This window comes from Brachybacterium subflavum (assembly GCF_009299795.1).
In the GTDB taxonomy this organism is placed as follows: domain Bacteria; phylum Actinomycetota; class Actinomycetes; order Actinomycetales; family Dermabacteraceae; genus Brachybacterium; species Brachybacterium subflavum.
Genome location: NZ_VIGP01000002.1, coordinates 397778 through 454668 on the forward strand (window position 1 = coordinate 397778; position 56891 = coordinate 454668).

51 protein-coding genes and 1 tRNA gene (2 of these 52 running past the window's edge) are annotated in these 56891 nt (G+C 72.1%); 29 read left to right on the plus strand and 23 right to left on the minus strand.

Translation table 11 applies throughout. From position 1 onward, the window contains the following. From FHG10_RS05575 to FHG10_RS05595, 5 genes are all read right to left on the minus strand, one after another. On the minus strand, positions 1–344 hold the 5' end (the start) of the coding sequence (locus FHG10_RS05575) for a cation diffusion facilitator family transporter (RefSeq protein WP_152352321.1). Its footprint begins 691 nt before the window's first position; only the first 344 of its 1035 coding nucleotides appear in the window; the start codon lies at positions 342–344; its stop codon lies beyond the left edge, outside the window. Next, positions 341–832, minus strand: coding sequence for a transporter substrate-binding domain-containing protein (locus FHG10_RS05580; RefSeq protein ID WP_152352322.1), 492 nt, complete (start codon positions 830–832; stop codon positions 341–343). The genes FHG10_RS05575 and FHG10_RS05580 overlap by 4 nt, the downstream gene beginning before the upstream one ends. Before the next feature lie 117 nt (positions 833–949). Next, entirely contained in the window at positions 950–2134 is a 1185-nt protein-coding gene (locus FHG10_RS05585) for a zinc-dependent alcohol dehydrogenase (RefSeq protein WP_152352323.1), read from the minus strand. 37 nt (positions 2135–2171) lie between these two features. Next, positions 2172–4403 (minus strand): catalase, encoded by a 2232-nt coding sequence (locus FHG10_RS05590; protein ID WP_227488055.1) that lies wholly within the window; start codon positions 4401–4403, stop codon positions 2172–2174. A gap of 43 nt (positions 4404–4446) precedes the next feature. Continuing rightward, complete coding sequence (locus FHG10_RS05595) at positions 4447–5346, minus strand: SDR family oxidoreductase (RefSeq protein WP_152352325.1); 900 nt, start codon at positions 5344–5346, stop codon at positions 4447–4449. Positions 5347–5593: 247 nt separating this feature from the next. Here FHG10_RS05595 and FHG10_RS05600 point away from each other — a divergent pair, with 247 nt between their 5' ends. Then, positions 5594–6820 carry a cytochrome P450 gene (locus FHG10_RS05600; protein WP_152352326.1) on the plus strand — a complete coding sequence of 409 codons (1227 nt, stop codon included), beginning with the start codon at positions 5594–5596 and terminating at the stop codon, positions 6818–6820. Positions 6821–6836: 16 nt separating this feature from the next. Here FHG10_RS05600 and FHG10_RS05605 read toward each other — a convergent pair whose 3' ends face one another. Both FHG10_RS05605 and FHG10_RS05610 read right to left on the minus strand, forming a co-directional pair. Continuing rightward, complete coding sequence (locus FHG10_RS05605; RefSeq protein WP_152352327.1) at positions 6837–7073, minus strand: hypothetical protein; 237 nt, start codon at positions 7071–7073, stop codon at positions 6837–6839. Positions 7074–7339: 266 nt separating this feature from the next. Beyond that, complete coding sequence (locus FHG10_RS05610; RefSeq protein ID WP_227488056.1) at positions 7340–7912, minus strand: TetR/AcrR family transcriptional regulator; 573 nt, start codon at positions 7910–7912, stop codon at positions 7340–7342. A 508-nt stretch (positions 7913–8420) separates the two neighbouring features. Here FHG10_RS05610 and FHG10_RS05615 point away from each other — a divergent pair. The 6 genes from FHG10_RS05615 to FHG10_RS05640 all read left to right on the plus strand — a co-directional run bounded on the left by FHG10_RS05615 (position 8421) and on the right by FHG10_RS05640 (position 14895). Next, on the plus strand, positions 8421–9605 hold the full coding sequence (locus FHG10_RS05615; protein WP_152352329.1) for an NAD(P)/FAD-dependent oxidoreductase: 1185 nt from the start codon (positions 8421–8423) through the stop codon (positions 9603–9605). A gap of 1 nt (position 9606) precedes the next feature. Continuing rightward, positions 9607–10407, plus strand: a complete 801-nt coding sequence (locus FHG10_RS05620) for an SDR family NAD(P)-dependent oxidoreductase (protein ID WP_152352330.1) — start codon at positions 9607–9609, stop codon at positions 10405–10407. A gap of 125 nt (positions 10408–10532) precedes the next feature. Further along, entirely contained in the window at positions 10533–10733 is a 201-nt protein-coding gene (locus tag FHG10_RS05625) for a hypothetical protein (RefSeq protein WP_152352331.1), read from the plus strand. A 190-nt stretch (positions 10734–10923) separates the two neighbouring features. After that, the gene (locus FHG10_RS05630; RefSeq protein ID WP_152352332.1) at positions 10924–11250 is read left to right on the plus strand and encodes a hypothetical protein; all 327 of its coding nucleotides are present in this window, start codon (positions 10924–10926) and stop codon (positions 11248–11250) included. Between the two features lie 123 nt (positions 11251–11373). Beyond that, positions 11374–13014: an FMN-binding glutamate synthase family protein gene (locus FHG10_RS05635; RefSeq protein ID WP_152352333.1), complete on the plus strand. Its 1641-nt coding sequence runs from the start codon at positions 11374–11376 to the stop codon at positions 13012–13014. A 66-nt stretch (positions 13015–13080) separates the two neighbouring features. Beyond that, the gene (locus tag FHG10_RS05640) at positions 13081–14895 is read left to right on the plus strand and encodes a thiamine pyrophosphate-requiring protein (RefSeq protein ID WP_152352334.1); all 1815 of its coding nucleotides are present in this window, start codon (positions 13081–13083) and stop codon (positions 14893–14895) included. A gap of 28 nt (positions 14896–14923) precedes the next feature. Here the strand turns inward: FHG10_RS05640 and FHG10_RS05645 are convergent, their stop codons facing one another. Both FHG10_RS05645 and FHG10_RS05650 read right to left on the minus strand, forming a co-directional pair. Continuing rightward, the gene (locus tag FHG10_RS05645) at positions 14924–15637 is read right to left on the minus strand and encodes a GAF and ANTAR domain-containing protein (protein WP_152352335.1); all 714 of its coding nucleotides are present in this window, start codon (positions 15635–15637) and stop codon (positions 14924–14926) included. Between the two features lie 15 nt (positions 15638–15652). Beyond that, complete coding sequence (locus FHG10_RS05650) at positions 15653–17674, minus strand: SpoIIE family protein phosphatase (protein ID WP_152352336.1); 2022 nt, start codon at positions 17672–17674, stop codon at positions 15653–15655. A gap of 340 nt (positions 17675–18014) precedes the next feature. Between FHG10_RS05650 and FHG10_RS05655 the strand changes: the two genes are divergently transcribed. Further along, positions 18015–19124, plus strand: a complete 1110-nt coding sequence (locus FHG10_RS05655) for a Gfo/Idh/MocA family protein (RefSeq protein ID WP_152352337.1) — start codon at positions 18015–18017, stop codon at positions 19122–19124. Between the two features lie 530 nt (positions 19125–19654). Here FHG10_RS05655 and FHG10_RS05660 read toward each other — a convergent pair. Next, positions 19655–20371 carry a hypothetical protein gene (locus FHG10_RS05660; RefSeq protein ID WP_152352338.1) on the minus strand — a complete coding sequence of 239 codons (717 nt, stop codon included), beginning with the start codon at positions 20369–20371 and terminating at the stop codon, positions 19655–19657. A 131-nt stretch (positions 20372–20502) separates the two neighbouring features. On the opposite strand from FHG10_RS05660, the gene FHG10_RS05665 reads away from it, so the two are divergent. Beyond that, complete coding sequence (locus FHG10_RS05665; RefSeq protein WP_152352339.1) at positions 20503–20712, plus strand: hypervirulence associated TUDOR domain-containing protein; 210 nt, start codon at positions 20503–20505, stop codon at positions 20710–20712. A gap of 149 nt (positions 20713–20861) precedes the next feature. On the opposite strand, the gene folP is transcribed toward FHG10_RS05665, so the two are convergent. The 3 genes from folP to FHG10_RS05680 all read right to left on the minus strand — a co-directional run bounded on the left by folP (position 20862) and on the right by FHG10_RS05680 (position 23802). After that, positions 20862–21713, minus strand: a complete 852-nt coding sequence (gene folP / locus FHG10_RS05670) for a dihydropteroate synthase (RefSeq protein ID WP_227488057.1) — start codon at positions 21711–21713, stop codon at positions 20862–20864. 106 nt (positions 21714–21819) lie between these two features. Then, on the minus strand, positions 21820–22944 hold the full coding sequence (locus tag FHG10_RS05675) for a magnesium and cobalt transport protein CorA (protein WP_227488058.1): 1125 nt from the start codon (positions 22942–22944) through the stop codon (positions 21820–21822). A gap of 162 nt (positions 22945–23106) precedes the next feature. After that, positions 23107–23802 (minus strand): hypothetical protein, encoded by a 696-nt coding sequence (locus tag FHG10_RS05680; protein WP_152352341.1) that lies wholly within the window; start codon positions 23800–23802, stop codon positions 23107–23109. A gap of 192 nt (positions 23803–23994) precedes the next feature. On the opposite strand from FHG10_RS05680, the gene FHG10_RS05685 reads away from it, so the two are divergent. Both FHG10_RS05685 and FHG10_RS05690 read left to right on the plus strand, forming a co-directional pair. Beyond that, positions 23995–24633, plus strand: a complete 639-nt coding sequence (locus FHG10_RS05685) for a TetR/AcrR family transcriptional regulator (RefSeq protein ID WP_227488059.1) — start codon at positions 23995–23997, stop codon at positions 24631–24633. A 179-nt stretch (positions 24634–24812) separates the two neighbouring features. After that, positions 24813–25550, plus strand: coding sequence for an HAD family hydrolase (locus FHG10_RS05690; protein ID WP_152352343.1), 738 nt, complete (start codon positions 24813–24815; stop codon positions 25548–25550). A gap of 131 nt (positions 25551–25681) precedes the next feature. Here the strand turns inward: FHG10_RS05690 and FHG10_RS05695 are convergent, their stop codons facing one another. Together FHG10_RS05695 and FHG10_RS05700 are read right to left on the minus strand one after the other, a co-directional pair. Continuing rightward, positions 25682–25969 carry a hypothetical protein gene (locus tag FHG10_RS05695; RefSeq protein WP_152352344.1) on the minus strand — a complete coding sequence of 96 codons (288 nt, stop codon included), beginning with the start codon at positions 25967–25969 and terminating at the stop codon, positions 25682–25684. 54 nt (positions 25970–26023) lie between these two features. Continuing rightward, on the minus strand, positions 26024–27568 hold the full coding sequence (locus tag FHG10_RS05700; RefSeq protein WP_152352345.1) for a glutamyl-tRNA reductase: 1545 nt from the start codon (positions 27566–27568) through the stop codon (positions 26024–26026). 143 nt (positions 27569–27711) lie between these two features. Here FHG10_RS05700 and hemE point away from each other — a divergent pair, with 143 nt between their 5' ends. The 10 genes from hemE to FHG10_RS05750 all read left to right on the plus strand — a co-directional run bounded on the left by hemE (position 27712) and on the right by FHG10_RS05750 (position 38404). After that, positions 27712–28911, plus strand: coding sequence for a uroporphyrinogen decarboxylase (gene hemE, locus FHG10_RS05705; protein WP_152352346.1), 1200 nt, complete (start codon positions 27712–27714; stop codon positions 28909–28911). Next, positions 28908–30359, plus strand: coding sequence for a protoporphyrinogen/coproporphyrinogen oxidase (locus FHG10_RS05710; protein WP_152352347.1), 1452 nt, complete (start codon positions 28908–28910; stop codon positions 30357–30359). The genes hemE and FHG10_RS05710 overlap by 4 nt, the downstream gene beginning before the upstream one ends. Next, positions 30356–31120 (plus strand): hydrogen peroxide-dependent heme synthase, encoded by a 765-nt coding sequence (gene hemQ, locus FHG10_RS05715; RefSeq protein ID WP_152352348.1) that lies wholly within the window; start codon positions 30356–30358, stop codon positions 31118–31120. The genes FHG10_RS05710 and hemQ overlap by 4 nt, the downstream gene beginning before the upstream one ends. 76 nt (positions 31121–31196) lie before the next feature. Beyond that, complete coding sequence (locus FHG10_RS05720) at positions 31197–32510, plus strand: ferrochelatase (RefSeq protein ID WP_152352349.1); 1314 nt, start codon at positions 31197–31199, stop codon at positions 32508–32510. Next, positions 32507–33562 (plus strand): hydroxymethylbilane synthase, encoded by a 1056-nt coding sequence (hemC, locus tag FHG10_RS05725; protein ID WP_152352350.1) that lies wholly within the window; start codon positions 32507–32509, stop codon positions 33560–33562. The genes FHG10_RS05720 and hemC overlap by 4 nt, the downstream gene beginning before the upstream one ends. Next, entirely contained in the window at positions 33559–34419 is an 861-nt protein-coding gene (locus tag FHG10_RS05730) for a uroporphyrinogen-III synthase (RefSeq protein ID WP_193636204.1), read from the plus strand. The genes hemC and FHG10_RS05730 overlap by 4 nt, the downstream gene beginning before the upstream one ends. Before the next feature lie 7 nt (positions 34420–34426). Next, positions 34427–35491 carry a porphobilinogen synthase gene (hemB, locus tag FHG10_RS05735; protein WP_152352352.1) on the plus strand — a complete coding sequence of 355 codons (1065 nt, stop codon included), beginning with the start codon at positions 34427–34429 and terminating at the stop codon, positions 35489–35491. 94 nt (positions 35492–35585) lie between these two features. Next, a complete protein-coding gene (gene hemL, locus FHG10_RS05740) occupies positions 35586–37016 on the plus strand; it encodes a glutamate-1-semialdehyde 2,1-aminomutase (RefSeq protein ID WP_152352353.1) in 1431 nt (476 codons plus the stop codon). Positions 37017–37305: 289 nt separating this feature from the next. Next, a tRNA-Met gene (locus FHG10_RS05745) sits at positions 37306–37379 on the plus strand. A gap of 635 nt (positions 37380–38014) precedes the next feature. Beyond that, the gene (locus tag FHG10_RS05750; RefSeq protein ID WP_152352354.1) at positions 38015–38404 is read left to right on the plus strand and encodes a hypothetical protein; all 390 of its coding nucleotides are present in this window, start codon (positions 38015–38017) and stop codon (positions 38402–38404) included. Positions 38405–38528: 124 nt separating this feature from the next. On the opposite strand, the gene FHG10_RS17905 is transcribed toward FHG10_RS05750, so the two are convergent. From FHG10_RS17905 to FHG10_RS05770, 4 genes are all read right to left on the minus strand, one after another. After that, positions 38529–40550: a DUF6020 family protein gene (locus FHG10_RS17905; protein WP_193636205.1), complete on the minus strand. Its 2022-nt coding sequence runs from the start codon at positions 40548–40550 to the stop codon at positions 38529–38531. A gap of 124 nt (positions 40551–40674) precedes the next feature. Then, positions 40675–41925, minus strand: a complete 1251-nt coding sequence (locus FHG10_RS05760) for a polysaccharide pyruvyl transferase family protein (protein ID WP_152352355.1) — start codon at positions 41923–41925, stop codon at positions 40675–40677. Then, complete coding sequence (locus FHG10_RS05765) at positions 41922–43028, minus strand: lysylphosphatidylglycerol synthase domain-containing protein (protein ID WP_152352356.1); 1107 nt, start codon at positions 43026–43028, stop codon at positions 41922–41924. Before FHG10_RS05765 ends, FHG10_RS05760 begins: the two co-directional genes overlap by 4 nt. A gap of 1 nt (position 43029) precedes the next feature. Further along, positions 43030–44106: a nitroreductase family protein gene (locus tag FHG10_RS05770; protein WP_152352357.1), complete on the minus strand. Its 1077-nt coding sequence runs from the start codon at positions 44104–44106 to the stop codon at positions 43030–43032. Between the two features lie 294 nt (positions 44107–44400). On the opposite strand from FHG10_RS05770, the gene FHG10_RS05775 reads away from it, so the two are divergent. The 5 genes from FHG10_RS05775 (at position 44401) to FHG10_RS05795 (ending at position 51540) form a co-directional block, all read left to right on the plus strand. Beyond that, entirely contained in the window at positions 44401–46305 is a 1905-nt protein-coding gene (locus FHG10_RS05775; RefSeq protein WP_152352358.1) for an ArnT family glycosyltransferase, read from the plus strand. A 160-nt stretch (positions 46306–46465) separates the two neighbouring features. Further along, entirely contained in the window at positions 46466–47143 is a 678-nt protein-coding gene (locus tag FHG10_RS05780; protein ID WP_152352359.1) for an AIM24 family protein, read from the plus strand. A gap of 191 nt (positions 47144–47334) precedes the next feature. After that, positions 47335–48618, plus strand: a complete 1284-nt coding sequence (locus tag FHG10_RS05785; RefSeq protein ID WP_152352360.1) for a Gfo/Idh/MocA family protein — start codon at positions 47335–47337, stop codon at positions 48616–48618. Between the two features lie 173 nt (positions 48619–48791). Then, positions 48792–50279 carry an FAD-dependent oxidoreductase gene (locus tag FHG10_RS05790; RefSeq protein ID WP_152352361.1) on the plus strand — a complete coding sequence of 496 codons (1488 nt, stop codon included), beginning with the start codon at positions 48792–48794 and terminating at the stop codon, positions 50277–50279. A gap of 283 nt (positions 50280–50562) precedes the next feature. Continuing rightward, on the plus strand, positions 50563–51540 hold the full coding sequence (locus FHG10_RS05795; protein WP_152352362.1) for a zinc-binding dehydrogenase: 978 nt from the start codon (positions 50563–50565) through the stop codon (positions 51538–51540). A 117-nt stretch (positions 51541–51657) separates the two neighbouring features. Here FHG10_RS05795 and FHG10_RS05800 read toward each other — a convergent pair whose 3' ends face one another. Next, entirely contained in the window at positions 51658–52080 is a 423-nt protein-coding gene (locus FHG10_RS05800) for an organic hydroperoxide resistance protein (protein ID WP_152352363.1), read from the minus strand. Between the two features lie 62 nt (positions 52081–52142). Beyond that, positions 52143–52751, minus strand: a complete 609-nt coding sequence (locus FHG10_RS05805) for a TetR/AcrR family transcriptional regulator (RefSeq protein WP_152352364.1) — start codon at positions 52749–52751, stop codon at positions 52143–52145. Between the two features lie 192 nt (positions 52752–52943). Between FHG10_RS05805 and FHG10_RS05810 the strand changes: the two genes are divergently transcribed. Then, complete coding sequence (locus FHG10_RS05810) at positions 52944–53333, plus strand: DUF1304 family protein (RefSeq protein ID WP_152352365.1); 390 nt, start codon at positions 52944–52946, stop codon at positions 53331–53333. Positions 53334–53413: 80 nt separating this feature from the next. On the opposite strand, the gene FHG10_RS05815 is transcribed toward FHG10_RS05810, so the two are convergent. Further along, entirely contained in the window at positions 53414–54385 is a 972-nt protein-coding gene (locus FHG10_RS05815) for an SDR family oxidoreductase (protein ID WP_152352366.1), read from the minus strand. 168 nt (positions 54386–54553) lie between these two features. Between FHG10_RS05815 and FHG10_RS05820 the strand changes: the two genes are divergently transcribed. Both FHG10_RS05820 and FHG10_RS05825 read left to right on the plus strand, forming a co-directional pair. Further along, positions 54554–55150, plus strand: coding sequence for a dienelactone hydrolase family protein (locus FHG10_RS05820; RefSeq protein WP_152352367.1), 597 nt, complete (start codon positions 54554–54556; stop codon positions 55148–55150). Continuing rightward, the gene (locus FHG10_RS05825; protein ID WP_227488061.1) at positions 55147–55776 is read left to right on the plus strand and encodes a GNAT family N-acetyltransferase; all 630 of its coding nucleotides are present in this window, start codon (positions 55147–55149) and stop codon (positions 55774–55776) included. The genes FHG10_RS05820 and FHG10_RS05825 overlap by 4 nt, the downstream gene beginning before the upstream one ends. Here the strand turns inward: FHG10_RS05825 and FHG10_RS05830 are convergent. After that, on the minus strand, positions 55773–56891 hold the 3' portion of the coding sequence (locus tag FHG10_RS05830; RefSeq protein ID WP_152352368.1) for a pyridoxal phosphate-dependent aminotransferase. It continues 93 nt past the right edge of the window; 1119 of the gene's 1212 nt are visible here — the last part of the coding sequence; its start codon lies off the right edge, out of view; the stop codon is at positions 55773–55775. The two genes, FHG10_RS05825 and FHG10_RS05830, sit on opposite strands and share 4 nt — an antisense overlap.

Below are 56891 nucleotides of genomic sequence, written 5' to 3' on the forward strand. Positions count from 1 at the left end.
ATACCCAGCAGCGCCGCGGCGGAGACGACGTGCGCGACGCCGATGGAGCGGTGGTGGCCGTACGGATGGCCGCGGTCGGAGCGCTTGCTGATCAGGTGCGCCGCGATCAGGAAGGCGATCGGCGGCAGCAGGGACATCGAGTCCTCGAGCCACGCGGCCTTCATCGCCTGCGACTGCCCGGAGACGAGCGCGACCATGGTCACGGTCACCGCGAGGAAGACGAGGGAGAACCATTCGAGGCGAATGGCCCGCGCGAGCACGCGCTCCTGCTCTTCCGGGAGGGCGTCGCGCCCCGACGGGGATACCTCCTCGGGTGCGGGCTCGCCGCGCCTGCTCCCGTTCACAGCTCCCCCGTCCTCTTCGCGAGGAAGCGCTCGAGCGAGACCTGCAGGGCGTTCTCGCCCGGTCTCACCCCGATCACCATCTTCTGCGTCGATCGATCGTCCGCCCTGACCACCTGGTAGGGGCGGGTCGGGGAAATCCTGTCCGCCCACGGCGTGTCCGCCGTGAGGCCGCCGATCACGAGGTCGAGCTCATTGTTCTTCATCTTCCGGGCGAGCACGCTCATGGCTCCGGTGGACCACTCGACAGTCGCGTCGATGCTCGCTGCATAGTCCCCGATGATGCCCGCTTCGAGGCCACCGACACCGCCGTCATCTGCGATCTCGGTCCACGGGGGATTCTCCGCGGCGCCGACGACGAGCCGACCGCCCTCCGCGCGCTCCAAGGTGCCCTGCGAGTCGCGAGGCACGGCGTCCGCGCAACCGGCAGTCGCCAGCACGGCGGAGACGGAGAGCATCAGCAGGGATCGTCTGCTGAGAGTGCGTGACATCGCGAGTCCTCCTCGAGGTCCGGCCGTCGTGCAGGAACCCTAGGTCATCACGGAGAGGCCCGGACAGCGCTCAGCTCGCTGAGGACGGAGGCGACGACATCTCGCTCACCGCACCGCTCACCTCGGGGACGGCTCCAGCACGACCTTGATGCACCCGTCGTGCTTGCGACGGAACAGCTCGTAGCCGGCCGGCGCCTCCTCGAGAGGCAGGCGGTGGGTGACGAGGTCCGTCGTACCCAGAGGATCGTCCGGATCCTCGACGAGGGGCAGCAGATCCTGGGTCCAGCTGCGCACGTTGCACTGGCCCATCCGCACGGTAAGCTGCTTGTCGAACATCGTCAGCAGCGGCATGGGCGTCGCGGTCCCGCCGTACACGCCGCTGAGCGACAGCGTCCCGCCGCGCCGCACGAGATCGATGGCGGCGTCCAGGGCTGCGGTGCGGTCCACTCCCGCGTGCTCCATCACCGGTCTGCCGAGTGGTCCGGGGAGCCTGCCCACGAGGTTCTGCGCGATCCCGGCCACCGGGTTCCCGTGGGCCTCCATGCCCACCGCATCGATCACGGCGTCCGGGCCCTCCCCCGACGTCGCCTCGCGGATCGCCTGGATCGCGTCGGCTCCCTGGTCGAGCACCTCGACGCCATGCCGGGCCGCCATCTCCCTGCGCTCGGGCACCGGGTCGATGCCGAACACGCGCGCACCCTCGCGCTGGGCGATCCGCGCAGCGAACTGGCCGACGGGCCCGAGCCCGAGGACCGCCACCGATCCCCCGTCGGGGACATCCGCGTACCGCACGCCCTGCCATGCGGTGGGGAGGATGTCCGAGAGGAACAGATAGCGCTCGTCGGGAAGCTCGTCGCCGACGCGCATCAGACCCGAGTCGGCGTGGGGGACGCGCAGGAGCTCGGCCTGCCCACCGGGGACCTGCCCGTACAGCTTCGAGTAGCCGAGCAGCGCAGCGCCCGAGCCGTACTCGCGCACCTGCGTCGTCTCGCACTGGGACTGCAGCCCTCTGAGGCACATGCTGCATCGCCCGCAGGCGATGTTGAAGGGGACCACGACGCGATCCCCCACCCCCACGTGGGTGACGTCCTTCCCGGTCTCGACCACGACGCCCATGGGCTCGTGACCGATGACATCGCCCCTGCTCATGTACGGGCCGAGGACGTCGTACAGGTGCAGATCGGATCCGCAGATCGCGCTGGAGGTGATGCGCACGATCGCGTCCGTGTCCTGCTCGATCACGGGGTCGGGCACCGTCTCGACGGTGACGCGCCCGGGTGCCTGCCAGGTGAGTGCTCTCATGGTGCCTTCTCCTCGTCGTCGGTCCTCGTGGTCCCGTTCACAGGCTCGAGTCGTCCTCGGACTCCTCGGCGGCTCCGGCTACCGGGCCGAATCGCTCCCACACGCGGTGGGCGCTCAGGAACTCCTGCGCATGGCGGACCGCCTCCTCGCCGTCGAGCCCGACGATGACGCCTGCGCTGCCCGCGTACCCGGCTCCCGACGGGTCCGCCTCCGAGGCCCGGCCGGCGGACCCGAGCGCGTCGACGACCTGAGCGCCGTCGGCCCATGCGGCCACCACCTTGCTGTGCCTCCACGCCTCCTGGGCGAGCAGCACGACGCGAGGATCGATGTTCTCGACCGTGCCCGATCCGGCCTTCGCATCGCGCGCGAGCGTCGCATCAGCGGCGGGCGCGGGTGCGCCGGCGAAGGCGACGGCGTCGAACTCCACGGAGCGTGCGGTCGCGAACGTGCGGTCGACGTGCCGACCGAGCAGCTCGCCCGCTCGTGGGGCGATGAGGAACGCGGTCATGCCGAGGGACTCGATGAGCTCGAGCACGGCGCCGAGGTCGTCGGGCACGTGGGTGGGATCGACGACGACGCCGACCTTTCGCCCGTCCACCGGCCAGTGCCGCCCGAGCTGCGAGAGGGCGGGGCTGGCGCCGGCGTCCGCATCCGGCGCCTGCTCGGGGCTCGGAGCGGGCAGGCCCAGGGAGTCGGCGACGTCTGCGCACAGCGACGCGTCGATCCGGGCGAGGCATTCCAGCTGGCGCCGTCGCACGTCCTCGTCGGTGCACTTGCCGAGCTCGAAGGAGTACGCGGCGATGATGTGCTCCTTCTCGACGGGCGTCATCGAGAGCCAGAACATGCGCACCTGGCTGAAGTGGTCCGCGAAGGACGCCGGGCTGCGGCGCTCCTTCTTCGCCGCCGCGACCGGGATCGGGATGGCGCGGACCGCCTCGTCGGAGCCGACGGCGAACGGGCAGCCGCCGTCCAGGGAGTTGGGCTGATAGGGCGCGATGCCCGTGTGGATCGCCTGCTGTCCGTACCCGTCGCGCAGCATGTCGTCCACGGGCGCGTGCGGCCGGTTGATGGGGATCTGGTCGAAGTTCGGCCCGCCGAGCCGCGTCAGCTGCGTGTCGAGATAGGAGAACAGCCGCCCCTGCAGCAGCGGGTCGTCGGTGACGTCGATCCCGGGCACCAGGTGCCCGGGATGGAAGGCGACCTGCTCGGTCTCCGCGAAGTAGTTGCGCGTGTTGCGGTCGAGCGTGAGCAGCCCGACGGGCTGGACGGGGGCGATCTCCTCGGGGACGAGCTTGGTCGGGTCCAGCAGATCGATGCCCTCGAACATCTCGTCCTCCTGGTCGGGGAGGACCTGCATGCCGAGTTCCCATTGCGGGAACGCGCCCGCCTCGATGGAGTCGGCGAGATCGCGCCGGTGGAAGTCCGGGTCGACTCCCCCGATGATCTGCGCCTCCTCCCAGGTCAGGGAGTGCACCCCGAGCTTGGGCTTCCAGTGCAGCTTCACCAGCGAGGTCTCGCCCTCGGCGTTGGTGAGCCGGAACGTGTGGATGCCGAAGCCCTCCATCATGCGGTACGAGCTCGGGATGCCTCGGTCCGACATCTGCCACATGGCGTGGTGCTGCGCCTCGGTGTGCAGGGAGACGAAATCCCAGAAGGTGTCGTGCGCGCTCTGCGCCTGCGGGATCTCCCGATCAGGATGCGGCTTGGCGGCATGGACCACATCGGGGAACTTGATCGCGTCCTGGATGAAGAAGACCGGGATGTTGTTGCCCACCAGGTCGTAGACGCCCTCGGAGGTGAAGAACTTGGTCGCGAACCCGCGGGTGTCGCGGACGGTGTCGGCCGACCCCCTCGAGCCGACCACGGGCGAGAAGCGCGTGAACACGGGCGTGACACGGCCAGGGGCCAGGAAGTCCGCGACCGTCAGCGATGCGGCGTTCCCGTAGCTCTCGAAGTGCCCGTGGGCGGCCGCGCCGCGGGCGTGGACCACCCTCTCGGGGACGCGCTCGTGATCGAAGTGCATGATCTTCTCCCGCAGGTGGTGGTCCTGCAGGAGCACGGGCCCGCGAGGGCCCGCCTTGAGCGAGTGGTCGGTGTCCGACAGACGGGAGCCCAGCGCGGTGGTGAGACGGTCGCCCTGCTGGGCTTCCGCATCGAGATCCTCGGCGCCCGGTGCGCCGGTGGCGGTGCGGGGTCGCGAGGGTTCGCCCTCGGCGTGCGGTTGATCGGGGGCGTGCGGAGGGTCGGGAACATGCGGTGCGGTGGCCATCGTCTGCCACCTCCTTCGATGGGGGTGGGTTGTGCGGGGACGCTCAGGGCGTCGGCATCCCGCCGTTGACGTTGAGCGTCTCTCCGAGCACATAGCTGGATTCCGGCGAGGTGAGGAAGACGAACGCGGGAGCGAGCTCCGTCGGCTGTCCGGCGCGTCCCAGCGGCGTGCTCTTGCCGAACTCGGGGAGCGCGTCCTGCGGCTGCCCCGCGGAGACCTGGAGCGGCGTCCAGATGGGCCCCGGTGCGACCGCGTTGACACGGATCCCGCGCGGAGCGAGCTGCTGGGCCATCCCCTTGGAGAAGGCGTTGATGGCGGCCTTCGTCGAGGCGTAGTGGACGAGGTGCGGCGAGGGCTCGTACGCCTGGACGGAGGTCGTGTTCACGATGGTCGAGCCGGGGCCCAGATGCTCGAGGGCTGCCTGGGTGAGGCGGAAGATCGCGGTGATGTTGACATCGAAGGTCGTGGTCCACTCCTCGTCGGAGAGGTCCTCGAGGCGCGGCACCGAGACCTGCTTGCCGGCGTTGTTCACGAGCGCGTCGAGCCCGCCGAGCTCCGAGGCCGCCTCGGAGACCACATGTCGGCAGGCGTCCGCATCGGCGAGATCTGCGGGCAGAAGCACAGCTCGCCGACCCGAGGATTCGATCACACCGGCCACATGCTCGGCGTCCTCGTTCTCCTCGGGGAGATAGTTCAGGGCGACGTCCGCGCCCTCCCGGGCGAAGGCGATGGCGACCGCGGCGCCGATGCCGGAGTCGGCGCCCGTGATCAGCGCTCGACGCCCCTCGAGGCGTCCGGTGCCGCGGTAGCTGTCCTCACCGCGGTCCGTACCCGGGATGAGCTCGGCATCGAGGCCCGGCTCGGGCTGCGACTGGCGGGGCGGGGTGATCTCCGGGAAGCGGGTGACGGGATTGCGGAACGTCAGCTGGTCGTGCTCGGTCATGGCTCCTCCTCCATCCGGTGCGCACCGCGCCGCACGTGAGCGTCGCGTGACGCGGGCGTCGGTCGTCAGGTGCCGAGCACAAGAACCGCTCGGCCCGCTCAGGCCTACCAGCGCCCTCGGGTGCCCTCAATGCCGAACAGCGAAAGGCCTGGTCGCAGCGCTTTCCGATCGGTCGGCCGCCGCGGCCGTCGGCGCGTATGGTGGCCGGGTCGGCGGCAGCCTCCCGAACGCCGTCGCGGAGGTCACCATGAGCACCATCCCCTTCGACAGCACGCTCCGGCTCCTGCGCGAGGGCTATCCCTTCATCTCCTCGCGCTGCGACGCCGAGGGCACCGACCTGTTCACCACGCGGATCGGGTTGCGGCCCGTCACCTTCCTGCGAGGTGCCGAGGCCGCCGCACTCTTCTACGACGGGCACCACATGACCCGTCAGGGGGCCATGCCGCACGCCATTCAGCACCTGCTGCAGGACGAGGGCTCCGTGCAGTCGCTCGACGGCACCGCCCACGCTCGACGCAAGCGCGCCTTCCTGTCCCTGATGACGCCCGCCGCGATGACGAGGCTGGGAGATCTCTTCGAGGAGGAATGGGAGCGTGCGGCGCAGAACCCCGGACGGCGGCGCTCGAGGCTCGATGCCCTCGTCCGGCCCGTCCTCACGCGCGCCGCCCTGCGCTGGGCCGGGATCCCGCTCGAGCGGGCCGATGCGGAGCGCCTCAGCGCCGACCTGAGCCTGATGGTGGAGCGCGTGGCGCAGTTCGGCCCTCCCAACTGGCATGCGCGCTGGCGTCGCCGCGGCGTCGAGCGCTGGGCGGCCGAGCTCGTGCGGAGCGTGCGCGCGAGCTCGCTCTCACCCGAGCAGGGCACCGCGCTGGAGGTCTTCGCGCACCACACCGACGAGCACGGTCAGCTCCTGGATCCCGGGACGGCCGCCGTCGAGCTGCTGAACATCCTGCGCCCCATCCTCGCCGTCTCCCTGTTCGTGGAGTTCGCGGCGGTCGCGCTCATCGAGCACCCCCAGTGGCGTCGTGCCTTCGCCGCCGGCGACGAGGACGATCTCGAGCCCTTCGTCCAGGAGGTGCGCCGGTACTACCCGTTCTTCCCGGCCGTCCCCGGGCGGGTGCGCACGCCGTTCACCTGGCGGGGGCGCCCGTTCCGGGCGGACGACCGGGTGATCCTCGATCTCTACGGCACCTGCCACGATCCGCGCCTCTTCCCCGACCCGGATGCCTTCCGGCCCGAGCGGTTCCGCGACTGGTCATGGGAGGAGCATCCCGACACGCTGATCGCGCAGGGGGCAGGGCACCATGACGTCGACCACCGCTGCCCCGGCGAATGGAGCACCGTGGAGCTCCTGGAGCGCGCCGTGCGCCTGCTCTCCCGCTCCGACGCCTCGGCGCCCGCCCAGGATCTGACGTTCCGCCTCGACCGCTTCCCCACCCGTCCTCGCAGCGGGGTGGTCCTGAGCGGGCTCTGAGCGGGCCTCGGCCGAGTCAGGATCTGTCGGCGACCGCCTGCGCCCCGAGATCCGTGCGGGCGCAGCTCGCGCAGCAGTAGATGACCTCCCCTGCCTGCACGCCGTGCCCGATCACGCGGCACCCGCAGTGCGCGCAGCGCGGCGCCATCGCCTGGATCGCGCATTCGAAGCTGTCGAAGACGCCTCGACGCGCCCCCTGCACGACCGTGATCGGTCGGTCGTACTCGTTCTCGCAGACATCGCATCGGGCCATGTCGTCCACCCCTTCGCACGTCGGTCACGGGTCCTCAAAGCTCGCACACGATCCGCGCTCCGCACAGGGGAGGCGGCGTCGACGCGGCACGCGGGTCGAGCCCGGCGCGGTGCCGCGAGCGGCGCGGCCATCGTCCGATCGCCGGTGCGAGCAGGGATCCGGTCCGGCAGCGCGCACAGAAGCAGGAGCACGAAGCGCGCGACCGACGGCTCCCTACCGTTCGGAAAGCAGAATGCCTCGGAGGCCGCGCTCGGCCCCGCAGGTGTTCACGCTCCGTCCGGGCGACCCCGCAGGAAGAACCCGGCCAGTTCGTGGAGGTCCGTCAGGGGCGCATCGTCGTGCGTCTGCCGCTGCATCGTCCGCACCGTCTTCTCGCGCAGCGCGAGACTCAGCACGAGCGAGAGCAGACTCCGCGCCGCGAAGGCCGGCTCGACGCCCTGGCACAGCTCGCCGCTGCGTGCGAGGCGGGCGACGCACTGCTCGAGCACGTGCTCATGCACCCGGTGCAGTCTCGCGATCCGGTACCGCCCGGGGTGGTCGTGGCTCACCACGTCGGCGTCCAGCGTGGCCAGCAGCTGGATGGGCGCCGAGCACGGATCCCACATCTCGGCGAGGGCGCGCCCGAACGACTCCGCGTCGGCGGCGAGCTCGTCGATGCGGTCCAGCGCATCCTGCGCATGGGCCTCCATCCTGTCGACGACGGCGTCGAGCAGGTCCTCCTTGGACGCGAAGTGGTGGAGCAGGCCGGGGTGGGTGATCTCCACATGCGCGGCGATGTGGCGCAGGCTCGCGCCGTGGTACCCGTACTCGGCGAACACCTGTGCGGCGCCGTCGATCACCCGCTCGCGCCGCGACCCGCGGCCGGTCGGGGTTGCCTCGTCCGCCCGGTCCCGTCCAGGACGCGCCGGCGCGTCGGGCGAGATCTCAGCAGTCGGTCGCGCCGCTCCTGGCCTCGGCGTGCGATGCACCGGCGCCGGTATCACGGGCTCTGCGCCCACCGGGGCCGCGGTGCCAAGGGCGGCCGCAGGGGCCTCGGTCTTCCCCACCCCAGCGGCGCGCTCGACGCGGGGCCCTGCAGGGGGCGCGGGGGACAGCAGACGATCAGCGATTTCCGGGGTCATGACAGAGTCCTCCGAGACATCCTGCGGCTCGACGGCCCTCTGCTGGACCACCTGTGACAGTAGCCCGGCTCCTGCCGGATTACAACTGGTCGCTGCGGCTTCCCGCCCCTATCGCACCCGGCCCTGGCCCGTCCCCCTGCCCCCGCGTAGGGTCGCGCCCAGCGCCGACGAGGGTCGGCCGCCGTGCGGCACGCGCCGTCACGGATGAGGAGAGGAGTTGGCAGACATGACCTCCTATGACTATCTGATCGTCGGCGGCGGACAGGTGAGCGACGACGCCGCCCGCGCTGTGCGCGAGAAGGATCGCGACGGTTCGATCGGCATCCTCAGCGATGACGTCGACGCTCCCTACACCCGTCCGGCGCTCACCAAGAAGCTGTGGACCGATCCGGAGTTCACCGAGGCGCAGGTGCCGCTGGGCACCGCGGAGGCGACCGGCGCCACGGTGCACCTCGGTGTCCGCGTGACCGCCGTCGACCCGAGTCGGCGCGAGGTGGTGACCGCCGACGCCGAGCACATCGAGTACGGGCGTCTGCTCCTGGCCACGGGATCCGAGCCGCAGGGGCTCCCCGGCGACGAGGACGAGGACGTCATCGTCTTCCGCTCGTTCGCGGACTACCGGGCGCTGCGCCGTCGCGCACAGCCGGGAGCGCGCGCCGTCGTCGTCGGCGGGGGCTACATCGGCTCCGAGCTCGCGGCCGCGCTGGTCCAGAACGACGTGGAGGTCACCCTCTGCTATCCCCAGGACGTCCTGGGGGGCGAACAGTTCCCCACCCGGATCGCCCGACGCCACCAGCAGCTGTTCGAGGATGCCGGCGTGCACCTGATGCCGGGTCGGCGGGTGGACGGGACCCGTCGCCGCGCGGACGGCGCCCTGGAGGCCGTGCTGGACGACGGCACCGCGCTCGCGGCCGACGTCATCGTGGTCGGTCTCGGCGCGACCCCGCGCGTGGACCTCTCGGCCCGTGCGGGCCTCGAGGTTCGGGAGGGCGTGGTGGTGGACACCCGTCTGCGCACGTCGGACCCGTCGATCTGGGCGGCCGGCGACATCGCGGAGTACCCCGACGCGATCCTCGGCCGCACGCGGATCGAGCACGTCGACCACGCCCGTGCGTCGGGTGATGCAGCCGGCAGGTCGATGGCGGGGGGCGACGCCCCCTACGACCACACGCCGTACTTCTACTCGGCGATCCTCGGCACGTCGTGGGAGGCGATCGGGAGCGTGCGCGCCGAGCTGCGCACGCACGAGGTCGATCTCGATGCGCAGCGCACGGTCGTCTACTACCTCGACGAGCAGAAGCGTCCGGTCGGCGTGCTGCTGTGGAACGTGGAGGGAGCGCGGGATCGTGCGCGCCAGGTCCTCGCCGACGCGCCGACCGATCCGGAGCAGCTCGACGGAAGGATCCGCTGACATGGACATGGGACTCGAGGGGCGGACAGCACTCGTCACGGGCGGCGACTCGGGCATCGGCTGGCACACTGCGAGGGAGCTCCTCGCAGAGGGCGCGTCCGTCGTCCTCACCGATCTCGAGGAGGAGGCGCTCGACGCCGCCGCGCGAGGCCTGCAGGCGCCGCCCGGCAGACTGGTCCACCAGCGGGCCGACATCACCAGCGTCGAGGACCTCCGCGCGCTCGGGCGCTTCGTCCGCGAGACCGTGGGCGAGATCGACATCCTGGTGCACTGCGCGGGGATCACGGGCGCACAGGGCCTCTTCCACGAGATCGACGACGAGGGGTGGGTGCAGACCCTCGAAGTCGACCTGCTCGGCGCGGTGCGCGTGACCCGGGAATTCCTCCCCGATCTCCGACGGGGCGACTGGGGCAGGATCGTGTACCTGACCTCGGAGGACGCCGTACAGCCCTACGACGACGAGCTCCCCTACTGCGCAGCCAAGGCGGGCGTGCTCGCCCTGGCGAAGGGCCTGTCGCGGTCCTACGCCACCGAGGGGCTGCTCGTGAACACGGTGTCTCCGGCGTTCATCCGGACTCCGATGACCGACGCGATGATGTCGCGCCGCGCCGAGCAGAAGGGAACGGACGTCGACGAGGCGATCGGATCGTTCCTCGAGGAGAAGCGCCCTCATCTCGAGCTGCGTCGACGCGGTCGGCCCGAGGAGGTCGCCGCGGTCGTGACCTTCCTGTGCTCGCAGCGCGCCTCGTTCGTGAACGGGTCGAACTACCGCGTCGACGCGGGGTCGGTCGCGACGATCTGACACGGGCCCCCGGCTTACCGCTCGGTCCCGAGCATTGCCGAGCGCTCCCCACCTCCCTAGCGTCGAAGACGAGCGCGGAGCTCACGCCAGTCCTCCGACTGGTGCACGACACGAAGGAGAGCGACATGGCTGACACGAACAACCCCGGGCAGTTCGGCAACCGCGAGGACACCGAGCAGCAGGCCCACAAGGGCGGCGAGGCGAGCACCGGCAGCTTCGGCGAGTCGAACGCCGCGGACCCGCAGGAGGCCGGCCGCGAGGGAGCGGTGGCGCAGCCCGCCGAGGCGAAGCGCGAGGGCGGCCGCAACAGCGGCCAGGGTTCCTGACCCGCACCGCGCTCCGGTCGACTGCCGGGCGGCGGGCCGCACAGCGGTCCGCCGCCCGGCGTGTCCGCGCAGAGGGTCCGCGTCCGGTGCGCTGCCGACCCCTCCCCGGGCACGAGCCCACGATCCGAACCACGGTCGCCGCGCCCTCGAGCGGACGCCCGTCGTTCCGAGCAGAACGAAGGCCTGCTGCATGTCCCACAAGATCTCCATCCTGGTGCGCGCGGACGTCGACAGCGAGGTGGTCACGATCCTGGTGACCGGTTGCCTCACCGGCGCCACGCGCGAGGTGCTCGCGTGCCAGATCGAGCGGGCCCGTCTGCTGGACCCCGCATCGCCGCTCGTCGTCGATGCCCGAGATGCACAGCACGTCGACCCGATCGCGCTCCAGCTCCTGCGCTCCCGGGTGGACAACCCGGCGGATCAGGACACCCGATGGCATCGCTCGGTCCCGGTGCGCTTCCTGGTGCCGTCGCCGCTCCCCCGCTGCCCCCTCGACGACCCGACCACCGCGGCATGAGCGACTGTCTCCCCCTGGACCCTCTTCGTGCAGACATCGCCGGACGCGCCGGGCCTGTGCAACGATCGAAGGCATCCAGGCGCTCGAGGGCGCCGTCCGCCCCGATGACGAGGTATACGCCCCATGACCTCCCGACATCCTTCCCGCGCCGCTCTCGGCCTCGCCGCCACCGCGCTGACGGCGGCCGGGGTCGCCGCGCTCGGTGCGCGCGATCTCCTGCAGCGCAGGCACTCGATCCTTCGGATCTACCCCGTGGTGGGCCATGCGCGCTGGGCCTTCGAGGCGATCCGGCCCGAGATCCAGCAGTACTTCATCGAGAGCAGCACCGATGGCCGTCCCTTCGATCGCGACACGCGCACGATGATCTACCAGCGCGCCAAGGGACTCGGGGCGGAGGACGCCTACGGCACGCAGAACGACATCACAGGCGCGGGCTACGACCACATCCTGCACGCCTCGAACCCTCGCGAGCCGCGCAGGATTCCCCCGCGGGTGCGCCTGGGCGGGCCCGACTGCACGCGCCCCTACGACACGGCGATGCTCAATGTGTCCTCCATGAGCTTCGGGTCGCTCTCCGCGAACGCCGTCCTGGCGATGAACCTCGGCGCCTCGATGGGCGGCTTCGCCCAGGAGACCGGGGAGGGGGGCCTCACGCGGTACCACCTGGAGCACGGCGCCGACGTCATCTGGGAGATCGGCACCGGGTACTTCGGCTGCCGCACACCCGAGGGCCGCTTCGATCCGGACGAGTTCGCCCAGAAGGCGACGAAGCCCGAGGTCAAGGGAATCCTCATCAAGCTCAGCCAAGGCGCGAAGCCCGGCGTGGGCGGTGTGCTCCCCGCAGCCAAGATCACCCCGGAGATCGCACGTGCACGCGATGTCCCCCAGGACCGCGACTGCGTCAGCCCGGCCGCCCACAGCGCCTTCTCCACCCCGGTGGAGATGATGCGCTTCGTGGCGCGGCTGCGCGAGCTGACCGACGGCAAGCCCATCGGCCTGAAGCTCTGCGTGGGAGACCGCTCGGAGGTGCTCTCGATGTGCAAGGGCATGCTGGAGACGGGCATCACGCCGGACTGGATCTCCGTGGACGGGGCGGAGGGCGGCAGCGGCGCCGCCCCGCTGGAGCTCGAGGATCATGTCGGCACCCCGCTCACGGACGGTCTGGTGGTCGTGCAGAACGCCCTGGTCGGCACGGGCCTGAGGGACCGGGTGGCGATCGGCTGCTCGGGGAAGATCGCAGGCGGCAACGACATCATCCGCCGCGTGGCACTGGGCGCGGATTTCTGCAGCGCCGCACGCCCCATGATGATGGCGACCGGGTGCATCCAGGCCCAGCGCTGCAACACCAACACGTGCCCCAGCGGCGTCGCCACCCAGGATCCCCGCCGCTCACGTGCCGTGGTCGTCCAGGACAAGGGCCCCCGGGTGATGCGCTACCAGCGGGCCACCGTGCTCTCGGCGATGCAGCTGCTGGCGGCGATGGGACTCGAGTCGTTCGACGACCTCGGCCCACGCCATGTGCTGCGGCGCATCGATCCGGCGCGCGTGATGACGTTCGAGGAGCTCTACCCCTGGCTCGAGGAGGGCGAGCTGCTCGACGGCGCCCGCGATGCCGCCTGGGCCCACGACTGGGAGATCGCCGACGCCCACCGCTTCCGGGGCGCGCGCCCTGCACACCAGCGCCATCGCACGCATCGCCGCGAGGACGACCGGGCAGAGGAGCATCCCGAGGAGCCGCAAGGGGGCAGTCCGCAGGACCGCTGAGGGCCGGCACCCGGCCTTCCGCGCACCAGGGGCCGCGCATGGGCGCGACCGGACAAGGAGAGCATCATGGCCGAGACCACCGTCAGCGACTTCATCATCGACCGCCTGATCGCCTGGGACCTCCACCGGTTCTTCGGGTACCCGGGCGATGGCATCGGAGGCTTCGACGGAGCCCTCGAGCGCGCCGAGCGCGCCGGCAAGGACTTCCGGTACATCCGGCCCACCCACGAGGAGATCGCCGCGTTCCTGGCCACCGCCCACGCGAAGTTCACCGGCGAGGCCGGCGTGTGCATCGCGACGTCGGGCCCCGGCGCCATCCATCTTCTGAACGGCCTCTACGACGCGCGCATGGACAACCAGCCGGTGCTCGCGATCGTCGGCCAGCAGGCGCGGGTCTCGATCGGCACCGACTTCCAGCAGCAGCTGGACCTCGAGCGGCTGTTCCAGGACGTCGCGGGGTACGTCGAGACCGTCACCACGCCGATGCAGGCGCAGACCGTGCTGGACCGCGCCCTGCGCATCGCGACGGCCGATCGCTGCCCGGCCGTGGTCATCCTCCCCGCCGACGTCCAGGACGAGCCCATGGAGGAACCGGCCGACGCCCACTTCGTCTCCCGCACCGGCATCGGCCGCCCCTCGACGCGTCTGCTTCCCCCTGTCGACGAGCTCCGCCGCGCGGCCGAGGTGCTCGGCGCCGGATCGAAGGTCGCGATGCTCGTGGGTGCGGGCGCCGCGGGCGCGACCGACGAGGTGCTCGCGGTCGCGGACCGGCTGGGCGCCGGCATCGTCACGTCGCTGCTGGGCAAGGACGTCGTCCCCGGGGACGTGCCGCATCACACGCAGCAGGCGGGCCTGCTGGGATCGCGCCCCAGCTACGACATGCTCAAGAACTGCGACACGCTGCTGATGGTCGGCTGCAGCTTCCCGTACACCGAGTTCCTCCCGGCCACCGGGCAGGCGCGCGGCGTCCAGATCGACCTCAAGGCCCAGAACCTCAGCCTGCGCTACCCGATGGAGGTGAACCTGCTCGGGGACGCCCGCAGCACCCTCGGTGCCCTGCTGGAGCTCCTCGAGCGCCAGTCGGACCGTTCCTGGCAGCAGGGCATCGTCGACGGCATGCGCGAGTGGGATGAGGTCACCGGGCGCCTGGCCGCGACCACGGCCGATCCCATCAATCCTCGGTACGTGTTCCAGGAACTGAACGAGCGCCTGCCCCGGAGGGCCATCGTCACCGCCGACGCCGGCAGCACGGCCGACTGGTACGGCCAGCACATCCGGCTGGGCCGCGACATGATGGGGAGTCTCTCGGGCAGCCTGGCCTCGATGATCGCCGCGATGCCGTACGCGCTCGCCGCGAAGTTCGCCCACCCCGACCGGCCCGTCGTGTGCACCATCGGCGACGGCGCCTTCCAGATGCTCGGCATGAACGAGCTCCTCACCGTCAAGCGCCACTGGCAGGAGTGGGAGGATCCGCGCTTCATCGTGATGGTGCTGCACAACGACGACCTCACGCAGGTCTCGTGGGAGATGCGCGAGGCGGGCGACCCCCGCTACGACACCAGCCAGCTGGTCGAGGACATGGACTACGCAGGGTATGCGCGGCTGCTGGGCCTCACAGGGATCAGGGTCGAGGACCCGGAGGACGTCGGACCGGCCTGGGATCGGGCGCTCGCGGCCGACGGGCCCGTGGTGCTCGACGTGCTCACCGATCCGAACGTGCCGCCGCTGCCGCCGCACGTCACGCTCGACCAGGCGCGCTCGATGGCGCAGTCCCTGCTCAAGGGCGATCCGGCCGAGCGCCGGGTGATCGTGGAGTCCGCCCGCAGCGTCGCGGCGAAGCTGTTCGCCACGGCGAAGGACACCTTCACGCGCGATCGCTGAGGGGCGCGGTCCGCGCCTCTCCTGCCTCTCAGCCATCGGCCCCCGTGGGGAGGGCACCGCTCTCGGTGACGTCCCTGGCGATGTCGCGCAGCTTGCGGTTCAGATGGTTGCTCGCGACCCGGAGGAGGTCATAGGCCTCGTTCTCGGAGATCCGGTGCAGGGCCATGAGGATCCCCACCGCCGCGCCGATCTGCCGGCTGGTGGTGAGCGCCGCCCCCAGCGTCGCGGCGCGGTCGGCGCTGTCGGCATGGGCGATCATCACCGAAGCGTGGATGGCGAAGAGGCTCGCGGTCGCGACGGCCTCGTCGTCCAGCCCGTCGCTCGATGCGGAATACAGGTTCAGCGCCGTGGGCGAGGGATCGTCGAGCAGATGGAAGGAGAGCGCGCCGCGCACGGGACTGTGCTCGAGGACGTGCGCCGTGAAACGCGGCCATCTGGTCTCCTGTTCGAAGTCCCGGCTCAGGACGGGCTCGTGCATGCGCGCGGCGTCCAGACAGGGTCCCTCCCCGAACTCGTACTGGCACTCGTCGACCTCGCGCACGACGTCGTCCAAGCGAGTCAGGCTGAAGGCGGGACGGTTCTCGGGGCGCACCGTGATGCCGGCCCAGTCGCACCCGTCGATGGAGGACGTGGCGAGGTCCACCAGGCGCTGGCGCGCGGTCGACGCCGCACCGCCGGCGTGGAGGAAGGCGCTGAGGTCACGGAAGTCTCGGGCGAGGTTCTCGATGCTGTCGGAAGGCATAGGAGGATTGTCCTCTCAGGACGCTGGTGCGGTGGACCCTGGGTCGCGGGGCGGGCCGTCGTGGATGTGGGGTTCGCTCCAGGGCAGGCCGACGACGTCCAGCACGGACTGCGCGGGCGTCCCGGAGGAGGCGATGAGGCACAGCTCGTGACCATGCGCGTCGTGGCGCGCACGCAGATCGAGGAGGACCCGCACGGCCGAGCTCGCGAGCAGCTGCAGACCCGAGAGATCGAGCGTGAGGTCGCGGAAGCCGCCGCGACCGCTGCGGCCGAGCTGCTCGGTGAGCCGCTCGGCGGAGGAGACGTCGGCAGAGCCCCTGAGCACGAGCCGGGAAGGATCGCGCTCGTCCTCGGTGATCTCGAGGCCGTCGTGATCGTCGCCCGGAGGAGAGGGCGCGCGCCCCTGGGGCATGGTGAGGTGGGGCGGGTGCCTCAGCGCTCGGCGCATCACGACGCGGCTCCCAGGGTCCCCCGGACGGCCCCGATGCGCGATCTCCAGGCGGTCGGTGGCGGACTCTGCGATCCACAGGCCGCGTCCGCTGGTGACTGAGGGCTGGGTGCGCTCGTCCCAGGTTCCCTCGTCGATGACGGATACTTCGAGCACACCGTCCTCGCCGAGAGCGGCGTCGACCCGCACTGTCCCGACGCCCTGCTCCGGGTAGGCGTGCTCGATCGCGTTCGTGATCGTCTCGGTGATGGCGAGATCGAGCCCCTGCAGCTCCTCCGGCGAGAGGTCGAGCGGCCTCACCCACTCGCTCAGCCTCCCCCGAGCCTCGAGCAGTCCGTCCACGGTCGCTGGGACCACGACCCGCACAGGCAGCTGCGGGGAGGCCAGCACATGCGCCGCGAGCGTCGTGATGTCGTCGTCGTACCCGGTGCGCGAGAGCAGCTCGACGGCGAGCTGGCAGATCCGCTCGGCGGGTGAGGACGCGGATCCCTCGGGCAGGGCGGTGTCGCGAACGGCGGCTCCGATGACCTCCTCCACGGCTCCCAGCCCCTCGTCGAGAGTGTGCCCGGCGCGCTCGATCAACCCATCGCTGAACAGCAGCGCCGTCTCCCCCGGTCCGATGGGCGCCGAGGCCGAGCGCACGGGACCACCGGTTCCCAGCGGCGTCCCACCGCTGGGCGCGAGCTGCCGGCTGGTCCCGTCAGCCGCCACCAGCAGAGGCGCTGGATGCCCGCAGGTGCTGTAGTCGATCCGACCCTCGCGGACGTGCAGCACCGCCGCGCAGAGGGTGCTCCCGCGCATATCTGAGCTGCGGGAGGCGATGTCGTCCGCCCGATGCACCGCCTCCCCGAGGTCGGACGATCGCGTGAGCGCCTCCTCGAGAACCACCCGGAGCTGCCCCATCGCCGCCGATGCCGCCACCCCGTGGCCGACGACGTCACCGACGACGAGGACCAGGCGCCCGCCGACCAGCGGAATGGCGTCGAACCAGTCCCCACCCGCGGCCTGCTCGCGGTCCGCGACCAGATAGCGCGCAGCCGTGCGCACCGCAGGCAGAACGGGGAGTGACGGCGGCAGCAGCGCCTTCTGCAGCTCGACGACGGTCTCGTGCGCCTCGTCGTACCGGCGCTCCGCCGTGGCCGTCGCGGACTCCGCGCGACATCGCTCGAGCACCCTGTCGGTGACGTCGATCAGCTGGGTGATGACGCCCGTGACCCGATCCCCCGCATCCTTCTGCGGTGTCAGCACGAAGTCCTGGTAGGACTCCCACGTGCTGCCGCCCCCGACGTCGAGCTGCATGCGCCACTCGTACGCGGTGGCCTTCTCGCCGGTGCGGTAGACCTGCTCCACGAGTCCGAGCAGCGCCTGGCCCTCGACCTCCGGGAACGCCTCGCGGACGGTCCTGCCCACGACGTGCTCGCGGCCCGTGAGCCGTCGGAGGGCTGCATTGGCGGCGACGATGCGGAACTGCGGACCGTGCAGGACCACCGTGGGCACGGGGAGGTCGTCGAAGCCGTCCCGTACCGCGCGGAGCTCGCCGACGCGGCGGTCGAGGTCCGCCTCGTCGCTGTGCTCGGTGCGTTGTGTCATGCGCGTCCACCTCCTGGGGCGGTACGGTGCCGTCGCGAGTCAAGAACGGGCCGGAACGCTCGCGAACAGAGGGCAGGCCGGACGGTCGAAAGCACCCGATCCCCGATAGGACGCCCACGAGCATGCCACGGGGTGCCGCCCCGCAGAACCGTCCCCCGTGCGCTGGATCGCCCAGGGGTTGCACGGCGCCATCGCCCCTGATCGCCGCCGTCGACGCGGTGATAAGGTCGTCACCGCACTTATCTATAGACCCGAAATCAACTCTTCGCACCGGGGCGATCCGCCACCTGACCGAGGATTCCGGGTCGCCTGTCAGCGCCGACGGAAGGGCCGCTCCCCCATGACCTCTCAGAACACTCCGATCCGCGCCGGCGTCGTCGGCATCGGCTGGGCCGGCCAGCAGCACATGGCCGCCTACGACGCGGCGCCCGGTGTCGAGCTGGTCGCGATCGCCGGCATGGAGGACGACGTCCGCGCCGAGCTCGCCGAGAAGTACGGGATCGAGGCGACCTACCGCGACTGGGAGTCGATGGTCGCGCGCGGCGACCTCGACGTGGTCAGCGTCGCCGTGCCCACCTTCCTGCACGCGCCGATCGCGATCGGCGCGCTGCGCGCGGGCGCCCACGTGCTCAGCGAGAAGCCCATCGCCCGCACCGGCGAGGAGGGCCAGGCCATGGTCGATGCCGCGCGCGAGGCCGGCCGGGTGCTCGAGGTCGTCTTCAACCACCGTCGGCGCGGCGACATCGAGGCGATCGCCGCGGCCGTCGAGGACGGCACCGTCGGCCGCCCGTACCACGCACGCGCCATGTGGCTGCGCCGGGCCGGGATCCCCGCGCTGGGCAGCTGGTTCACCAACGCGGCGATGTCCGGCGGCGGGCCCCTCGTGGACCTCGGCGTGCACGTGCTCGACTGGACCCTGCACATCATGGGCGAACCGCGCGTCACCGCCGTCTCCGCCGTCACCCACGCCGAGCTGGGCCCGCGCGGCCTCGGCGGGGCCGTCGGCGGGCTGAAGTCCGGCACCGACTCGGCCTACGAGGTCGAGGACCTCGCGAGCGCCCTGCTGCGCCTCGAGGGCGGCGGCTCGATCATGCTCGAGACCAGCTGGGCGACCCACCGCGCCACCCCCGACGAGTTCGGCATCACCCTCTACGGCACCGACGGCGGCGCCGACCTGAAGGTCGAGGGCTACGCGCCCTCCGGCGAGCTCACGATCTTCACGGGCGACGGCGAGGACGCGACCGACACCCCGGTCACCGCGCCCGAGGGCCGCGGCCACGGCGCCGTCGTCGAGCGCTTCCTCGAGCACGTGCGCGACGAGGCGTCCTGGTCGCAGCACGACGGCGGCGTGGGCCTCAGCCGCGCCCGCATCGTCGACGCCTGCTACGCCTCGGCGCGCCGGGGCCACGAGGTGCGGCTCGACGACAACGGGGAGATCGTCGAGAGCTGAGCGCTGGGGGCGCGCCGCGCCTGCCGCCCTCGCCGTCGCCCCGACCCGCATCTGCGGCCGACCCGTATCTGTGGCCGAGGGGTGCACCGCTCCGACGTGCGTGCTGCGGAGGGGTGCACCGCTCCACCGTGCATGCCCTAGAGGGGTGCATCGCCCCTGCGTGCGTGCCACCGAGGGGTGCACCCCTCCACCGTGTGCGCCTTACAGGGATGCATCGGCCCTGCACATGTCACCGGAGGGCCTATGTGCGACATCCGTGCCAGATATTGCACGGATGTCGCGTACACGCCGCTCCATGACACGGGACGCGGTGCCACGGCTCGCCGCGGGTCGTGGCGCACCGATCGGGGGCGGGTACGACCCGTCCGGCCCTGTCCGGCCCCGTCCAGCCCCGTCCGGCCCCGTCCAGCCCTGTCCGGCCCCGTCCGGCCCTGTCCATCCCTGACCGGACTGCCCTGACCTGCCCGGGCGCCAGCGTGCCCACGTGCCCGGGTGCCCGGGCCTGCCCGAACCCGTCCTCCCCGCGCCGCTCAGGCCCCGTGCTCCGAGCGCAGCAGGAGCAGCGACTGCAGCCAGGAGTGATGTGTGCTGGCCAGCGCCACGATGCCGTCGACGATGACCACGATCCCGCCCGTGGCCAGCAGCGCCGAAAAGATGAGCAGAAGGACCCGTCGGCGCGGGCCGAAGAAGTTCTCGAGGGCGCGCAGCACCCGAGTGTGCAGGCCGAACTGGGACAGCACCGTGACGGTGACCAGCGGCAGCTGGTAGATCACGTTCCATGCCACCAGCAGCACGATCTCCTCGAGCAGGCTGTGGGTCTGCATCGCGAGGCCCACCGCGATCGTGAAGGTCGGATCGGCGAAGGTCGTCAGCGAGAGCAGCAGTCCGCCCACGGCGAGCGAGCCCACCTGGTCGATCGTGTGGTGGTCCTTGGGCGGGCGAGGCCGCAGGGCGCTGCGGCACTGGTAGGCGGCGAAGCCGATCAGGGCGCAGCCCACGACCAGCTGGATGACCGAGACCCGCACCCCGGAATCGAGCACCGGGGCGACCCAGCGGCCGGCGAAGGCCAGGATCGGCTTCAGCACGAGGGTCACCGCGAGCACCGCGACGGCGTAGCCGCCCAGGAAGTACAGCAGGTGCAGGGGGCGCATGCCGCGCGCGAGGAACGTGGCGGCGATGACGCCGCCCAGCACGTCCATGGTGACGACGGCGAGGCCGAAGAAGGTCAGCAGGCCCGCGAGCGTCATGGCGCCGAGGTTACATGCGCTGCGTGGCACGATGGATCCGCCGAGGGGACGAGGACCAGGGCCGACGATCGGACCCGGGCAGGACTCGGGACGGACCCTCGTCCGGCTCCTCGGCCGATGGGAGGCGCACGATGACGCAGTTCGCGACGGGCGACCACGTGCAGTGGAACTCGGAGGCCGGCGTGGTCTCCGGGGTGATCACCGAGGTCCACACCCAGGACGTCGAGTTCAAGGGACGCACGCGGCACTGCAGCCCCGAGGATCCCCAGTACACGATCCGCAGCGACACGACCGATCACGTCGCGATGCACAAGGGCGGGGCGCTGACCAAGGTCAGCTGAGTCGGACGGGCCGGCGTCGGGCGCTGACGAAGATCGACTGAGTCAGACGGGCCGACGCCGGGCGACTGACCTCGGTCGACGGAGTCGGGCGGCCACGGTCACCGGCCGCCCCTCTCCGAGACGGGACAGCCCGCTGCCCCGCCCCGTCCTCACACGTTGTGCGTCGGATGCATGTTGTGCTCGAGGCGCACGGGCTCGCGCAGGCCCAGGATCGCCTCGGTCATGCGCACCGCGTCCACGGTCTCGGCGACGTCGTGCATGCGCACGATGCGCGCGCCCTTCATGATGCACACGGTCATCGCGGCGAGGGAGCCCGCCAGGCGCTCCCCCTGGGGGCGGTCGATCGACTCGCCGATGAAGTCCTTGTTCGAGACGGCGACCAGCAGAGGGAGCCCGATCGCCGTGAGCTCCTCGAGCCGACGGGTGATCTCCAGGGAGTGCAGGGTGTTCTTGTCGAGGTCGTGGCCGGGGTCGATGATGATCCGCTCGCGCGGGATCCCGGCCGCCTCGGCGCGTGCGACCTGGTCCAGCAGGGTCGCGCGGACCTCTTCCACCACGTCCTCGTAGTGCGCGGCGGGCTTCTCCTCGCGGGGCCTGCCGGCGCTGTGGCAGAGGATCACGTGCGCGCCGCCCTCGGCGACGGCGCGCGCCATCTCGGGGTCGGTCAGGCCGCTGGTGTCGTTGATGACGGCGGCGCCGGCCTCGAGGGCCGCTCGGGCGACGGCGGCGCGGTTGGTGTCGACCGAGACGATCACCTCGGGATGCGACGCGGCCAGCCGCTCGATCACCGGGACCACGCGCTCGATCTCCTCCTCGACCGAGACCGCGGGACCGCGCCCGAAGGGCACGCCGCCGATGTCGATCCAGTCGGCGCCGCGCTCGACCGCGCGCACGGCGCTCTCGACAGCTTGGTCGAGCGCGAAAGTGCGGCCCCTGTCGTAGAAGGAGTCCGGGGTGCGGTTCACGACCGCCATCACCGCGACACCATCGGTCAGGTCCATGCAGCGAAGGCCGCTGGGGCGCATCCGTCCACCTTTCTCGTCGGGCGGGACGCCGACTCATCCGTGGGGGCCAACCATACGGACACCTCGGACGATGGCGCCGCGATCACATCCACCGGCTGCGCTTGAACACGACGTACAGGACGACCGCGAGCCCGAGCATCAGCCCCAGCGCCATCGGATACCCGAAGGCCCAGTGCAGCTCCGGCATGTCGTCGAAGTTCATGCCGTAGATCGCGCCGATCAGGGTCGGGGCGAAGAGGATCGCCGCCCATCCGGAGATCTTCTTCATGTCCTCGTTCTGCCGCTGCGCGACGAGCGTCGCGTTGACGTCCAGGATCTGCGCGAGCGCATCGCGGAGGTCGCGGACCCGGGACGTATAGCGCGAGAGATGGTCCGAGACGTCGTCCAGGTACGCCCGGAGCTCCTCGGGGATGTCGTACTTCTCGAACCCTCCCTGCAGGGAGGCGACGACATCGCTCACGGAGGCGATCGTCTGCTGCATGTCGATGACCTCCTGGCTCAGTCGGTAGATGCGCTCGGCGACGGCCGCATCCCCGCTGAAGACCTGCCTCTCGATCTGCTCCTTGTCGATCTCGAGGCCGCGCAGCACGTGCCCGTAGTCGTCGACGATCGTGTCGAGCACCCGGTACAGGACCGCCTCAGGACCGAGGGACAGCAGGTCGAGGCCTCCGAGCAGCGAGCGCTCGCGCCGGGTGGCGGCGAGGGGATGACCGTCGGCGAGCGAGGGCTCCTCGTTTCCGTCGAGCCACCTGCCGTCCTGGCACAGCAGGGCCACGGCGCCCGCCCGCACGAGCAGGTGGAACTCGGAGAACTCGACCTCCTCGGTCTCGTCGATGTACCGCGCGGAGCGCATCACCAGGAACAGCACGTCCCCGTAGCGCTCGAGCTTCGGGCGCTGATGCCCGTTCAGCAGATCCTCGACCAGGAGGGGGTGCAGCCCCCACGCCTCCTCGAGCTCGGCCACGTCCTCGCGGCTCGGGTCCGCGTAGAAGAACATCACCATCCGGTCCGGGGACGAGTGCGAGAACTCGAGGGCATCGGCCACGGACGTCCCCTCGGGCGGCGCCGACGGCACCCCGCGGGAGACGTACCGGATCATCGGTCCGGCGCCGCCCGCGGCGACCCCGGCGGCTCGGGCGTCGCCACCCCGCCGGCCCGCGCGCTCCGGGCGGCGGACTCGGGGCAGACCATGACGTGGTGCGGGCATGGGGGTTCCTCCGCTTCCATGGAAGGGCTCGGGAGCTCGATCACTCGTCCGGCTCGTCGTCGACGCCTCGGGCTGTGGACATCGTAAGTGGGCGATGACGGTTCGCGGGCCGGGGTGCGGCGCGGGGCAGCATGGTCACCGCTGGGCAGTCGGCCGACGCGCTCAGCGCCTCTCCGCGTCGGCAGCGACGATCCAGTTGCGGAACTCGACCCCGAAGTGCCGGAGGTGGTGCTCCAGGACGTCGGCCGAGCACTCGGTGGGCAGGTAGACCGTCAGACGCGCACTGAATCCCTGGGCCGTGTCACCGAACTGCGTCAGCACCCGTCCCACGACGGTCCCGTCCTCGAGGAACAGGTTCGAGGCCATCCGGTGCGGGAACTCCGACTCGTTCTGGAGCTCGGCCGCCTCGCTCGTCCACCCGAGCGCGTTGCTCCCCCAGCCGCCCATGTAGAACGAGCAGACGTGCGGGCCGATGTTCTCGACGACCAGGACGGTGCCGTCGGGCTGATCGGCCATCACATAGTGCTCCGGGTGCGCGGCCAGGAGCGCCCGCTCGTCGTCGAACGCCGTGGACATCCAGGACATGAACTCGCCGGCGGTGAGCCCGTCCACCTCGAGGACCGTGGTCCCCGCGTGGAAGCGGCCGTCGGACGCCCGGGCCGCCTGACGCAGATACGCGTTGCCCTCCTCGATGTCGTCCCCGAGGAGCGCGAGCAGACCGTCGCGCCCCAGCCGATCCCGATACCGGGCGAGCGCGCGCTGCGCAGAGAACCGCTCGAAGTCGTCGAGGCTGCCGGGTCCCTCGGGACCGGCGGCGAGCGTGATGGTCATCGGCGGGAGCGCGAGGAGCTCGTCCATGGTCTGTCTTCTCTCGGAGTGCGGGGAATGCTGGGAGCGCTGCGGTGCTGCGGGCGCTGAAGTGCTGCGGGCGCTGAGGTGCTGCGGGCACCGCGGCCCCTGCGAGCACTGGATGAAATGCGAATCTTGATTCACATATTGTGCGCTCGCCCCGGCACTGTCAATGCGCGGGGCCTCGGTAGCATGCGAGAGATGACGGACACCACCGCTCACGGCCCCTCGATCCGCGAGCCGCTCCAGGCGCGGAGCGCGGCCACCCTGGCCCGCACTCTGGAGGCCGCCGAGGCTCTCGCCCTCGAGGTGGGGCTCGAGAAGATGACGATCGCCGCGGTCGCGGACCGTGCGGGGATCTCGGTGGGCTCCGTCTACCGCCGCTTCGACGGGAAGGCGCAGCTCGTCAGCACCCTCACGGGCAGGATGCTGGATCAGCGCCGCGACCAGGTCGCCGCCCGCCTGCGGGAAGCGGGCCCCTCTCTGGCCGACGTGCTGACCCGCTACGCCCACGCCCTCATGGAGGCCTTCGCGGACTCCCACGCGCTGTTCCCCGACCTGCTGACGGTCCGCGAGGCGGATGCGGAGGACCACGGAGCGCGGACGATCTCCGAGATCCGCGCGATCCTGCGGGACGCGGCCGCACCGCACGCCCACGAGATCCGACGATCGGACACGGCCGAGGCCCTCGACGCCGTCGCCGGCACTCTCCTCGCGGCGTGCTTCCACAGCTTCGTGAGGCCCGACGCGCTCCTTCCGCACATGACCCGCGACGACTTCGCGCAGGAGATCAGCGCGATGGCGATCGCCTACCTCCGCACGCCCGACGGCTTCAGCTGAGCGCGACGTCTCCCCGCTCGCACGATCGCGAGGAGAAGACCGGACAGCCCTCCGTCTCTGCCACGCCGGACGCTCGGCCCCAGTGCACCTCGCACGATTCCGGCTCCGGGGTGCTCGGCACTCGGTGCTCGGTGCTCGGTGCTCGGTGCTCGGTGCTCGGTGCTCGATAGTCTCGGCGCATGCTGCTCCTCATCGACCTCGACAACACGCTCATCGACCGCGACGGCGGCTTCGCGCGCTGGGCGGAGGGCTTCGTGGAGGACCTCGGAGGCGATCAGGAGGATCTGAGCTGGCTGCTGGCAGCGGATGCTCACGGCTACGAACCGCGCCGCACACTCGCGGACGGACTGCGTGAGCGGCTGGGGACGAGCATGCCCGCGGAGGAGCTCGTGATGCACCTGCGACGAGGCCACCTCCCCTTCATCTCCCCCTATCCCGGCGTCGTCGAGGAGCTGCAGCGCCTGCGCACGCGCGGCGTTCCCGTCGTCGTCGTCACCAATGGGCGCACGGATCAGCAGTCCCGGAAGCTCGAGCTGACCGGCATCGGCGAGCTCGTCGACCACGTCGTGATCTCCGAATCGGTCGGGGTGAAGAAGCCTTCCGCAGGGATCTTCGCGGCAGCGCTCGACGGCCTCGGGCTCCGCGAGGAGGCGGGGACCGTATGGATGATTGGCGACCATCCTGACGCGGACATCGCCGGAGGGCGCGCCGCGGGATGCGAGACCGGGTGGGTGCGCCACGGCAGATCATGGGAGGACCAGGAGCACACCTGGCAGCCCACCGTGCAGGCCGAGACCACGCTCGAGGTGCTCCGGCTCATCGCAGAGGACCCCGAGCCTGCCGACCTCACCGGGCGGGCAGGGCGCACGGGGCAATCGCAGACCCTGGAGCGCCAAGCGCACCCGGGGCACCCATAGTTCCTGGAGCGCCACGAGCACCTGGAGCGAAGTCTCGCGCGGGGGCGAGCACTACGCGTAGCAGGAGGTCGGGTGACCCTCGAATATGCACGTGACCCGACCTCCCACTACGTGTAGTGACCGGGGGCGCTTCAGCCCTTCTCGCCGACGCTCTCGATGAGGCGCCAGACCTCCGCCTTCGCCTCCTCGGCGCGGGCCGTGCGCGGATCGTCCTCGGTGAGTTCGCGGCGGCAGTCCTTCACGAGCTCCTCGACCTGCAGGGCTGCGTCCTCGGCGCGGCCTTCGCGGGCGCAGGCGATCGCGAGCTCGGCGCGCACGTCGATCACGGCGGCATCGAAGGCGTTCGGGGCGTCGGGACCCGCGAGCATGGACGCGAGGCGTGGGTAGAGCTCGGCCGTGGTGGGACTCGGCATGGTCATCGGGTCCTCCGGTTCAGGGGGATCGGACGGGTCTCAGTGGTGACCGCGGTCGACTCAGTGGTGCCCGTGGCCGACCTGCTCGAGGAACGCCTGCTGCTGGGCGGGCGTGAGCGGGCAGGCCGAGGGGTTCTGGCGCACGTTCTCCTGGACGCCGATGCGGGCCAGTCGCGCGAGGGCCTCCATCGTGTCGGCGGTCGGGGCCGCGGCGGGCTCGGTGGCCGCGGCAGGCTCGGTGGCCGCGGCTCCCTCCTCCGGCGCCCCGGGCGTCTCCCCCGTCAGCAGGGCGCCTTCGCGCACGGCCTCCGGGGGGACGGTGCGGTCCAGGCGCACCCAGGGGCTCGCGAGGTGGTCGCCCTCCTCGGGGGCGTCGGCCTCTCCGAGGTCGACGCCGAAGATGGTGTGGAAGGCCTGCACGAACTTCTCGGCGTCGCCCTGCTCGGCGAGTTCGCGGGCGCGGGCCGTGGGCGAGTGCATGACCTTGGCGAGGATGCGGCGGATCGACCTCTCGACGTCGTCGGCCTCCTCGCCCTTGCCGCCGCGGCGCAGCCGCGCGACCTCCGCGTCGGTCGCCTCGCCGAGCGAGCGGCGCAGCGCGGCCATCGCCGGGTCCACGCGCCGGTACTCCTGGCGGGCGGTGAACTGGGCGACGCCGTCGGCGATGATCTGCCGGGCCGCCTCGAGCACGGGGGCGGCCTCCTCGTCGATCTCGATGGTGAGGTCGGAGAGGTCCAGCACGCGCACGTCGTTCAGGTGGCGCACCAGGGGGTGCAGGTCGGAGTGCAGGGCGAGGTCGAGGATGAGGGTCGGGCCGACGTCCCGGAAGTGGTCGGGGAACAGGCTCGTGCCGCGGCCGGAGCAGGCGAGCACGAGGTCCGCCTCGCGGATCGCGGTCCCGAGCTGGTCGGCGCGGATGGCCTCGATGCCGTGGCGCTCGGCGAACCCGAGGGCGCGCCCGGAGCCGGAGTGCACGCGCACCCGGCCGGCGCCGCGGCGGGTGAGGTCGGCGACGCCCAGGCGCGCATAGGCGCCGGTGCCGATGACCAGCACGTCCTTGTCCTGCAGCGGGCCGATGAGGCCGACGGCATGGTCGAGCGCGATCGCGACGCCGGAGCGGCCGGCAGCGCCCACCGGGGTGCGGGAGGCGACGCGCTTGGCGAAGCGGAAGCCGATCTGGAAGAGGTCGTTGAGCTGCGCGGTGGTGTGGCCGGCTCCGCGGGCCCCGTCGAAGGCCGCGCGCACCTGGCCGGCGATCTCCGCCTCACCGAGGACGACGGAGCGCAGCCCCGCGGTGACCTCGTAGAGGTGCTCGGCGACGGGCGCGCCCATCGCGGTCTCGAAGCACACGGAGACCAGTTCGGCGTCCAGGCCGCTGGTCTCGCTCACCGCCTCGACGACGAGCTCGAGGCCGTCGTGGAAGCGCTGGGTGTCGAGGTAGACCTCGAGGCGGTTGCAGGTGGACATGACCACCCAGCCGTCGAGCGGGCCGCCGTCGGCGTTGAGGTGATCGATGACCTCGGGGAGGTCGGCCGCATCGCGGGTCAGCACGTCCAGCACCCCGAGATCGAGGTGCTCATGGGTGGCACGGACGGCGGCGAGCATCACTCCATGGTAGGCCCGGGCAGCTCCGGGACCGGTGAGGTGTTGACCACCCCGGGACCTTCCTCCCGCGGGCCGTCCTCGGGGTGGGGGCACAATGGCAGAGCACGGCGATCGTGCACGTCAGAGCCACTTTTCACGACAGGATGTCAGATCAGATGAGCCCCGCCCCCGCCGCCCGTCCGGGCACTGCGCAGGCTCCGCAGGCCACCGCGCAGGACACCCCGACCCTGGTGCGCCGGCTGCGCGGAGATGCCGTCGACCCCGCGGCGCCCGCATCCGTGTGGTTCATGCGCCAGGCCGGCCGTTCCCTGCCCGAGTACCGGGAGGCCCGCGAGGGCACCGGCATGCTCGAGGCCTGCCTCATGCCGGAGCTCGCCGCCGAGATCACCCTGCAGCCCGTGCGCCGCCATCGTGTGGACGCGGGCATCTTCTTCTCCGACATCGTGGTGCCCGCGAAGATCGCCGGCCTCGCCGTGGAGATCGTGCCCGGCCGCGGCCCCGTCTTCGACCACCCGATCCGCACGGTCGCCGACATCGACGCCCTGCCCCCGATCGACGACTCCCTCGAGGCGTCGCTCGAGCCGATCCGCGAGGCCGTGCGCCTGGTGACCGCCGAGCTCGGCGCGACCCCGCTGATCGGCTTCTGCGGCGCCCCCTTCACCGTCGCCTCGTACATGGTCGAAGGCGGCCCGAGCCGCGACCACCTGCGCACCCGCGCCCTCATGCGCGAGGATCCCGACGCCTGGGACCGCCTCGCGGGCTGGGTCGCCGAGCTCTCGGGCCGATTCCTGCGCGCCCAGGTGACCGCGGGCGCACAGGCCGTGCAGCTGTTCGACTCGTGGGTGGGCGCGCTCTCGGCAGAGACCTACCTGGCCCATGTCCAGCGGCATTCGGCGGCCGTGCTCGGCGCTGTCGCCGATCTCGACGTGCCGCGGATCCACTTCGGCGTGGGCGCGAGCCACCTGCTGCGCGAGATGCACGCGGCCGGCGCGACCACGATGGGCGTCGACCACCGCATCGCCCTCGACCAGGCCGTCGACCTCCTCGGCGACGGCGTGCCCGTGCAGGGCAACATCGACCCCGCCGTCCTGTTCACGGGGGCCGACGCCCGCTACGCGGAGGCCGACGCGGTCCTCGCCCGCGGCGCCTCCGCGCCCGGCCACGTGGTGAACCTCGGCCACGGCGTCCCGCCCGACACCGATCCCGGCGTCCTCACCGACCTCGTCGCATATCTCCATGAGCAGTCCTCGCCTGCCCGTGAGCAGTCCTCGACCGCGCGCGAGCAGTCCTCGGCGCGCCCGACCCCGAGCATCCCGAGCACCCGGGAGGCCGACGCGCTGTGAGCACCCGTGTCCTCGTCCTCGGCGGAGGTCTCGCCGGGCTCCTGGCCGCGCGCAGGCATGCGCGCGGCGGGGCCCGCGTCACCCTCGTCGAGCGCCGTGAGGACGTGGGCGGCGCCGTGCGCGGCGTCGACCTGGGCGGACTCGTCGTCAACGCCGGCGCCGAGGCCTACGGCACCGCCTCCGGCGCGGTCGACGCCCTGCTCCGGGACCTCGGCCTCGACGGGAGCGTCGTGAGCCCCCGCACCGGGCTCGGCTCCCGCGTGGTCTCCGAGGCCGGCGCGCTCGTCTCCCCGCCCGGCGGCCTGCTGGGCATCCCCGGCGATCCGCTGTCCCGCGAGGTGCGCACGGTGCTCGGCACGACGGGTGCGCTGCGTGCCTGGGCCGAGCGCCTGCTGCCCGCCTCATACGGCCTCGCCGACGGCGTGAGCGTCGCCGAGTACGTGCGGCGCCGCATGGGCGACCGCGTCGCGGAGCGCCTGGTCGCCCCGATCATCGGCGGCGTGCACTCGGCCGATCCGCACGCCCTCGAGCTCGCGTGCGTGCTGCCGCGCCTCGAGGAGACCGTGCGCGAGACGGGGTCCCTCGCCGCGGCCGTGCGCCGCCTGCGCCCGCAGGCCCGCGCCTCCGCGGGCACGGCCGTGCGGGCCCTCGATCCGACGATGGCGCTGCTGCCCGGGGCTCTGGCCGATGACCTGCTCTCCCACGGCGGCACGATGCTCAGCGGCACCCGTGCGGTCGGCGTGCGCCGCGGGTCGACCCGTCGGGCCGACGGCACAGACGTCGACGCCGCCTGGCAGGTGCGCCTGGACGGCGTCCACGCCGGCACCGTGGCCGCCGACCGCCTCGTGATCGCGACGGACCCCGGCACCGGCCACGACCTGCTGCTGGGTGACGGGGCCGACGAGGCCCTCGCCGGGATCGCCCGCGCGATCCCCCGCAGCCCCGCCGTCGCCGTGAGGCTCGTGCTGCTGGCGCTCGACGCTCCCGCGCTCGACGCCTTCCCCTCGGGCACGGGGGCCCTGGTCGCACCCGGCACTCGCGGGATCCGCGCGAAGGGCCTCACCCACGCGAGCGCGAAGTGGGAGCACGTGGACCGGGCCGCGCGCGAGCGCTTCGGGCCCCACGCCCACGTGCTGCGCCTGTCCTACGGGCGCCCCGGCGAGGTGCTGCCCGGGGACGACGCCCTCACCGACGAGCAGGTCACCGACCTCGCCCTCGCCGACGCCTCCGCGATCCTCGGCACCGCGCTCGCCCGCGAGCATCTGCGGGCCGCACGCACCGTGACCTGGCGGCGCACCATGCGGCAGGCCCGTCCGGGCCACCGCGCAGCCCTCGAAGACCTCGACCGCATCCTCGGCAGCGCAGCGCTGCCGCTGGAGCTGACCGGCGCATGGCGCGCCGGGACGGGGCTCGACGCCCTCGTCCGACACGATGGAAGGACATCATGAGCAGCGAAGACACCCACCAGACCCCGTCGGCCCCCGCGGCGGGCACAGTGCCCGCCCCGTCGACCGCCTCGGCTCCGTCGGCCCCCACCGGCGGAGACACGGTCCGGTACACCTCGTACACCGTGTTCACGCGCGCCGAGGCGGCCGACGCCCCGCGCGAGCAGGTCGCGGCGGAGATCGAGAATGTCGTTGCCGCGATCGAGGCCGAGGGCACCGTGGTGCGCGGCATCTACGACGCGTCGCTGTTCCGCGCCGAGGCCGACCTGATGCTGTGGATGCACGCCGAGACCCCCGAGGCCCTGCAGGACGCCCTGCGCCGCTTCGAGCGCACCCGCGCCGCCGAGGGCCTGGTGCGCTCGTGGTCGGCCGTCGGCGTGCACCGCGAGGCCGAGTTCTCCCGGTCCCACGCCCCGGCCTTCCTCTCCCCCTCCCGCACTCCGCAGCAGTGGGTCACGGTCTACCCCTTCACCCGCTCCTACGAGTGGTACCTGCTGCCCGACGAGGAGCGCCGCGACATGCTCATCGAGCACGGCACGCTGGGCCGCACCTACCCGCAGGTCCACGCGAACACCGTCGCCGCCTTCGCGCTCGGCGACTGGGAGTGGCTGCTGTCCTTCGAGTCCGACGACCTCCACGATCTCGTCGACATGATGCGCGCCCTGCGCTACACCGGCGCTCGCCTGCACGTGCGCGACGAGCTGCCCTTCCACGTGGGCCGACGCCTGGCCGCCGCCGACGACGTCGCCGCCATCCTCGTCTGATCCCCTCCAGCACCCACCCGATTCCCTTCCGCCCCGGCCGCCCCGCCGGGGCATCGACTGCGACCCGGAGGTCACCATGACCGAGCACCCCGCATCTCTCCCCCAGGACGTCCCCTACGACGCCATCCTGTTCGCCTCCTTCGGCGGGCCGGAGCAGCAGGAGGACGTGGTGCCGTTCCTGCGCAACGTCACCCGCGGGCGCGGGATCCCGGACGAGCGGCTCGAGGTCGTCGGCGAGCACTACCGCAAGCTGGGCGGGCGCTCCCCGATCAACGACCAGAACCGCGACCTGATCACCCGCTTCGAGCGGGCGCTCGCCGCGGCCGGCATCGACCTGCCGGTCTACTGGGGGAACCGCAACTGGGCGCCGTTCACGAGCGACGTGGTCGGGCAGATCAGCGCCGACGGGCACCGCCGGGTGCTCGCGGTCGCCACGAGCGCCTACTCCTCCTACTCCTCGTGCCGCCAGTACCGCGAGGACTATGCGAAGGCGCTGGTCGCGAACGATCTCGTGGGCGAGATGGAGATCCAGAAGATCCGCGCCTACTTCGACCATCCCGGCTTCCTCGAGCCCGTGCGCGACGGGGTGCGCGCGGCGATCACGCAGATGCGCGACGCCGGCCACGACGCCTCCCGCACCCGCGTGCTGTTCTCCACGCACTCGATCCCGCACGTCATGTCCAGCGCCTCCGGCCCCGCCGAGAAGGACGCGGCCGACCCGTCGGCGGGCGATGTGGGCGGCTGGTACGTCGCCCAGCACCTCGCGGCGTGCCGCTGGGTGATGGAGCAGCTCGCGGGGGCCGACGGGGGCTCGGCCGACGCGGACCGGGCCGACGGCGGGCCGACGGCACCCGCCGCGCCCGACTGGGAGCTGGTCTACCAGTCCCGCTCGGGCGCTCCGCACGTGCCGTGGCTCGAGCCCGACATCAACGACCGCCTGCAGGAGCTCCGCGAGCACGACGAGGCCGACGCGGTGATCGTGGTCCCGATCGGCTTCGTCACCGACCACGTCGAGGTCGTCTGGGACCTGGACACCGAGGCCGCCGAGACCGCCGAGGAGCTCGGCCTGGCGTTCACGCGCGTGGCGACCTCCGGGACCGACGAGCGCTTCGTCGAGGGCCTCGTGGACCTCGTACGCGAGCATGTCGAGCCCGGTCACAGCCCCCGTGCGGTCACCGGCTTCGGCGTTGTCGAGGACACCTGCGGCGCCCTGTGCTGCCTGAACGGCTCGGCGCACGCCCGCCCCGTCCCCGTCGAGGGCGCGGCCCTGGACACGGTCGAGCAGATCGCCCGCGCCATGCAGGCCGACGAGCAGATGCGCGCGCTCATCGCCGAGGAGCAGGCCGCGCACGCCGGGCAGTCCCGCACGGGCTCCGAGGTGCCGGCGTGAGCGCCGACGGGGCCCCTGTGCTGCGCGTCGGCACCCGGGGCTCCGACCTCGCTCTCGCCCAGTCCGGCCAGATCGCCGGGCGCGTCGCGGGCGAGGACCGCGTCGAGCTCGTCCGGGTGCGCACGCACGGGGACGTCGACCGCACCAGTCCCCTCGCGCAGATCGGCGGCACCGGCGTGTTCGTCACCGCGGTGCGCGAGGCCCTGCTGGCCGGGGAGGTCGACGCCGTCGTCCACTCCGCGAAGGACCTGCCCACCGCGCCCGTCCCCGGCATCGTGATGGCCTGCGTGCCCGAGCGCGAGGACCCCCGCGACGCACTCTGCGCCCGCGACGGCCTGGCCCTCGAGGCGCTCCCGCGGGGCGCGAAGGTCGGCACCGGCTCCCCGCGCCGCGCCGCCCAGCTGCGCCGCGCCCGCCCCGATCTGGAGGTCGTGGGCATCCGCGGGAACGTCGAGACGCGGCTCGCCCGCGCGCTCGGCGAGGACGCGGACCTCGACGCCGTGGTGCTCGCCGCCGCCGGCCTGCTGCGGCTCGGCCGCGGCGAGGTCATCAGCGAGCTGCTGAGCCCCGACCTGCTGCTGCCCGCGCCCGCCCAGGGCGCGCTGGCCGTCGAGTGCGCCGAGACCTCCGCAGGCGCCTGGTTCGAGCCCGGCATGCGTGCGGCCGACCACGCCCCGACCCGCGCGGCCGTCGCCGCCGAGCGCTCCCTGCTGCGCACCCTCGAGGCCGGCTGCTCGGCGCCCGTCGGCGCCCTGGGCACGATCGCGGGCGCAGATGCCTCCGAGGGACCCGTGCTCACCCTGCGCGGGCTCGCGATCTCCGAGGACGGCGTCCAGGTTTTCGAGGGCACCCGCAGCACGCCCGTCGACCTCGCCGACCCGGCTGCCCTCGAGGCCGACGCGGTGCGCCTGGGGCAGGATCTCGCCGCCGATCTCCTCGACGCCGGTGCCGCCCGCGTGCTGAGCACCGCCGGAGGCGACGCCGCGGGGCCGAGCACTGCAGGGGGCGACGCCGCGGAGCCGAGCACCGCAGAGGGCGACGCCGCATCGTGAGCAGGGACCGCGTCCTCCTCCCCCGCCCCGAGGGGCGCGGGGACGACCTGACCGACCTCCTCGAGATCGCCGGCTACGACGTGGTGCGGGCGCCCTTCGTCCGCATCGAGCCCGCTCCTGCCGCGGACCTCGCCCCCGCCCTCGACCGCCTCGCCGGCGGCGCCTACGACCTGCTGGTCATCACCAGCCCCGCGACCGTGCGCTCGCTCGTCGCCGCAGGCCTGCAGGTGCCCGCAGGCACCGAGGTCGTCGCCGTCGGCGGCGCGACGGCCCGCGCACTGCACGAGGCCGGCCTCGAGGTCGACCTGGTCGCCGAGGGATCCGGTGCCGCACTCGTCGAGGCGGTGCGCCGTCATCGGGGGGCCGGGGGCTCACCGGACCAGAATCCGGCCGTTCCCGCACCCGCTCCCGCGCCGCGCGTGCTGCTGCCCGCCTCGTCGGCCGCCGCCCCGACCGTCCGCGAGGGCCTCGAGGGCGTCGGCATGCGGGTCGAGCAGATCGACGCCTACCACCCGCAGCACGCACCCCTGCCCGCGGAGGTCGAGCGCGACCTGCCCGGCGGCGGCTTCGACGCGATCGTGCTGACCAGCTCGATGATCGCGCGCCGCGCCGCTCAGATCGGCGTGCACCCGCGCACCGCCGTCGTCGTCATCGGCCGCCCCACCCAGGGGGCCGCCGTCGACGCCGGACTCCGGGTCGACGCGCGCGCCGAGCACCCCGACGCACCCTCGCTCGCGCGCGCCGTGCACCTCTCGCTCACGCCCGAGACGACCACTCCCCAACCCGCCAGCCTCGACAGCCTCACCGGCTCCACGAGCTGGACCAGCCCGACCAGCCCCGCCGCCCCGAAGGAGTGACACCCCGATGACCTCCATCGACCCTGATCAGCGCGTCGCCGACTACCGCGCGCAGCTTCCCGCCCGCCTCTCGCCGGCCCGTCGGCCCCGCCGCCTGCGCACCACCGAGGCCATGCGCTCCCTGGTGCGCGAGACCACGCTGCGGCCGTCGGACCTGGTCCTGCCGATGTTCGTGCGCGAGGGGATCGACGCGCCCGTGCCGATCACCTCGATGCCCGGGGTCGTCCAGCACACCGAGGACTCCCTGCTCGAGGCGGCCCGCGAGGCCGCCGACCGCGGCGTCGGCGGGATCATCCTGTTCGGCGTCCCCGCGACGAAGGACGCGGTGGGCTCCGCCGCGAGCGACCCCGACTCCTTCGTGAACCGGGCGATCGCGCGCCTCGCCGAGGAGATCGGCGAGGACCTCGTGATCATGGCCGACCTGTGCCTGGACGAGTTCACCGACCACGGCCACTGCGGCGTCCTGGACTCCCGCGGCCGCGTCGACAACGACGCCACCCTGGTGCGCTATCGCGAGATCGCGCTCGCGCAGGCCCGCGCGGGCGTCCACATGATCGGCCCCTCGGGGATGATGGACGGCCAGATCGCCGCGATCCGCGACGCCCTGGACGAGGCCGGCTTCGAGGACGTCTCGATCTTCGCCTACAGCGCGAAGTACTCCTCGGCGTTCTACGGCCCGTTCCGCGAGGCCGTCGACTCCTCTCTCGAAGGCGATCGCCGCACCTACCAGCAGGATCCCGGCAACGGCAGGGAGGCCCGCCTCGAGGTCGAGCTCGACGTCGACGAGGGCGCGGACCTGGTGATGGTCAAGCCCGGCATGCCCTACCTCGACGTGCTCCGCGACATCGCCGACTCCTCCCCCGTGCCCGTGGGCAGCTACCAGATCAGCGGGGAGTACGCGATGATCGAGGCCGCGAGCGCGAACGGCTGGATCGACCGCGACCGCGCCATCATGGAATCGCTGCTCGGCTTCAAGCGCGCCGGCGCCTCGATGATCCTCACCTACTGGGCCTCCGAGGTCGCCGGCTGGATCCGCGACGGCCTACCCGCCCACCTGCGCCCGTTCCTCTGAGAGCCCACCCTGCCGCCGGCTCGGGCACCGCTCGATGTCCCGGCGCCGCCTGCACTCCCCCACCCGTCCGCACTCCCCGAAGGAGACAGCACCCATGACCCTGGACGAGACGACCTCCCAGTCCCTCTTCGACCGCGCCAAGCAGGTGATCCCCGCCGGCGTGAACTCGCCCGTGCGGGCCTTCGGCTCCGTGGGCGGCACCCCGCCGTTCATCGCCTCGGCCTCCGGTGCGCTGCTCACCGACGCCGACGGCCACGAGTACGTGGACCTCGTCGGCTCCTGGGGTCCGATGATCCTGGGCCACGCGAACCCGCGCGTGGTCGACGCCGTGCGCGAGGCCGCCGGCCGCGGGCTCTCCTTCGGCGCCCCGCAGACCGGCGAGGTCAGTCTCGTCGAGGAGCTCGTGCGCCGGGTGCGCCCGCTGCAGAAGGTGCGCCTGGTCAACTCCGGCACCGAGGCCACCATGAGCGCGCTGCGCGTGGCCCGCGCCGCCACCGGCCGCGACGTCGTCGTGAAGTTCGCCGGCTGCTACCACGGGCACGTCGACGCCCTCCTCGCCGAGGCCGGCAGCGGCGTCGCGACCTTCGCGATGCCCGGCTCCGCAGGCGTCACCGAGGGCACCGCGCGTGACACGATCGTGCTGCCCTACGGCGACCGCGACGCCGTGGCCTCGCTGTTCGCCGAGCGCGGTGGGGAGATCGCCGCGATCATCACCGAGGCCGCGCCCGCGAACATGGGCGTGGTCACCCCGCCGGAGGGCTTCAACGCCTTCCTCGCCGAGACCGCCCACGCCGCCGGCGCCCTGCTGATCACCGACGAGGTGCTCACCGGCTTCCGCGCGAGCGCCGAGGGCTACTACGGCATCGACGGGCCGACGGCGGACGGTGCGGGCTCAGCCGCCGGTGCAGGCTCGGCCGACGGTGCGGGCTCGGCCGGCGGTGCGGGCTCGGCCGCCGGTGCGGGCTCGGCCGGCGGACCCGGATCCGGTCCGGTCGGCGGCTCGGACTGGGCTCCCGATCTCATGACCTTCGGCAAGGTCATCGGCGGCGGGCTCCCGGTGGGCGCCTTCGGCGGCCGCGCCGACCTCATGGACCTGCTCGCGCCGCTGGGACCCGTCTACCAGGCGGGCACGCTCTCGGGGAATCCGCTCGCCACGGCCGCGGGCCTCGCGACCTTCGCCGGGCTCGACGATGCCGCCTACGCGCGGCTCGCACGCACCTCCTCGACCCTGCAGTCGCTCGTGGCCGACGCCCTCACCACCGCGGGCGTCCCCCACACCATCCAGACCGCCGGCACCCTGTTCTCCGTGTTCTTCCGCGACCAGCCCGTGACCTCCTACGAGGACGCGAAGGACCAGGACACGGCCGCGTTCGGCCGCTTCTTCCACGCACTGCTCGAGGGCGGCGTCTACCTGCCGCCGTCGGCGTTCGAGGCCTGGTTCGTCTCCACCGCGCACGACGAGCGGATCGTCGACCGCATCGCCCGGGCCCTGCCCGCCGCGGCGCGCGCGGCAGCGCAGGGCTGAGCTGTCGCGCCGGGCGCGTCGGGCTGACCCGGTCGGCCGAACTCACTGGGCGGAGCGGGCCGGCCGAACTCACTGGGCGGAGCGGGCCGGCCGTCCGGTCGCGAGGGCGGCCGTACTGTGCGTCGCCGTGTGTCCCGCAGGTGGCATGGCGCGGGGCTCTCTGCGCACCATGGATGCGCGTCGTTCCCGAAGGACGACGCGCACGGCCGCCGACGCCAGTCCTGTGCGTCGGTCGTCTCGCCGAGTTCCCTGGTCGGCCTGCACAGGGAGCCCGGCCTGCGGGCCGTCCCGCTCCGTAGCTCAGCCCGGTAGAGCAGCTCCCCCATAAGGAGCGTGTCGCAGGTTCGAATCCCGCCGGAGTGTCCGCCGTCGGCCCGGATCACCACCCACCGTGGCGAGGTTCCGGACGCCTCGGCCGCCGGAGAAGCCGGACCGACCCCTTGAGTGCTGCGTAGTGGTCGTTCTGAGCGCTCATAACGACCAGTACGCAGCACTGTTCGGATCGACACCGGGTACTCAGCACTGCACCGGCCAGCTCCGATCCCGGCCCGCCCCGGCCCCAACGCCCCGTTGAGTGCTGCGTAGCGGTCGTTCTGAGCGCCCTGAACGACCATTGCGCAGCACTGTTCGGATCGACACCGGGTACTCAGCAATGCACCGGCCAGCTCCGATCCCGGCCCGCCCCGGCCCCGACGCCCTGTTGAGTGCTACGAAGCGGTCGTTCTGAGCGCCCTTAACGACCATTGCGCAGCACTGTTCGGGCCGACTCCCGATCCGCAGCACTGTTCGGGCCGACTCCCGATCCCGAGCTCGGTTAGGGCCGATTCCCGGCCGTACCCCTCATCGCCGCGTCCCATGCCCTGGTCCTGCGATGCGATGCCCTCCCGGAGTCGACGTCGGGAGACATGCCATCCCTCCCGTTCCGGGGCCAGCGCGCGACCATCACCGCGCGGCGCCGCCACCACCGCGTGCGGAGCCGTGACGCGTAGCCTTCACCGGTGGACATCAACCCGTACGACACCCGCCAGCGGATCCTGCAGGCGCAGGACCAGGTGCAGGTCCAGCGGGAGGTCGCGCCGGACGCGGAGCTCGCCGGATGTCCCGGCTGCCCGTACTTCTGGACGTGCCCGGTGCCGCATCGCGGCGAGGAGGTGCGTCCGCCCCGGGAGATCCACCTCGAGGACGTCACCGAGGAGATCGGCGAGCGCCGTCCCTTCCGTCCGCACGACGAGTCCGACATCGGCTGGACCGACGTCTGGGTCGAGGACGAGGACTCGGACGGAACCGCACACCCGATGCACGACGGGCCGATCGCCCCATCGGAGGACGCGGACGACGAACCCACCCCGCGCCGCCGCTGGTGGCAGCGTCGTCCGCGGCGAGGCTGAGTCTCCGCGGGGCCCGCGCCGCGGCGCCGGGTCCAGCAGCTCGGCGCGGAAGTCCGCGCCCCGGATCAGCGACTGTTGGGGGAGCGCCGCGGACCCAGCGCCGCTGACTCACAGCTCCGCGGACTCAGCGCCGCGGGGGCTTCCTGTGGAGGCCCTTCGGCGGCGCGAGGGGGCGCTGCGGCAGGCTGCGCACCGGCCCGTAGCGGCCCTCCTTCTCGGCCTCGGCGGAGCGCTGGTGTCGGCCCTGGGGTCCGCCATCGCGCGGCGAGCTGGTCACCCCGATCCAGCTGAGGTCGTCGGCCGCGCTGTCCTCCCGACCGTCGGCCCTGGAGTCGGCCGCACCGCTGTCGGCATCGGCTCTGCCGGCGCCCCAGCCATCGGCCTCACCTGCTGCCCCGCCATCGGCCGCAGCATCGACCCGGCCAGTCGCCCTGCCGTCGGCGCCCCGGCCCGGCGCGCTGCGCCGCCGGGTGACCCGGCGGATCCTGCGCACCGCGCCGTCGGGCGAGCCGATCTCGACGAGCTCCCTGCTCGCCGACAGCGCGAGCACCGCGAAGGGGAGGAAGCAGCCGATCACGAGCGCTGCGCCGCCGGAGGCGTCGGCGGGCATGAGGGCGAGCGCCACGGTCAGCACGCCGATCGGCACCGCCCAGAACCAGACACCGGGGCGGCGCAGGGCGACCGCGATCACGCCCAGCAGCAGCACGGCCACGACCCGCAGCGGCGACTCGACGAGCAGCCGCAGGCCCGGGGTCCCGTCGAGGACCGAGCCGACCGCGCCGGGCGCTCCGTCGTCCGCGGAGCCCGGCAGGTTCTGCCTGCCGTGGGCGAAGGGGTCGAAGGTGTCGGCGACCTCCAGCAGGATGCCGTCGGCCGCGAGTCCGGGACGGTTCTGGGCGAGGTGCCACCAGATGTCGGGGAGCTGCTGCGCCTGCGCCGCGCTGACGGTGTCGTTCTCCGCCTCGAGGAGCCTCGCGGGCGCGCCGGGCGCGTAGCGGTCGGGCAGGGCGTCGACGTCGAAGATCTTCCCGAGCGCGTCGGTGTCCTCCGCGGATAGCGCGTCGGGATCCTCGCGCAGCGCGAGGGCGATGCTCTGCGCCTGCAGCCCGTGCTGGGCGACCGGGTCCTCGGTGCCCAGCATGCCCTGGGAGGCCCCCAGGCGCGTGCCCACCAGGACCACGAGCAGCGGCACGACGAGCGCGACCAGCACCGCGCGCCAGGCCTCGCGGCCGCGGCGCACGATCACCGCCATCACCAGCATCACGATCACCAGGGGCGTCGCGAGCGCGGAGCAGCTGAGCAGCAGCAGGGCGGCGAGCGCCCACTCGAGCACGCGCCCGCCGCGGATCTGCTCGCGCGAGTGGACGTGGTCGAGGGCGAGCGCGAGGAACCAGCACAGGGAGGCCGCGCCGAGCGCTGCGGCAGAGAGCGACAGGGACCAGAGCGCGATCGGGACGCCGCCGATCACGAGCACCGCGAGCGCGAGGGCGCACAGGCCGTCGCTGCGCACCCAGCGTCCGAGCAGCGCCGCCGCCCGGCCCAGGGCCGCGAGCACGACGGCCAGCTGGGCCAGGACCAGGACGCCGAGACCCGCCCCGATGCCCCCGGTGAGGAGGCGGCCGATGGCGAGCACGCACTCGAACGCGACGATCACGAGCGGACTGCGGTGGCCGGACATGGCCTCGCCGCGCAGGGAGCCGGCCCGGAGGTCGCTGTCCGCCCACGCTCCGCCCCCGCCGAGCACCTCGCCCAGCAGGACCGGCGACCAGATCACGAGCAGCAGCAGGGCGAGGCGCCACCAGCTGCCCAGCAGCCAGCGCGCGGCCCGTGCGATCCGGGAGGGCCGGCGGGAGGGACCTGCGGTCATCTCGCCGGCGCGCTCCTCGGCACGGGCGAGCGTGAACCGCAGGAGGCCGCCGACGACGGTGAGCAGGGCGGCGTACATGACCGCGGTGTAGATCAGCAGGCCCACGACGAGCTTCGTGTGCGCATCGAAGGCACCCAGGAACAGCAGGTGCTCGCCCTGGTCATCGAAGGGATGACGCGCGATCCAGCCCATCGTCGCGCACACCGTGAGGGCGCAGACGACCAGGATCGGGACGGCGACGGCGCCGAACTTCTGGACACCTCGCAGTGCGCGATCCACGCTCTGCACCCCCTCTGCTCGTCCTGCGTTCATTGTTCCGCACTTCGCACAGGGAACGGGGAGGACACGGCGCTCATCAGCGGGACCGTTTCCGCCCGGCGCCTCAGCGCGCGCCCGCGGCCTGTCAGCGCGCGCCCGCGGCCTGCCTCTCGCGCACGAGGTCGGCGATGAGGTCCGCCTGGGCGAGCGACCGTCGCTTGACCTCCGGCAGGTGCGCGTCGAGCCTGCTCTGGATGTCGTCCCGCTGCTCCGAGAGGTCCTCGAAGCGCGACCAGAGATGATCGGGCGTGAGCTGGTCGTGGCCGAACGCCCACTCCTCGAGGTCGAACATCTCGAGCACCTCGCGGTACTTGTGGCTCCAGCCGATCACGAGCGTGGGGACGGCCATCGCGAGCGAGGAGACCATCGCGTGGAACCGGCTGGCGACGAAGAGGCTGCAACGGCCGATGAGGCAGCGCAGCTGCTGGGAGCTCAGCTCGGTCCCGACGAACAGCAGGTCCTGCCCGGGCTTCAGCCGGCGCGCGATCATGCGGCACAGGGGCAGGTCGTTGTTGTGGGTCTTGTCGGTGCCGGTGCGCACGCTGTGGGGCACCAGGAGCACCTTGCGGCCGTCGCGGCGCAGGCGCTCGATGAAGCCGACCATCTGGGTGAGGTATGAGCCCTCGCCGTGGCGCGCATCCACCTTCTTCTGCAGCACCACGCTCGGGCACACGCCCACCACGTCGCCGTCCTCGAAGAAGGAGAGGTCCACGCGGTCCTGGAGCTGCTGGCCCTCGGGGCCGTCCATCTCGAGGCTGAAGGCGTAGTCGGCGCCGGCGACGAGGTTCTGCAGGCCCAGCTTCTCGGCGTGCTCGTGCGTGATGCGCCCGCGGGTGACCAGGGTGCGCACGCGGGGCAGGAGGATCTTGGAGACGATCCGGTTGATCGGGTTGGCGAACGGGCCGACGGCCTGCGCGCACTTCACGACGGGGGTGCGCAGGTTCAGGGCCGGGAGGATCGAGGCGACGTTGTAGAGCAGGAACTTCTCGCGGCCGTCGGTGAAGGTGATGCCGCCCTGGTCCAGAAGCACCGCGGAGTCGGCGAGCGCGCGGATCGCGCGGTGGCGGCGCAGCAGCGGACGGGCGAAGGGCAGCAGCCGATGCGCGAGGGCGAGGGCGTTGATCGTGACGCCGAGGGTCTTGGGGTCGGCGGGGACGACCTCGAGGTTCGGGGAGTGGTTCTGGGCGCGGTCCTCGGCCGGGTACATGCTCAGCAGCGTGAAGTCGACCTCGCCCAGGCGCTCGGTGAGGGTCTGGACGGCGCTCTCGAGCATGGCGGCGGCGCCCTTGTTGCCGGACAGCGCGGAGCCGATGATCGTGATGCGGGGCGTGCTCATGGGCGGGTCTCCTCGGGAAGGGTGCGTCGGACGATCAGGTGGACGAGGGCGACGATCGCGTCGCCGATGGTGGCCAGCAGCCGGGCGAGCAGGCTGATGACGATGGCTTCGGGGGCGGGCACGTACTGGCTGAGGATCAGCACGATCACGGCCTCGCGCACGCCCAGGCCGCTGGGCACGAGGATCGCGAGGATCCCGATCGCGCCGGCGAGGGCGTAGGCGGCGGCGAAGGGCAGCCACTGGGCGGGGCCGATGTCGCTGATCGTGTGCGCGATCAGCACGAAGCCGATGCCGTTGACGATGCGCGGCAGCACGAACTCGAGGGAGGAGATCAGGGCGCGCGGCCCGCTGAGGAAGAACTCGGCGGGAACGGGCCTCTTGAGCACTCTGCGGGCGGGGAGGTCGATGATCCGCCGGAAGGCCGGGGCGTACAGCACGATCCCGGCGGGGATCAGCACCAGCAGGGGCGCGAGCAGCAGGGTCGCGTTCGACCCGAAGATCCCCGGGCCCAGGCCGATCAGCAGGATCACGGCCGCCGGGACGATCGAGGCGATCTGCAGGAACACGTTCTCGTACACGAAGCTGATGACGATCAGCGTGCGGCTGATCCCCTTCTTCCCGGCCCACATCACCTTGTTGGCGACCGAGCCGACCTGTCCGGGGATGTACTTCAGCACCCAGGACAGGCACTGCACGGCGATCGCCTCGCGGGCGAGGACCTGGGCCGACGGGTCCAGCCAGCGCACGATCCGCCCCCAGGCGGAGCCCGTGACGACGACGGCCAGGGCGAAGCAGAGGGTCGCGGGGATCCACAGCCACGAGAACCCGAGGTGCTGGGCGCGCACCTCGGCCCAGTTCGCGATCAGCGAGCGCGCGAACAGCCACCCCACGACGCCCACCACGAGGATCGTGACGATCCAGCGCAGCACCCGCCGACCGCGGGACCTGCGGCCCGGCGCGGGGGCGTCGTCCGCGCGGGCGCCGACGGCGTCGCCGACGCCGACGGTCTCGCCAGCGTCGACGTCGTCGACGGTGTCGCCAGCGTCGACGCCGTCGTCGGACGAGGACGCGGAGCCGGGGGTCATCGGACGGCCGGGTGTCATCTCAGGAGTTGAAGCGGCGGAAGGTGTCGAGCTCCTTCTTCGCCGAGAAGGGCACGAGCCCCTCCTGGTGGGAGTAGCCGAAGGCGATGAGCATGACGACGCGGTCGCTCGTGTCCAGGCTCAGGCGGCGCTGCATCTTCGCCTCGAGGGGCTCGAAGTCGGGCCAGTTGATGACGCTCGAGCTCAGCCCCAGGGTCTCCAGCCCCAGCATGAACTGCATCGCGGCGAGCGAGCTGTCGACGTAGATGGCGTGGCGGTCGCGAGGGCTGAAGTACGACTCGAGCTTGCCGACCACGACGGCGATCGCGGGGACGTTCTCGGAGTAGCCGGCGGTGCCGAAGGGGATGCCGGCGATCTCGCGGGCGAGGGCCGGATCGTCGAAGACCCGGAACTCGTAGGGGATGCGATTGCAGGCCGTGGGCGCCTGGCGCGCGAGCAGGAGCGCCCTGTCGATCTTCTCGCGCTCGACGGGACGCTGCTCGTACCAGCGCACGCTGCGGCGCTGCATGACGAGCTTCTCCAGCGCGTCGTAGTCGATGTCGCTCAGGGTCTCCTTGGCGTGGGGGATCTTGCCCGTGGGCTCGAGGCTGTGCTCTGCGGCCTCGAAGCGCGCGCGGGCGGCCTCGACGGTGCGGTCGGTGCGCGCGGAGACCCGGAAGTACTCGCCCAGGACGTCGTGGGCCCATTCGAGCTCCGCCTGGTCCATGGTGCCGGGGGCGGTGAGCGCCTGGCGCACGGCCTCCTCGTAGAACTCGAGGGTCTCGGTGATGTAGTCGCGGGCGAAGGTCTCGCGTCGCGGCCGCATGATCAGGCCCTTCTCGAGCCGGTGGATGTTGCGTCGCAGCTCGACGTGGGTGACGCGATCGCGCCGCTTGTTGCGGTAGTAGTTGCGCCGCCCCCGCAGCACGGCCGTCTGCTCACGATTGAAGGTCAGGACGCTGAGCACGAAGAACAGATGGGTGAGGATCCGGCTCGACCCGAAGACCTCGAGGAACGCCCTGTTGACGGTCTCGTAGACCTGTCGGATCCAGGTGATCGCCAGCAGGTCCTTGGCGATCCTCTTCAGCGTCTTCAGCACGGGCAGGACTCCAGGTCTCTTGTCGGGTCGAGCGGTCGCTCCCGGCGCGGCCGATCAGGGGCGCGCGAGAGGCGGGAGCGCACCTCGGCGCCCCGAACTCTACCGTCGCGCCCGGCGCGTTCGAGGCTGCGGCAACTACCGCTGACGACTTCGCGAACACACGGTGTCATCCGGGATAACAGCAGGTGACGAGCCCAGTTCAGCGGCGAACGCGGCACGGGCGGACGACCGCCCTGACGTAGGCTGGCGCCGACGCCGACCCCCTCTCATCCCCCTCGACGGAGGCCCCCACCCGTGCCCACCCACGCGCCGGTCCGCCCGACGGCCGATCCGCCGCCGCTCGCGCTGCGGGAGCACAGCGAGGACGACTCCGACCTGCACCCCGCCCGTGGCCGGGACACCGGGAGCGGAGGAGGCTCCGGCACCGATGCCGGCTCCGGCACCGATGCCGACTCCGGCTCCCGGACCTGGTGGATACTCGCCGCGCTCGCCCTCGCGGTCTTCGTCACCCTGCACCTCGAGGTCGCGCGCAGCGCCGTCGCGCCGCGCACGCCGTGGGACGAGATCCACCCCCTGCAGATCGCGCGGATGCTCGCGGGCGATGACACCGTGGCCCCGCTCTCCGGCAGCGGCTACTACCCGGGATGGGCGATCCTGCTGACGCCGGTCTGGTGGTTCACGCAGGACCCCCCGACCGTGTACCGGGTCGCGATCATCCTCGGGCACGTGATCGCCGCGGCGACCCTCGTCCCCCTCACGCTCATCGGCCGACGGCTGCGGCTGAGCACCCCGCAGGCTCTCGCGGCCGCTGCGCTCGTCATGTGCCTTCCCGGACGCGTCGGCGCCGCTGACTACGCGATGAGCGAGCAGCCGCTGATGCTCTTCTGCGCATGCGCGGCACTCGGCGCCCTCGCCCTCTGGAAGCGCCCGACGTGGTGGGCCCTGGCCGGCTTCGTGGCCTCCGTGGCCGCCGCGTACCTCACGCACACGCGCGCCCTGGCACTGGTCCTGACCGCCGTGGTCTGGCTGCTCTTCTTCACGCGACGGAGCATCGTCAAGGCGCTGGTCGGGCTGGCGCTGCTCGTCGTCTGCTGGCGCGGCGTGGGCCTGATCAGCTCGGCGATCAACGGCCGGATCCTGATCGCGGGGCCGAACAAGTCCGATCTGGCCGGAAAGGCCCTCTCCCAGGCGGAGCCGGGGCTCATCGTCCGCCTGCTGTCGAACCAGGCATGGGAACAGGTGGTGGGCACGGCCGGCCTGTTCGCACTGGGAGTCGTCGTCATCGTGCTCTGGACGCTGCGCGAGCTGCGCACCCTGGACCTGGGACCGGGCGCGTTCCTCTTCGGCCTCACGCTCTCCACCGTCGCCGTGAGCGTGCTGTGGTGGAACCGGCCCAGCATCCTCTGGGACGCGGACTACGTGCGGCTGGACGCGTGGCTGTACTCCCGCTACATCGACCACGTCGCGACTCTCGTCGCGCTCGTCGCGCTCTCCGTGCTCATACGGCGCGTGAGCGGGGGGATCATCGCGATCGCGCTGGCGATCTTCGCGGCCGGCGCCGCGGTCGTCGTCTTCTGGGTCGCGCCGCACGTACCGCTGTGGGGGGTGATCTCCACGAGCTCCTCGGCGATCAACAGCTGGCAGGGAATGTTCCCCGACGAGCCGTTCCATCGGCCCCTGACCCCCACCTTCACGAATGCGAACAGGTTCTGGGTGTGGGCCTCGCTGAGCGGCCTGATCGCCCTCGGCGCCCTGCTCCTGCTGCGGCGCGTGCCCCGCACCGTGTTCGTCGTCCTGCTCGTGGCGGCGACCGCCCTGTCGCTGACCGGGAACCTCGATCAGCGCCGCAGCCCTCCGACGCGCATCCAAGCGACCCTCGCCGACGTGGACCGCGCCGCGGGCAGCGACCAGCCGCTGCCCGTGGACATGGATTTCTCGTGCGAGAGCCCGGCGCTGACCAAGCACCAGATGCTCAACTGGGCCGGCTTCTGGTACGCCCCCCGCGAGGTGCGTCTGGCCGATCCGCCCGACGGCGAGCCCTTCCGGTCGGACCTCGTCGTCTCCTGCCCGGACGGGTCCACGATGAAGCCGATCGGCGCACGGCTCGTCAAGGGCGGTCCGAACTACAGCTTCCGCCTCTGGGTTCGCCCCGGGCAGCTCCAGGACGAGCTCGACCGGGCAGGGATGCTCAAGGACTGAGAACGGGGCGCGGCTGCGCCGGGCGATCCCGATCCTCGCCCGTCGGCCACCGGCGGTCGCGGGACCGCGGCCGCGCGACCGTGAGACGATCTCCCGGAATGCCCGACCTGACCGGCCCCACGACCCGCTCGCCGGACACCGCCAGACAAGGACACCGCACATGCGCAGCACTCTCTTCGACGCCTCGAACCAGGAGAAGCAGACCCAGGAGCGCTGGGTCCTGCAGTCCTCCAAGATGCTGCGCTGCGCCCTGCAGCCGCAGGCCCCCGAGATCATCGCCGCCCAGGGCGTGATGGTCGCCTACCAGGGACAGATGGACTTCTCGTACCAGGGCTCCGGCGGCGGCATGAAGCTGCTGAAGAAGATGACCACGGGCGAGGGCGGGAACCTCATGCGCGTGCGCGGCCAGGGCGAGGTGTTCTTCGCCCGTCGGGCCGACGAGATCTTCCTGATCCAGCTCGAGGGCGATGCGCTCACCCTGAACACCCGGAACCTTCTGGCCTTCGACTCCTCGATCCAGTGGGACATCCGGGGCACGGGCGGTGCGGGCTTCATGGCCGGCGGTCTGTTCAACCTGTTCCTGCAGGGCCAGGGCCTGGTCGCCGTGACGTCCGACGGCCCGCCGATGCTGCTGGACTGCTCGCAGCAGCCCACGTACGTGGACCCGCAGGCGGCGGTGTGCTGGTCGGCGAACCTCACCCCGCAGATCAAGAACGACTTCAAGATGGGCTCGCTCATCGGCCGCGGCTCCGGCGAGTCCTTCCAGCTGGGCTTCCACGGCTCGGGCTTCGTCGTGGTCCAGCCCTCCGAGGGCGCGCCGGTCACGACCGGCTCCTGAGACCGGGGCCTGAGACCGCCTCCTGTGGCCGGGGCCGGCGGCCGGCCTGCTCCGGAGACCGGGGCCGACGGCCGGCGCCCGCGCGCCGGGACCGACGCCCGGGGGCGCGGCGCCCGCCCCGTGATTCCTCCTTCCCACGTGCGCACCGCGCGCGCTAGTGTGTGACCCACACTTTGTTTCAAGGAGGAAATATGTCGTTCACCCTGGGCATCGTGGGCATCGGCCAGTTCGGCACCCACTTCGCCGAGCTCTTCAGCGCCCACCCCGACATCTCCGCGGTCTACGCCGTGGACTCGGTGCCCGAGCGCATCGACGCCATCGAGCAGCGCGAGCGGAACCCCGTGCGCTTCGCCGGGCGCTTCTCGAGCGTGGAGGAGCTGCTGGCCTCCGACGTCGACGCGGTCGCGATCTTCACCCAGCGCTGGACGCACGGGCAGATCGCCATCCAGGCGCTGCAGGCCGGCAAACACGTCTACTCGGCGGTGCCGATGGCGATCGAGGAGGAGGAGATCCGCGAGATCACCCGCCTCGTGCAGGAGACGGGCCTGGTCTACATGATGGGCGAGACCAGTCAGTACAACGCCGCCGTGGTGCTGGCCCGGCGGATCGAGCGCTCGGGCGCCTTCGGCGAGGTCTTCTACGCCGAGGGCGACTACGTCCACGACATGGACCTCGGCTTCTACGACGCCTACAAGTACTCCGGCGGCGACGCCTGGAAGTCCACGGCCTCCTACCCGCCCCTGCTCTACCCCACCCACTCGATCGGCGGCATCCTGGGCGTCCTCGAGGACCGCCACGCGGTCTCCGTCTCGGCCATCGGCCGCCCCGACACCCGCGGCGACGGCGTCTTCGACAAGGACGTCTCGATGTTCGACAACGACGTCTCCAACGCCTTCGCCCTGTTCGAGATGGACAACGGCGGCGCCTTCCGCACCAACGAGCTGCGGCGCGTGGGCTACCCCAGCCACAAGCGCGAGTCCCGCTTCCGCTTCTTCGGTGAGGCCAGCAGCTTCGAGGAGACCGTCGACGTCACCTACTGGCACGACAAGAAGACGGTCCTCGAGGTCACCGACCTCATCCGCACCTCCTCGACGATGAGCCTCGAGGACCCCCGCCTGAAGGACGTCTCCCCCACCCTGCGCGACGCCTTCGTCGCGGGCGCTGCGCGCTCCCACCACCAGGACCGCCTGCCCTCTGAGTTCCAGGGCAAGCCCAACGGTCACGAGGGCGCCCACCACTTCCTGGTCGACGACTTCGCGCGCGCGGTCGCCGGCGGGAAGCAGCCGATGGTCAACGCCTGGCAGGCGGCCCGCTACACCCTGCCCGGGATCATCGCCCACCAGTCGATGCGCGAGGGCGGCGCGCGCCTGGAGATCCACGACCTCGGCGACTGCCCGCTGCCGGTCCAGGATCTCGACGCCGACCAGCCGACCCTCGACGAGGCCGGCCTCGAGGCGCTGCTCTCGGAGGTCTGAGCGGGTCAGGGCAGGCGGCCCGGAGCGTGATCCCGCTTGCTCCGGGCCGCCAGGGTCTGCAGGTCAGTGATTTTCGCGTATAGGCTGGTGCGTAAATCGAGACCAACGGCGACGCCGCTCTCGCCGGACGCGCGCAGCGCCCGCGGGCGCTCGCCCCGGGAACCCGAGGTGCGATGACCACGAACCAGCCTTCCGCCCAGCCCCTGCGACTCGCCGTGATCGGCTCCGGCCCCGCCGGCGTCTACGCCGCCGAGACGCTGCTGCGCTCACCGCAGGTGAAGTCCGGCGAGCTCGAGGTCCAGTGCGACCTCTTCGATGCTCTGCCGACCCCCTTCGGGCTGATCCGCTACGGCGTCGCCCCCGACCACCCGCGCATCAAGGGCATCATCACCGCCCTCCACCGCATCCTCGACCGCGGCGACATCCGCTTCCTGGGCGACGTCGAGTTCGGCACCGACCTCACCGCGGCCGAGCTGCGCGAGCGCTACGACGCGGTCATCTTCGCCACCGGCGCCCTCAAGGACGCCGAGCTGAACATCCCCGGCATCGACCTCGAGGGCTCCTACGGCGCCGCCGACTTCGTGGCCTGGTACGACGGCAACCCGGACTACCCGCGCACCTGGCCGCTCGAGGCCGAGCAGGTCGCCATGATCGGCAACGGCAACGTGGCGCTGGACGCGGCACGCATGCTCGCGAAGTCGGCCGACGAGCTGCTGCGCACCGAGATCCCCGAGAACGTCTACGAGGGCCTGGCCTCCGCGCGCACCACCGACGTGCACGTCTTCGGCCGCCGCGGCCCCGCGCAGTCGAAGTTCACCCCGCTGGAGACCCGCGAGCTCGCCCACCCCCGCGGCGTGCAGATCGTCATGGACCCGGCCGACTTCGCGATGATCACCCCCGAGGAGCGCGAGGCCATCCGCGCCGACCGCCGCCGCGAGCAGGTGTACGCGACGTTCGAGGGCTGGCTGCACGAGCAGCAGGAGCGCGAGGCGAAGGGCCAGGAGCCCACCGACTCGCACGGCGGCCCCGTGCAGCGCCGCCTGCACCTGCACTTCTGGCACAAGCCCGTCGAGGTCGTCGGCGAGGACGGCCACGTCACCGGCATGCGCTTCGAGCGCACTCGCCTGGATGCGGACGGGAACATGGAGGGCACCGGCGAGCTCGTCGACTACGACCTCCAGGCCGTCTACCGCGCGATCGGATACTTCGGCTCCGAGCTGCCCGGCGTCCCCTACGACGAGGCGCGCGGCGTCATCCACAACTCCGCCGGTCGCGTCACCGAGTCCGACGGCGAGGTCATCCCCGGTCTCTTCGCCAACGGGTGGATCAAGCGCGGACCCGTCGGCCTCATCGGCGCCACGAAGTCCGACGCCGCGGAGACCGTCGGGAGCCTGCTCGAGGACCTCGAGGCGGGCAGCATCCCGTCGGCCCCAGACCGCGACCCCGACTCGATCCTGCGACTGCTCGAGGACAAGGGCGTGGAGTTCACGACCTGGCAGGGCTGGACCGCGCTCGAGGAGCACGAGATCGGCCTGGGCGCCGCCGTCCAGGACAGCGAGGGCAACCCGCGCCCGCGCGTGAAGGTCGTGCCCCGCGAGGAGATGGTGCGCGTCGCCCGCGAGGGCCAGCGCGCGCACGAGAGCGCCTCGGCCGACGCCTGAGGGCGGTGCGGCTGACATCGAAGCCGGGTCCCACTGCACCCCGGCCCTGTGCCACGCAGCGCATCCCGAGAACCTCCGACCCCAGCGCGTCCCGGGACTCCGGGGCGCGCTGCCGTCTCTGACGGACCTCACAGCTCCTCGACAGCCACGGGAATGCCCAGCGCCCTATAGTGGAATGGTCATTTCACTACAGGGCGGTCGTCACCGAACCCCGGACGTCGCATCACGCCGTCGCACCGGAGCTCTCCGCCGCGACGCCGCCCGCTGATCCAGGAGGTCCGCCATGCGCGCCGTCACCCATCAGTCCTACGGAGAGCCCACCGACGTCCTCGACGTCACCGAGGTCGCCGAGCCCTCACCCGCTGCCGGCGAGGTGCTCGTGCGCATGCTGCTCAGCCCGATCCACAACCACGACCTCTGGACCGTGCGCGGCACGTACGGCGTGAAGCCCGAGCTCCCGGCCCGCGCCGGGACCGAGGCCGTCGGCGTCGTCGAGCAGCTCGGCGAGGGTGTCACCCAGCTGGCCCTGGGCCAGCGCGTGGTCGCGACCTCGCAGCTCGGGGTCTGGGCGGAGCGCTTCACCGCGCCGGCCACCTCGCTGATCCCCGTGCCCGAGAACCTGCCCGATGAGGTCGCCGCCCAGCTCGCAGCGATGCCCTTCAGCGCGATCTCGCTGCTGCAGCGCCTGGACCTCGAGCCCGGCCAGACCCTCGTGCAGAACGCCGCCAACGGCGCCGTCGGCCGTCTCGTCGCGCAGTTCGCGCGCGCCCGCGGCATCAACGTGGTGGGCCTCGTGCGCCGCTCCGCCGGTGTCGAGGAGCTCGCCGCCCAGGGCATCACGGGCGTCGTCGCGACCGATGAGGAGGGCTGGGAGGATCGCGCCCGCGCCCTCATCGGCGACTCCACCGCCCGCGTCGGCATCGACTCGGTCGGCGGCGAGGCCGCGGGCCAGGTGCTCTCGCTGCTGGCCGACGGCGGGCGGCTCGTCGTCTTCGGCGCGATGGCGGCCCCGGTCATGTCGATCCCCTCGGGTCCGGTGATCTTCCGCGACCTGCACATCGAGGGCTTCTGGGGCGCCCAGGTCTCCAAGGACATGCCGGCCGAGGAGCGCGGAGAGCTGTTCCGCGAGATCATCACCCGACTGCTCGACGGCTCCGTGACCCTGCCGGTCGCCGCGACCTACTCGCTCGAGGACGTGCGCGAGGCGTCCGCCGCGAACTTCGACGCGGGCCGCGTCGGCAAGGTGCTGCTGCGCCCCTGATCGCAGCAGGTGCGTCGCCCCCCCCCCACGGCCGACCCCGCGCACGGAAGAGCCCGCCGGGAGGATCCTCCCGGCGGGCTCTTCGATGATGCGGCGACGTTCAGTCGTCGTCGCCGATCAGTCGTCGGCGACGGTGACGTTCACGGGGATGTTCCCGCGGGTCGCGTTGGAGTACGGGCACACCTGGTGCGCGGCATCTGCCAGGGCCTGTGCGGTGTCGTGGTCGAGCTCGGGGATGACGACCTCGAGGTCGACGGCGAGGGCGAAGCCGCCCTCGTCGTTGCTGCCGATGCTCACGCGCGCGCCGACGCTCGAGCCGTCGATCGAGACCTTCTTCTGGCGGGCCACGGCCTGCAGCGCCGAGTGGTAGCAGGCTGAGTAGCCGGCGGCGAAGAGCTGCTCGGGGTTCGCTCCCTTGCCGGAGCCGCCCATGGCCGTCGGGACGGCCATGTCGAAGGCGAGGTCCGATCCGGAGACCTCGACGTGACCGTCGCGACCGGCGCCGGTGGCGAGCGCCTCGGTGGAGTAGAGAGGCTTCATGGTGGGTTCCTTCCGTCGGGTGCTGCGGTGGACCTGCGGGGTCGGGCCGACGAGCGGTGGGCTCAGTCGACCGACGCGAGCAGGGGTGTGCGGGCCGCGTCGAGGGAGCTGCGTGCGGCGCTCCGGTCGACCCGGCTCATGACCAGGGCCGCGATGAGCGCGGAGACGCTGGTCTCGGTGAGGCGCTCGCGCTCGGCGGCGGAGGCCTCGGGGAAGCGGGCGGCGACGCCGGCGCCGAAGGCGCGCACGAGCTCGGCGCGGTAGGAGGCGATGACCTCGCGCACCGCCTCCTCTCGCGCGATGCCGGCGCAGGCGGAGTTCACGAGAAGGCAGCCGTCGGGCAGGGACGACTGATCCCCCTCCCCGCCATCCCCGATCTCCTCGCCCAACAGTCGGGCGGCGGCACCGAGGTAGTCGGCGAGCGCATGAGGGCTGGGGCGCTCGGCGAGCAGCGGGGCGAGGCCCGGGCGGACCACCTCGTCGAGGTAGTTCGCGATCGCGGCCTCGAAGAGTCCGCGTTTGGAGCCGAAGGCGTGGTAGATGCTCGAGGCGTTCAGCCCCGTGGCCTGCTGGATCGCACTCATCGAGGCGCTCTCGAAGCCCTCGCGCCAGAAGAGCGAGCGCGCGGCGCGCACGACCTCGACGGTCTCGAAGGTGGCGGTGCGTCCCATCTGCTGGCTCCCTCCCGGATCGGACTGCGGCGGCGGCGCGCGGCCGACCGTGCGGCGCCACCCTTCCTGTGGCGCTGTCGTCAGTCTATAGTGGAGCAAGCGCTACAGAAAAGCCCCGCTGGTCACTCGGCCACTCCTCACAGCTCACTTCCCACAGACCGCTCCCCCCGTCACTCCCCACCGGAGGTCCCCATGCTCGTCATCGGTCTCGTCCTCGCCGCACTCGCAGCGCTCCTGCACGTGTTCATCTTCTGGCTCGAATCGCTGGCCTGGGGCAGCGAGCGCGCCCAGGGGGTCTTCGGGGAGCAGACCGCGCAGGAGATCGCGGCGACGCGCCTGCTCGCCTTCAACCAGGGCTTCTACAACCTGTTCCTGGGCGTCCTCGCGCTGCTCGGCGTGCTGCTGACCGCCCTCGGAGCGGAGTCGGTGGGCCCCGCGCTGGCTCTCGCGGGCACCGGGTCGATGCTCGGCACGGCGCTCGTGCTGGGCCTCGCCTCCCCCGCGCACCGCGGAGCCGCCGTGCGCCAGGGTGCGCTGCCGCTGCTCGCGGTCGTCGTGCTGGTTCTCGCGCTCGCGATCTGAGGACCGCACTGCGGGCGGAGCCGCATAGCAACGCGCGGGCCGACGCCGCGCCTCAGGCGCCGTGCCTCAGGCGCCGCGCCTCAGAAGACCGGCCGACCCCCGGTGACGCCGAGCACCGTGCCCGAGACGTACGAGGCCTCGGCCGGGCTCGCGAGGAACACGTAGGCCCCCGCGCACTCGGCGGGCTGGCCCGCGCGGCCCAGCGGGGTGTTCCCGCCGAAGGCCGTGTAGTCCTCGCTCGCGCGGGTGGCCACGTTGAGGGGGGTCCAGATCGGCCCCGGGGCCACGGCGTTCACGCGGATGCCCTTCCCGCCCAGGTCGGCGGCGAGATTCACGGTGAGGTTGTTGATCGCGGACTTCGTCGCGGCGTAGTCCATGAGCGGCACGGAGGGGTCGTAGGACTGGATCGACGTGGTGTTGATGATCGAGGCGCCCTCCCGCAGATGGGGCACGGCCTCCTGGGTGATCCAGAACATCGACTCGAGGTTCGTCGCCAGCGTGCGGTGAAGACGCTCGGAGTCGATGCCCTCGATGCCGCGCGGCTGGGCACGACCCCACTGGAACGCGGCGTTGTTCACGAGCACGTCGAGCCGCCCGAGCTCCTCGACCGTGCGGGTGATCAGGGAGCGGGCGTGTGCCTCCTCGCGGATGTCACCGGGCAGCAGCAGGACTCGTCGGCCCGCGTCCTGGACCCAGCGGGCGGTCTCCTCCGCATCCTCCTGCTCCGCGTCCATGAAGGAGAGGGCGACGTCGGCCCCTTCGCGCGCGAAGGCGATCGCGACCGCGCGGCCGATGCCGGAGTCTCCCCCGGTGATCAGCGCGACCAGGCCCTCGAGCCGGTCATGACCGACGTAGGACTGCTCGCCGTGGTCCGGCACGGGGTCCATGGCATCGGTGAGCCCGGGAGGGTCCTGGTCCTGGGCGGGGAACGAGGGCTCGCCGCCCTCCGTGCCGAGCTCGCGGGCCCGGGCGGCGACGGGGCTGCGCACGCTTCCCTCCCCGGCGACCTCCGCAGACGTCCCAGGGCTGCTGTTCGTGTCCGTCTCGGACATATCGGCTCCTTCCGTCGATAACCCTCCACCGTATGCCCGGCGGGTCGGCGCGTGAAGGGCGGAGGGCCGGGTCGCCCCGTCGGGCCGACGGGCCGACGGGCCGACGGGACCAGCATCGCTGCCCTTCGGGGACGAGAACTGTCCGCAGTCGCCGCTAGCCTTCCGGACATGTCGCGGATCATCCTGTTCCACCATGTCCTGGGCCTGACGCCGGGCGTCGAGGCCGTCGCGTCGGCGCTGCGCGAGGGCGGCCACGAGGTCACGACGCCCGACCTCTTCGAGGGCCGCACCTTCGATGACCTCCCCGCGGGCCTCGCCTACGTCGGCGAGATCGGGGACGACGAGCTGCTGGAACGCGCGGAGCGCGCCAGCGCGAAGTTGCCGGCGGACGTCGTGCTCGCCGGGCTCTCGCTCGGCGCCGTCCCCGCGCAGCACCTGCTGCAGACCCGCCCGGGCGCGTCCGCGTGCCTGCTCCTGCACTCCTTCGTCGATCCGTCGTTCCTGCGCGGCACCTGGCCCGAAGACGTGCCGGTGGACGTGTTCGCGATGGACCACGACCCGTTCTTCGTGGGCGACGGCGATCTCGAGGCCGCCCAGGCCTGGCAGCGCGAGCACCAGAACCTGCGGATCCACCTCTACCCCGGCGACGGGCACCTCTTCAGCGAGCCCGCGACCTCCGACTTCGACGCCGAGACCACCAGCGCGGTGATCGCGGATGCGCTCGCGGCGCTCGAGCGGATCGACTCCGCGGACGCTGAGCGGTGAGCACGCCGCCCGTCGGCCTCACGCGCGCGACCTGGCCGCCGCCGGGCTGCACGATCGTGCCGCTCGGCCCATCGACCTGGGACCCGTTCGCCGAGCTCATCGAGCGCAACCGCGGCATCTTCGGCGGCTGCTGGTGCATCGGCTACCACCCCGAGTGCGGGCAGCGCATCGACCACCGCGCCACCAAGCGCGAGCGCGTGATGGCGGATGCAGCCCATGCCGCCCTCGTCCTGGATGCCGACGGCCTCTGCCAGGCGTGGGCGCAGTACGGATCACCCGAGGAGCTCGCCGGCATCAAGCACAAGCGGGCCTACGACAAGGAGCCGCCACCGCTCCCCGACTGGCGCCTGACCTGTGTCTACGTCGACCCGAAGCATCGTGGGCGGGGGCTCGCGCGGTTCGCGGTCGAGGGCGCGCTCGACCTCGTGGCGTCCGCGGGAGGCGGCACCGTCGAGGCGATCAGCGAGACGACCGTCGGCCGCTCGGCGCAGGGCCGCTTCCTGTTCACCGCGACCGCGGAGCTCCTCGAGGACCTCGGCTTCGCGAGGGTCCGCCAGGTCGGCAAGCACGCCTGGATCCTGACGCGCACCGTCGCTCCGGCGCCGTCATCCGCGGGTCGGCCCTAGCGCCGGATCGAGGCCAGGTGGTCGGCGATGCGGTCGACGGCGTCGGAGAGCAGGCCGACGTCCGGCAGGGTCACCAGGCGGAAGTGGTCGGCGACCGGATAGTTGAACCCGGTCCCCTGCGTGACCAGCAGCTTCTTCGATCTCAGCAGGTCCATGGCGAACTGCTCGTCGCTCTCGATGTCGTACATCTCGGTGTCGATCTTCGGGAACATGTAGAGCGCGCCCTGGGCCTTGACGACGGAGACCCCCGGGATCTCGCTGAGCCCGTCGTAGGCCACGTCGCGCTGGTCGCGCAGGCGCCCGCCGGGCAGCAGCAGCTGGTCGATCGACTGGTAGCCGCCGAGCGCCGTCGCCACCACGTGCTGGGCAGGGACGTTGGGGCACAGGCGCATGTTCGAGAGCACGTCGAGGCCCTCGATGAAGTTCTCGGCGTCGTCCTTCGGCCCGTACAGCGCCATCCACCCGGCGCGGAAGCCGGCCACCCTGTAGGCCTTCGAGAGCCCGTTGAAGGTGATGGTCAGCAGGTCGGGCGCGAGGGCGGCGACATGGGTGTGGACGGCGTCGTCGTAGAGGATCTTGTCGTAGATCTCGTCGGCCAGGATCAGCAGGTCGTGCTTGCGCGCGACCTCGACGATCTCCTTCAGCACGTGCTCGGGGTAGACCGAGCCGGTGGGGTTGTTGGGGTTGATGACGACGATCGCCTTGGTGCGCTCGGTGACCTTGTCGGCCAGGTCAGAGACATCGGGCCACCAGTTCTGCTCCTCGTCGCAGCGGTAGTGCACGGCCTTCCCGCCCGCGAGCGAGACCGACGCAGTCCACAGCGGGTAGTCGGGGCTGGGCACGAGCACCTCGTCGCCGTCGTCCACAAGGGCCTGGCAGGTCATCTGGATCAGCTCGCTGACCCCGTTGCCCAGGTAGATGTCGTCGAGCTCCATCCCGGGCATGCCCTTGGTCTGGTAGTACTGCGCGACGGCGCGGCGGGCCGAGACGATCCCCTTGGAGTCCGAGTAGCCCTGCGCGGTGGGCAGGGTGCGGATCATGTCGACGAGGATCTCGTCGGGCGCCTCGAAGCCGAACGGGGCGGGGTTGCCGATGTTCAGCTTGATGATCTTGTG

Bases quoted from the DNA above. Each gene is read 5' to 3' on its own strand.
- FHG10_RS05580 (WP_152352322.1), bottom strand. From the start codon at position 832: ATGTCACGCACTCTCAGCAGACGATCCCTGCTGATGCTCTCCGTCTCC.
- FHG10_RS05585 (WP_152352323.1), bottom strand. From the start codon at position 2,134: ATGAGAGCACTCACCTGGCAGGCACCCGGGCGCGTCACCGTCGAGACG.
- FHG10_RS05590 (WP_227488055.1), bottom strand. From the start codon at position 4,403: ATGGCCACCGCACCGCATGTTCCCGACCCTCCGCACGCCCCCGATCAA.
- FHG10_RS05595 (WP_152352325.1), bottom strand. From the start codon at position 5,346: ATGACCGAGCACGACCAGCTGACGTTCCGCAATCCCGTCACCCGCTTC.
- FHG10_RS05600 (WP_152352326.1), top strand. From the start codon at position 5,594: ATGAGCACCATCCCCTTCGACAGCACGCTCCGGCTCCTGCGCGAGGGC.
- FHG10_RS05605 (WP_152352327.1), bottom strand. From the start codon at position 7,073: ATGGCCCGATGCGATGTCTGCGAGAACGAGTACGACCGACCGATCACG.
- FHG10_RS05615 (WP_152352329.1), top strand. From the start codon at position 8,421: ATGACCTCCTATGACTATCTGATCGTCGGCGGCGGACAGGTGAGCGAC.
- FHG10_RS05620 (WP_152352330.1), top strand. From the start codon at position 9,607: ATGGACATGGGACTCGAGGGGCGGACAGCACTCGTCACGGGCGGCGAC.
- FHG10_RS05625 (WP_152352331.1), top strand. From the start codon at position 10,533: ATGGCTGACACGAACAACCCCGGGCAGTTCGGCAACCGCGAGGACACC.
- FHG10_RS05630 (WP_152352332.1), top strand. From the start codon at position 10,924: ATGTCCCACAAGATCTCCATCCTGGTGCGCGCGGACGTCGACAGCGAG.
- FHG10_RS05635 (WP_152352333.1), top strand. From the start codon at position 11,374: ATGACCTCCCGACATCCTTCCCGCGCCGCTCTCGGCCTCGCCGCCACC.
- FHG10_RS05640 (WP_152352334.1), top strand. From the start codon at position 13,081: ATGGCCGAGACCACCGTCAGCGACTTCATCATCGACCGCCTGATCGCC.
- FHG10_RS05645 (WP_152352335.1), bottom strand. From the start codon at position 15,637: ATGCCTTCCGACAGCATCGAGAACCTCGCCCGAGACTTCCGTGACCTC.
- FHG10_RS05650 (WP_152352336.1), bottom strand. From the start codon at position 17,674: ATGACACAACGCACCGAGCACAGCGACGAGGCGGACCTCGACCGCCGC.
- FHG10_RS05655 (WP_152352337.1), top strand. From the start codon at position 18,015: ATGACCTCTCAGAACACTCCGATCCGCGCCGGCGTCGTCGGCATCGGC.
- FHG10_RS05660 (WP_152352338.1), bottom strand. From the start codon at position 20,371: ATGACGCTCGCGGGCCTGCTGACCTTCTTCGGCCTCGCCGTCGTCACC.
- FHG10_RS05665 (WP_152352339.1), top strand. From the start codon at position 20,503: ATGACGCAGTTCGCGACGGGCGACCACGTGCAGTGGAACTCGGAGGCC.
- folP (WP_227488057.1), bottom strand. From the start codon at position 21,713: ATGGACCTGACCGATGGTGTCGCGGTGATGGCGGTCGTGAACCGCACC.
- FHG10_RS05675 (WP_227488058.1), bottom strand. From the start codon at position 22,944: ATGCCCGCACCACGTCATGGTCTGCCCCGAGTCCGCCGCCCGGAGCGC.
- FHG10_RS05680 (WP_152352341.1), bottom strand. From the start codon at position 23,802: ATGGACGAGCTCCTCGCGCTCCCGCCGATGACCATCACGCTCGCCGCC.
- FHG10_RS05685 (WP_227488059.1), top strand. From the start codon at position 23,995: ATGACGGACACCACCGCTCACGGCCCCTCGATCCGCGAGCCGCTCCAG.
- FHG10_RS05690 (WP_152352343.1), top strand. From the start codon at position 24,813: ATGCTGCTCCTCATCGACCTCGACAACACGCTCATCGACCGCGACGGC.
- FHG10_RS05695 (WP_152352344.1), bottom strand. From the start codon at position 25,969: ATGACCATGCCGAGTCCCACCACGGCCGAGCTCTACCCACGCCTCGCG.
- FHG10_RS05700 (WP_152352345.1), bottom strand. From the start codon at position 27,568: ATGCTCGCCGCCGTCCGTGCCACCCATGAGCACCTCGATCTCGGGGTG.
- hemE (WP_152352346.1), top strand. From the start codon at position 27,712: ATGTCAGATCAGATGAGCCCCGCCCCCGCCGCCCGTCCGGGCACTGCG.
- hemQ (WP_152352348.1), top strand. From the start codon at position 30,356: ATGAGCAGCGAAGACACCCACCAGACCCCGTCGGCCCCCGCGGCGGGC.
- FHG10_RS05720 (WP_152352349.1), top strand. From the start codon at position 31,197: ATGACCGAGCACCCCGCATCTCTCCCCCAGGACGTCCCCTACGACGCC.
- hemB (WP_152352352.1), top strand. From the start codon at position 34,427: ATGACCTCCATCGACCCTGATCAGCGCGTCGCCGACTACCGCGCGCAG.
- hemL (WP_152352353.1), top strand. From the start codon at position 35,586: ATGACCCTGGACGAGACGACCTCCCAGTCCCTCTTCGACCGCGCCAAG.
- FHG10_RS05760 (WP_152352355.1), bottom strand. From the start codon at position 41,925: ATGAGCACGCCCCGCATCACGATCATCGGCTCCGCGCTGTCCGGCAAC.
- FHG10_RS05765 (WP_152352356.1), bottom strand. From the start codon at position 43,028: ATGACACCCGGCCGTCCGATGACCCCCGGCTCCGCGTCCTCGTCCGAC.
- FHG10_RS05780 (WP_152352359.1), top strand. From the start codon at position 46,466: ATGCGCAGCACTCTCTTCGACGCCTCGAACCAGGAGAAGCAGACCCAG.
- FHG10_RS05785 (WP_152352360.1), top strand. From the start codon at position 47,335: ATGTCGTTCACCCTGGGCATCGTGGGCATCGGCCAGTTCGGCACCCAC.
- FHG10_RS05790 (WP_152352361.1), top strand. From the start codon at position 48,792: ATGACCACGAACCAGCCTTCCGCCCAGCCCCTGCGACTCGCCGTGATC.
- FHG10_RS05795 (WP_152352362.1), top strand. From the start codon at position 50,563: ATGCGCGCCGTCACCCATCAGTCCTACGGAGAGCCCACCGACGTCCTC.
- FHG10_RS05800 (WP_152352363.1), bottom strand. From the start codon at position 52,080: ATGAAGCCTCTCTACTCCACCGAGGCGCTCGCCACCGGCGCCGGTCGC.
- FHG10_RS05805 (WP_152352364.1), bottom strand. From the start codon at position 52,751: ATGGGACGCACCGCCACCTTCGAGACCGTCGAGGTCGTGCGCGCCGCG.
- FHG10_RS05810 (WP_152352365.1), top strand. From the start codon at position 52,944: ATGCTCGTCATCGGTCTCGTCCTCGCCGCACTCGCAGCGCTCCTGCAC.
- FHG10_RS05815 (WP_152352366.1), bottom strand. From the start codon at position 54,385: ATGTCCGAGACGGACACGAACAGCAGCCCTGGGACGTCTGCGGAGGTC.
- FHG10_RS05820 (WP_152352367.1), top strand. From the start codon at position 54,554: ATGTCGCGGATCATCCTGTTCCACCATGTCCTGGGCCTGACGCCGGGC.